This window comes from Kocuria kalidii (assembly GCF_044462225.1).
Taxonomy (GTDB): domain Bacteria; phylum Actinomycetota; class Actinomycetes; order Actinomycetales; family Micrococcaceae; genus Kocuria; species Kocuria kalidii.
In genome coordinates this window covers 1-47061 of the sequence record NZ_JBISWJ010000009.1, presented here as the reverse complement: position 1 = coordinate 47061, position 47061 = coordinate 1, and the positions used below count along the sequence as shown (strand labels likewise).

42 protein-coding genes are annotated in these 47061 nt (G+C 73.0%); 8 read left to right on the top strand and 34 right to left on the bottom strand.

The annotated features are described in order from the left end of the window. Positions 1–51: 51 nt before the first annotated feature. Positions 52–897 carry a PRD domain-containing protein gene (locus ACH9D3_RS01525; protein WP_396409594.1) on the top strand — a complete coding sequence of 282 codons (846 nt, stop codon included), beginning with the start codon at positions 52–54 and terminating at the stop codon, positions 895–897. 299 nt (positions 898–1196) lie between these two features. On the opposite strand, the gene ACH9D3_RS01520 is transcribed toward ACH9D3_RS01525, so the two are convergent. The 6 genes from ACH9D3_RS01520 to ACH9D3_RS01495 all read right to left on the bottom strand — a co-directional run bounded on the left by ACH9D3_RS01520 (position 1197) and on the right by ACH9D3_RS01495 (position 8457). After that, entirely contained in the window at positions 1197–2042 is an 846-nt protein-coding gene (locus tag ACH9D3_RS01520; protein ID WP_396409595.1) for a Cof-type HAD-IIB family hydrolase, read from the bottom strand. Between the two features lie 243 nt (positions 2043–2285). Next, positions 2286–3560, bottom strand: a complete 1275-nt coding sequence (locus ACH9D3_RS01515) for an FtsX-like permease family protein (RefSeq protein WP_396409593.1) — start codon at positions 3558–3560, stop codon at positions 2286–2288. Beyond that, positions 3557–4336 (bottom strand): ATP-binding cassette domain-containing protein, encoded by a 780-nt coding sequence (locus tag ACH9D3_RS01510; RefSeq protein ID WP_396409592.1) that lies wholly within the window; start codon positions 4334–4336, stop codon positions 3557–3559. Before ACH9D3_RS01510 ends, ACH9D3_RS01515 begins: the two co-directional genes overlap by 4 nt. A 421-nt stretch (positions 4337–4757) precedes the next feature. Further along, complete coding sequence (locus ACH9D3_RS01505; RefSeq protein ID WP_396409591.1) at positions 4758–6683, bottom strand: TIM barrel protein; 1926 nt, start codon at positions 6681–6683, stop codon at positions 4758–4760. Positions 6684–6740: 57 nt separating this feature from the next. Further along, positions 6741–7610, bottom strand: coding sequence for a shikimate dehydrogenase (locus ACH9D3_RS01500; protein WP_396398116.1), 870 nt, complete (start codon positions 7608–7610; stop codon positions 6741–6743). Between the two features lie 85 nt (positions 7611–7695). Continuing rightward, on the bottom strand, positions 7696–8457 hold the full coding sequence (locus ACH9D3_RS01495) for an IclR family transcriptional regulator (protein ID WP_396398115.1): 762 nt from the start codon (positions 8455–8457) through the stop codon (positions 7696–7698). An 88-nt stretch (positions 8458–8545) separates the two neighbouring features. Here ACH9D3_RS01495 and ACH9D3_RS01490 point away from each other — a divergent pair, with 88 nt between their 5' ends. The 4 genes from ACH9D3_RS01490 to ACH9D3_RS01475 all read left to right on the top strand — a co-directional run bounded on the left by ACH9D3_RS01490 (position 8546) and on the right by ACH9D3_RS01475 (position 12552). Continuing rightward, complete coding sequence (locus tag ACH9D3_RS01490; RefSeq protein ID WP_396409590.1) at positions 8546–9649, top strand: Gfo/Idh/MocA family protein; 1104 nt, start codon at positions 8546–8548, stop codon at positions 9647–9649. Further along, positions 9633–10187: a TRAP transporter small permease subunit gene (locus tag ACH9D3_RS01485; RefSeq protein ID WP_396409589.1), complete on the top strand. Its 555-nt coding sequence runs from the start codon at positions 9633–9635 to the stop codon at positions 10185–10187. Before ACH9D3_RS01490 ends, ACH9D3_RS01485 begins: the two co-directional genes overlap by 17 nt. Beyond that, complete coding sequence (locus ACH9D3_RS01480) at positions 10184–11458, top strand: TRAP transporter large permease (RefSeq protein WP_396398112.1); 1275 nt, start codon at positions 10184–10186, stop codon at positions 11456–11458. Before ACH9D3_RS01485 ends, ACH9D3_RS01480 begins: the two co-directional genes overlap by 4 nt. Positions 11459–11526: 68 nt before the next feature. Continuing rightward, complete coding sequence (locus ACH9D3_RS01475; protein ID WP_396398111.1) at positions 11527–12552, top strand: DctP family TRAP transporter solute-binding subunit; 1026 nt, start codon at positions 11527–11529, stop codon at positions 12550–12552. A 319-nt stretch (positions 12553–12871) separates the two neighbouring features. Here the strand turns inward: ACH9D3_RS01475 and ACH9D3_RS01470 are convergent, their stop codons facing one another. Beyond that, on the bottom strand, positions 12872–13948 hold the full coding sequence (locus tag ACH9D3_RS01470) for an NAD-dependent epimerase/dehydratase family protein (protein ID WP_396409588.1): 1077 nt from the start codon (positions 13946–13948) through the stop codon (positions 12872–12874). 632 nt (positions 13949–14580) lie between these two features. Here ACH9D3_RS01470 and ACH9D3_RS01465 point away from each other — a divergent pair. After that, entirely contained in the window at positions 14581–15909 is a 1329-nt protein-coding gene (locus ACH9D3_RS01465; protein ID WP_396409587.1) for a serine hydrolase, read from the top strand. Positions 15910–16100: 191 nt separating this feature from the next. Here the strand turns inward: ACH9D3_RS01465 and ACH9D3_RS01460 are convergent, their stop codons facing one another. Continuing rightward, on the bottom strand, positions 16101–16979 hold the full coding sequence (locus tag ACH9D3_RS01460; RefSeq protein WP_396409586.1) for an LssY C-terminal domain-containing protein: 879 nt from the start codon (positions 16977–16979) through the stop codon (positions 16101–16103). Between the two features lie 498 nt (positions 16980–17477). Next, complete coding sequence (locus ACH9D3_RS01455) at positions 17478–18383, bottom strand: PhzF family phenazine biosynthesis isomerase (protein WP_396409585.1); 906 nt, start codon at positions 18381–18383, stop codon at positions 17478–17480. Between the two features lie 87 nt (positions 18384–18470). On the opposite strand from ACH9D3_RS01455, the gene ACH9D3_RS01450 reads away from it, so the two are divergent. Both ACH9D3_RS01450 and ACH9D3_RS01445 read left to right on the top strand, forming a co-directional pair. After that, complete coding sequence (locus ACH9D3_RS01450) at positions 18471–19403, top strand: LysR substrate-binding domain-containing protein (RefSeq protein ID WP_396409584.1); 933 nt, start codon at positions 18471–18473, stop codon at positions 19401–19403. Positions 19404–19640: 237 nt separating this feature from the next. Further along, on the top strand, positions 19641–20423 hold the full coding sequence (locus ACH9D3_RS01445) for a hypothetical protein (protein WP_396409583.1): 783 nt from the start codon (positions 19641–19643) through the stop codon (positions 20421–20423). A 235-nt stretch (positions 20424–20658) separates the two neighbouring features. On the opposite strand, the gene ACH9D3_RS01440 is transcribed toward ACH9D3_RS01445, so the two are convergent. The 25 genes from ACH9D3_RS01440 to ACH9D3_RS01320 all read right to left on the bottom strand — a co-directional run. Continuing rightward, a complete protein-coding gene (locus ACH9D3_RS01440; protein ID WP_396409582.1) occupies positions 20659–22140 on the bottom strand; it encodes a glutamate--cysteine ligase in 1482 nt (493 codons plus the stop codon). A gap of 150 nt (positions 22141–22290) precedes the next feature. Beyond that, the gene (locus tag ACH9D3_RS01435) at positions 22291–24405 is read right to left on the bottom strand and encodes a primosomal protein N' family DNA-binding protein (RefSeq protein WP_396409581.1); all 2115 of its coding nucleotides are present in this window, start codon (positions 24403–24405) and stop codon (positions 22291–22293) included. 2 nt (positions 24406–24407) lie between these two features. Continuing rightward, positions 24408–25613 carry a methionine adenosyltransferase gene (gene metK, locus ACH9D3_RS01430; RefSeq protein ID WP_396398102.1) on the bottom strand — a complete coding sequence of 402 codons (1206 nt, stop codon included), beginning with the start codon at positions 25611–25613 and terminating at the stop codon, positions 24408–24410. A 133-nt stretch (positions 25614–25746) separates the two neighbouring features. After that, a complete protein-coding gene (coaBC, locus tag ACH9D3_RS01425) occupies positions 25747–26973 on the bottom strand; it encodes a bifunctional phosphopantothenoylcysteine decarboxylase/phosphopantothenate--cysteine ligase CoaBC (RefSeq protein ID WP_396409580.1) in 1227 nt (408 codons plus the stop codon). Between the two features lie 34 nt (positions 26974–27007). After that, on the bottom strand, positions 27008–27553 hold the full coding sequence (gene rpoZ / locus ACH9D3_RS01420; RefSeq protein WP_396409579.1) for a DNA-directed RNA polymerase subunit omega: 546 nt from the start codon (positions 27551–27553) through the stop codon (positions 27008–27010). A 29-nt stretch (positions 27554–27582) separates the two neighbouring features. Next, complete coding sequence (gene gmk / locus ACH9D3_RS01415) at positions 27583–28182, bottom strand: guanylate kinase (RefSeq protein WP_396409578.1); 600 nt, start codon at positions 28180–28182, stop codon at positions 27583–27585. A gap of 94 nt (positions 28183–28276) precedes the next feature. After that, positions 28277–28591, bottom strand: coding sequence for an integration host factor, actinobacterial type (gene mihF, locus ACH9D3_RS01410; RefSeq protein WP_396409577.1), 315 nt, complete (start codon positions 28589–28591; stop codon positions 28277–28279). A 175-nt stretch (positions 28592–28766) separates the two neighbouring features. Further along, positions 28767–29672 (bottom strand): orotidine-5'-phosphate decarboxylase, encoded by a 906-nt coding sequence (gene pyrF, locus ACH9D3_RS01405; protein WP_396409576.1) that lies wholly within the window; start codon positions 29670–29672, stop codon positions 28767–28769. Then, positions 29665–32985 carry a carbamoyl-phosphate synthase large subunit gene (carB, locus tag ACH9D3_RS01400; protein WP_396398096.1) on the bottom strand — a complete coding sequence of 1107 codons (3321 nt, stop codon included), beginning with the start codon at positions 32983–32985 and terminating at the stop codon, positions 29665–29667. Before carB ends, pyrF begins: the two co-directional genes overlap by 8 nt. Before the next feature lies 1 nt (position 32986). Next, positions 32987–34237, bottom strand: coding sequence for a glutamine-hydrolyzing carbamoyl-phosphate synthase small subunit (gene carA / locus ACH9D3_RS01395; protein ID WP_396409575.1), 1251 nt, complete (start codon positions 34235–34237; stop codon positions 32987–32989). Positions 34238–34311: 74 nt separating this feature from the next. Further along, positions 34312–34815 (bottom strand): PH-like domain-containing protein, encoded by a 504-nt coding sequence (locus ACH9D3_RS01390; RefSeq protein WP_396409574.1) that lies wholly within the window; start codon positions 34813–34815, stop codon positions 34312–34314. Positions 34816–34880: 65 nt separating this feature from the next. Next, positions 34881–36191, bottom strand: coding sequence for a dihydroorotase (locus tag ACH9D3_RS01385; protein WP_396409573.1), 1311 nt, complete (start codon positions 36189–36191; stop codon positions 34881–34883). Between the two features lie 6 nt (positions 36192–36197). Next, positions 36198–37196 (bottom strand): aspartate carbamoyltransferase catalytic subunit, encoded by a 999-nt coding sequence (locus ACH9D3_RS01380; protein WP_396398092.1) that lies wholly within the window; start codon positions 37194–37196, stop codon positions 36198–36200. Further along, complete coding sequence (gene pyrR / locus ACH9D3_RS01375) at positions 37193–37816, bottom strand: bifunctional pyr operon transcriptional regulator/uracil phosphoribosyltransferase PyrR (protein ID WP_396398091.1); 624 nt, start codon at positions 37814–37816, stop codon at positions 37193–37195. The genes ACH9D3_RS01380 and pyrR overlap by 4 nt, the downstream gene beginning before the upstream one ends. 126 nt (positions 37817–37942) lie before the next feature. Next, complete coding sequence (locus tag ACH9D3_RS01370) at positions 37943–38734, bottom strand: ABC transporter permease (RefSeq protein WP_396398090.1); 792 nt, start codon at positions 38732–38734, stop codon at positions 37943–37945. After that, positions 38724–39668, bottom strand: a complete 945-nt coding sequence (locus ACH9D3_RS01365) for an ATP-binding cassette domain-containing protein (protein WP_396409572.1) — start codon at positions 39666–39668, stop codon at positions 38724–38726. Before ACH9D3_RS01365 ends, ACH9D3_RS01370 begins: the two co-directional genes overlap by 11 nt. A gap of 64 nt (positions 39669–39732) precedes the next feature. Then, complete coding sequence (gene nusB / locus ACH9D3_RS01360) at positions 39733–40143, bottom strand: transcription antitermination factor NusB (RefSeq protein WP_396398088.1); 411 nt, start codon at positions 40141–40143, stop codon at positions 39733–39735. Then, positions 40140–40703: an elongation factor P gene (gene efp, locus ACH9D3_RS01355; protein WP_396398087.1), complete on the bottom strand. Its 564-nt coding sequence runs from the start codon at positions 40701–40703 to the stop codon at positions 40140–40142. The genes nusB and efp overlap by 4 nt, the downstream gene beginning before the upstream one ends. Before the next feature lie 77 nt (positions 40704–40780). Then, positions 40781–41896 (bottom strand): 3-dehydroquinate synthase, encoded by a 1116-nt coding sequence (aroB, locus tag ACH9D3_RS01350; protein ID WP_396409571.1) that lies wholly within the window; start codon positions 41894–41896, stop codon positions 40781–40783. Continuing rightward, positions 41893–42507 (bottom strand): shikimate kinase, encoded by a 615-nt coding sequence (locus ACH9D3_RS01345; protein ID WP_396409570.1) that lies wholly within the window; start codon positions 42505–42507, stop codon positions 41893–41895. The genes aroB and ACH9D3_RS01345 overlap by 4 nt, the downstream gene beginning before the upstream one ends. Further along, positions 42504–43796 (bottom strand): chorismate synthase, encoded by a 1293-nt coding sequence (gene aroC, locus ACH9D3_RS01340; protein WP_396398084.1) that lies wholly within the window; start codon positions 43794–43796, stop codon positions 42504–42506. The genes ACH9D3_RS01345 and aroC overlap by 4 nt, the downstream gene beginning before the upstream one ends. A gap of 67 nt (positions 43797–43863) precedes the next feature. Then, on the bottom strand, positions 43864–44778 hold the full coding sequence (locus tag ACH9D3_RS01335) for a shikimate dehydrogenase (RefSeq protein WP_396398083.1): 915 nt from the start codon (positions 44776–44778) through the stop codon (positions 43864–43866). Further along, positions 44748–45977, bottom strand: coding sequence for an endolytic transglycosylase MltG (locus tag ACH9D3_RS01330; protein WP_396409569.1), 1230 nt, complete (start codon positions 45975–45977; stop codon positions 44748–44750). Before ACH9D3_RS01330 ends, ACH9D3_RS01335 begins: the two co-directional genes overlap by 31 nt. Next, entirely contained in the window at positions 45974–46672 is a 699-nt protein-coding gene (gene ruvX, locus ACH9D3_RS01325; protein WP_396409568.1) for a Holliday junction resolvase RuvX, read from the bottom strand. The genes ACH9D3_RS01330 and ruvX overlap by 4 nt, the downstream gene beginning before the upstream one ends. Then, the coding region (locus tag ACH9D3_RS01320; protein WP_396409567.1) for a DHHA1 domain-containing protein at positions 46669–47061 on the bottom strand (393 nt) is incomplete at its 5' end. The genes ruvX and ACH9D3_RS01320, both read right to left, overlap by 4 nt.

The following is a 47061-nucleotide window of genomic DNA, read 5'->3' as shown; positions in this document are numbered from 1 at the left end:
CCCCGGGCCTGTGCCACCGCGAGCGGGAATCCGAGAGATAAGGAGGACGACGTGGAGGTCCTGCGTGTCTTCAACAACAACGTCGTCCTCGCCCGCAACGGGGCCGGGGGTGAGGTCATCCTCACCGGCCGCGGTCTGGGCTTCCAGGCCAAGCCCGGGCAGAAGGTCGACGGGACCAAGGTGGTGCGGGTCTTCGTCCCCGACGACGGGCGGGACGCCGACAACTTCGGGGCACTGGTGGCGGCGATCCCTCCGGAGCACCTGCTGCTGGCCGATCAGGCCCTGGAGATCGCCCGCACGGACATGGCCGCCCCGTTGAGCTCGACCACGGTGGTCGGCCTGGCCGACCACCTCAGCTTCGCGATCAAGCGCCTGCGGCAGGGCATCGACATCGAGTACCCGCTGCGCACCGAGGTCGCCCACCTGTACCCCGACGAGCTGGGGGTCGCGCAGCGGGTCCTCGACCACGTCAACGCCCACCTCGAGCAGCCGCTGCCGGAGGCGGAGGCCGTCCCGATCGCCCTCCACCTGGTCAACGCCGGGTTCGCCACCGGCGACCTGTCGTACACCTATCAGATGACCGGGGTCTTCGCGCAGCTGTTCGAGGTGCTCGAGCAGGCCTACGGTCGTCCGTTCGACCGCGACACCATCAACGCCGCCCGGTTCATCACCCACCTGCGCTACTTCTTCGTGCGGGCGCACACCGGCCGGCAGCTGGACGAGGGCGCCACCCGGCTCAGCGTCGCGATCAGAGAGGCCTACCCCGACGCCTTCGCCACTGCCCTGAAGCTCCAGGCGGTGCTGGAGCTGCGCCTGGGGGAACCCCTCACCGAGGACGAGGTCACCTACCTGACCCTGCACATCGCCCGCATGGTCGACGACCTCCGCGTGCGCTGACATCCCCGCCGGCTGACCGCCACAGGGTCTGCACCGCACCATCGACGGTCACGTCCCCACCGCCGTGCTGTCGCCGGTGCATCCGGGTGCATCCCACGGCGACACGGTGGTGCTGCGCGCCGAGGACGCGGGTGCTGCGGAGACACCGGCCCGCCCGGTCCAGATCCTGGCGACCGAGCACGGGCGTGTGGCTCGGGCAGCCCTCGGACGCGCCCCGGCGGGTCCGGGGGGCTGACCGTCGCGCCCGTGGGCACCCCGCGGTCCCCTGCCGCCCGTCGGCTCGTCGCGCGGACGGACGCCTAGCCTGCGACGAGTCCGTGACGCACGAATGCGTTCCACACCCCGTCCTCGCGCACGCTCGTCGTGGTCTCGTCGGCCAGTGCCTTCATCTCCGCAGCCGCGTTGCCCATCGCGATGCCGGTGCCGCACACCTGGAACATCTCCACGTCGTTCCAGCTGTCGCCGATGCCGATCGCCACCGATCGGTCCATGCCGAGGTGGTCGAGCACGGATTCGATGGCTGAGCCCTTGGTGGTGCCGCGCATGCCGATCTCGCCGTTGGATCCGCCGGGCAGCGGCATGCTGCCGGGCACGACGTGGAACCGGTCCCCGAGCTCGCGCTGGGCGCGCGCGACCGTATCCACGTCCTCCCCGAGGAACACCGCTTTCGCGACACGGTCGAGGTCGACCTCGGTCAGATCCCGGGTCCGCGGCACACCTTGGGGTGCGGTCTGCGGTTCGTCGGGCTCACCGTGGGCGCTCTCCCACTGGCGCAGCATCTCGGCGAATCGTGCTCGCACCTGCGGGGAGGCGTGGACGGCGGCATCGGTCTGCAGGAAGAACAGAAGGCCCCGGTCCTGGAAGTAGTCGATGAGCCGCTGCACCGCCTCGCGCGGCATGGTCGCGGCCACGACGGTCTCTGCACCGCTGGTGGCATACGCGCCGCCGTTGGTGATCGCACCGTCGAAGCCGATCGCGCGCACCGCACGGGGAATCGCCCCGGCTGCGCGTCCGGTGCAGAGGTACACGAGGTGCCCCGCTGCGCGCGCACCCTGGATCGCCTCCACGGTCGAGGCTGCGACGGACACGCCGTGGTCGAGTATTGTTCCGTCGACGTCGAGAAAGGCGACGCGGGGGGATGTCATGGGCTTCTCCAGAACGGTCGTTCCCAGGCTGCGGTCACGGTCGACGCACCCGAGCACTCGATGGGCTGTGCGGTCGAGGCGGTCACCCGGCCGAGGCACCGTTCGATGGTATAGCGCCGCACCCGGACACCGTCCGACACCGTCTCGCCCGCCCGGAGCACGTGATCGCTCCGGTGCTCCGCTCTCGTCCGATCTCCAGGTCCGGGTGAGCACGGGCGGCCAGGACGGTGCGGGCCGGTGGGGTCATTCGTGCCGCAGGGCGGTGATGGGGTCCTTCCCCGCCGCGCGCACGGCGGGGATCGTGCCGGCGAGGAAGGCGATGGCCAGCACGGCCACGGCGATCAGGGCAAGGCTGCGGGCTCGGAAGGCGAAGAGCGACAGCCCGGGCAGCCCGGCCAGGAACCCCTCGGCCAGCACCCCGGCCACCCACGACCCGGCCACCCCGGTGGCCACCCCCAGGACCGCGCCGAGGAAGCCGATGAACACCGCTTCGAGGGAGAACAGCCCGAAGACCTTGGGGCCGCTCATGCCCAGGGCCTTCATCAGCCCGATCTCCCGGGTGCGCTCCTGGACGGACATCAGCAGCGTGTTGACGATGCCCAGGCTCGCGGCCAGCAGCGCGATGACCGCACACGTGTTGAGGATCCAGATCACGGCGTCGATCACGGTGCGGAACATCCCCAGCTGGTCCTCGACCGTGGAGGCGACCATCCCCGCCCGCTCCAGCTCCTCCTGCACCGCTGTGGCCTGGGCGGGGTCGTCCATGATGGCCCGGGCCATGATGTAGCTGGCCGGGATCTGCTCGGGCCCTCCGCCGGTCTGGTAGGCATAGAGGCGTTCGTTGAACGAGGTCGACGGCAGGGGGTTCATCGCGACCCCGGCCAGGCTGGCCTGGGTCACCCCCGACACGCGCGCCTCGAAGGAGCGCTCCGCTCCTGCCTGGTCGGTCATCACCACCTGCACGGTGCCCCCCACCGCGTCCTCGGCCGAGGCGAAGCCCAGATCGGCCACCCAGCTGTCGGGGATCGCGATCTCGTCCTCGCCCTCGGCGGCGGTGGCGCCGGTGACCATCTGCAGGCCGTCGCCGTGGACCGGGACGCCGAGCGCGAGCTGGAACTTCTCCCCCGCAGCCCCCAGGTAGGTGGGGACCACGTTGTAGACCGGTTGCACCTCGGCCACCCCGGGGGTGTCCTCCACGGTGGCGATGTTCTCCTCCGACAGTCCCGCGAAGGAGACACCGAACCCGGTGGACACCTGGGTGTCCTCCGGGTCGTAGGCCCGCGGGCCCGTGCCGGTGGAGAGCTCCAGCAGCGGCTGGGACTTCTGCACGTAGAGCGTGTCCGCATCGCCGAAGGCGGCCACCGTCTCGTCGATGTAGCGGTTCACCCCGGTGCCCATGCCCGAGGTCAGGGTCAGGGTCAGCGCGCCGATGAACACCGCCACCACGGTCAGCACGGTCCGGATCCGGCCCCGCAACGTGCTGGTGACGGCCGAGCCGACCACATCCGGCCACTTCACCGCCCACCCCCCGACACTTCGAGGGGCACCTCGTCCCGCTCGGCGGGATCCCCGACGGCCACCCGGTCCGCAGGAACGACGCTCGCGGGGGACGGGACCGGGTCCACGATCACCCCGTCGCGCAGGTGCACCTGGCGGTCGCACCGTGCGGCCAACTCCGGGTCGTGGGTGACGACGACCACGGTGATGCCCCGGTCCCGGTGGAGCTCGAAGAGGATGTCCTGGACCACCGCCCCGGTGGCGGAGTCCAGGTTGCCGGTGGGCTCGTCGGCGAAGATCACCGACGGGTCGTTGACCAGCGCCCTCGCGATCGCCACCCGTTGCTTCTGGCCCCCGGACAGGTCGGTGGCCCGGCTGCCCGCCTTCTCCGCCAGCTCCAGCCGCTCCAGCACCGCCAACCCCCGGCGCCGCCGCTCGGCTCGGCCGACCCCGGCGATCGTCAGGGGCAGCACCACGTTCTCCAGCACCGTCTGGCCCGGGGTGAGGAAGAACTGCTGGAACACGAACCCGAACATCGTGTTGCGCACCCGGTGGAGCTCCCGGGCCGACAACGACCCGGCATCCTGGCCCCGCACGGCCACCGACCCGGAGGTCGGTGCGTCCAGCAGCGCCAGGAGGTGCATCAAGGTCGATTTGCCCGATCCGGACTTCCCCACGATCGCCACCGACTCCCCCGCCCGGATCGCCAGATCCACCCCGTGCAGGGCGGTGTGCGTGGTCTCGCCCCGGCCGTAGGTCTTCACCAGTTCCTGTGCCTCGAGCACCACCGGACTCACGACTATGGACCTTCTTCCCACCCCGACCCCCACAGCCACCCCAGGGCGATCGAACGGGCGGCCGGCGCGAGACGACGTCCCACCCGTCAATCATGTGCGTACGCACACAATATGGGGGTACGGGAGGGTGTCCCCACTAGAGGGGCCGACCACCCGTCCACCTGGGAACGGACGCCACGGCGGGTGCGGAACGGCCGTGGGACCCGCCGCACCGGTCCGTCCCGCCGTCGACCGGTCGGCCTCCCGAGACCCGGTGTCGGGCGTCGCCCCCCACCGTGGACCACCTGCACTTCGGCCGGAACCGGGAGCAGGGTCCCGTGCTTCCGGGACAGCGGTGAAGGCAGCCGAGAAGATCCCGCCCCGGGCCCCCGCTCGGACAGGTGCCTTCGTGAGCCGGCAGCGGGCGGGGGCGTCCGTGCGCTCAGGGGGCCCCTGTGCCCGTGCTGCCGATCGGGGACGTGCCCCGCACCTCCCGTCCGGTGCGGGACCGCGGATCGGTCGTCCGTGGGGGGTGGGTGCGACGGTACTGCGCGGCGAGGCGGACGGGGGCGTTGGGTGCACCGAAACCGGAGTACCCGTGGCGGCGCTCCACCACCTCGAAGAACACCGTGCCCAGGGTCTGTGTGTAGAAGTGCAGGAACTCGCCCTCGGCGTCCCGGTCGTAGAGCAGGTGCAGCTCCTGCAGGGCGGCCACGAACTCGTCGTCGAGGTCGAAGCGGGCGTCGAGGTCGTCGTAGTAGTTCTGCGGCACGGGCAGGAACCGCAGCCCCCGCCGGCGGGCCCGCCGGGCCACGGCGAAGACGTCCGTGCAGGACAGCGCCACGTGCTCGGGGTAGGCCGCGCCCACGAAGGAGCCCTGCTCTGCGGCCGTCGGGGCGACGTTGAGCGGCATCCGCACCGCGCCGTTGGCCGAGCGCATCACCTGGCTGCGCACCAGTCCCGAGGGGCCGGGGACGTCCTGGGCGGGCTGGGCGGCGAGGGCGAGCACCGAGGTGTAGAACAGCACGGCCTCGTCGTAGTGCTGCCAGGGCTGGGCCATGTTGATGTGGTCCACGCCGGTGACCAGGGCCCCGGTGTCGATCTCCTCGTCCGCGCCGAACTCGCCCAGCCACGCGGGGACGCCGTTGCCGGGCCGTTGGCAGAAGAAGATCTCCGTGCCGTCCGGGGCGAACACCCCGCGCAGCACCTGTTCGTCGTCGCGCTGGGACCGGGACACCGGCCGGGCTGACAGCCGGGTGGCGCGCTCGAGCGCGGTGGCCGGGTCCGCGACCTCGAAGCCGAGGGCGGCGACCTCGGTGGGCGCGTCCTCGGGAACGGCGTTGTTGACGATGATCCGCACCGGTCCCTGGACCCACACCTGCACGTGCTCCTTCGACTGGTGGTGCCCACCCAGCGCGAAACCCAGCTGGTGCAGCAGCCGGGTGGTCTCCCCGAGCCGCCCGGTACGGATCTCCACGAAGTCGTACCCGTCCGGTTCCTCCACCGGCGGCAGGGCCTGCAGCTGCAGGCGGCCCCGCGCGGGTCGACCGCCCAGTGCCCGTCGGGTCTGGTCCTCGAGCCAGCGCAGGGATCTCAGCCCGTCCACGGCCGTGCGGTGGACGTCGGCCTGACGGAAGGCGTCGTTGAAGATCTCCAGGGACACGGGGCCGTCGTAGCCGGCGCGGACCAGGTGGGTCATGAACCCGACCATGTCGAAGTCCCCCTCGCCGGGAAACACCCGGTGGTGGCGGGACCAGGACAGGACGTCCATGTGCAGCAGCGGAGCATCGGCGAGCTGCACGAAGAAGATCTTCTCCGCCGCGATGTCCTCGATCGGGGCGGGATCCCAGGCGCGGGAGAGGATGTGGAAGCTGTCCAGGCAGGTACCCACGTTGGGGTGGTCGGCCAGGTCGACGATCCGCTGGGCGTGCTCGAAGTCGTTGACGAACCTGCCCCACGCCAAGGCCTCGTAGGCGAGCCGGACCCCGTACCCGGAAGCGAGGTCACCGAGCCGGCGCAGCTGGTCGGCGACGACCTCGTCGTCGTCGATCTCGGCGGTCGCGACGTTGGAGCACACGAGCATGGTGGTGATGCCGAGCCGGTCCATCAGCCGGAACTTCGCCTCGGCGCGCTGGAGATTCGCGGCGAACTGCTCCGGGCCGACGGCATCGACGTCGCGGAAGGGCTGGTAGAGGTCCAGGCCCAGGCCCAGTTCCGCCGCGAGGTCGCGAATCTGCTCGGGAGCGGAGGGGGAGACGACGAGGTCCTGCTCGAAGACCTCGATCCCGTCGAAACCGGCCTCGGCGGCGGCGTGCATCTTCTCCTCGAGGGTGCCCGAGAGGCAGACCGTGGCGATGGAGGTTCTCATGGTCGGGTGATCCCCTTGTCGGTCGGTGGGTGGTGGTCGGCTCGGCGACTCGGCCGCCTACTGGGCAGCGATCAGCTGCAGGAAGTGCTCTCGCATCCGGGAGCGGTCCGGCTCGATCCCGGTGATCAGCCGGAAGGCGTCCACGGCTTGACCCACGGCCATGTGCCCGCCGTCGAGCACCTGGCAGCCGGCCGCCCGGGCCGCCACGACGAGCTCGGTGTCCACCGGGAGGTAGACGACGTCCGCCACCCACTGGTGCCCGTCCAGCAGCTGCGGGTCGAACGGGGTGCCCGGGTGGTGGTGCATGCCCACGGGAGTGGTGTTGACCACGCCGTCTGCGGTCCGGACGAGCTCCGGAAGATCCTGGGTCGTGGCCGCCTCGACCTGCCTGTCCGGGAACAGCACAGCCATCGCGGAGGCCCGCTCGGAGGCCCGATCCTGGTCCACGTCGACCAGCTGCAGGGTCTGCACCCCGCAGGACAGCAGCGCCGAGGCCACCGCTGAGCCGGCGCCGCCGGTGCCCACCTGCACGACCCGGCCCGTGGCCACCCCCGGGAGCACCGTGGTGAATCCCGCGGCGAAGCCGGACACATCGGTGTTGTGGCCGACGAACCGGCCCTCGCGGATGAGCACCGTGTTGACGGCCTGCAGGGCGGCCGCGTCCGGGGAGACCTCGTCCAGGTGCTCCAGGACCAGCTGCTTACAGGGGTGAGTGATGTTGAAGGCATTGAATCCCAGGTCCCGGCCCGCAGCCAGCAACGCTCCCACGTCCGTGCCCGGGCGCCCGATGGCCTCCAGGTCCACCGGCCGGTAGAGGTAGTGCAGCCCGTGCCGGCGGGCCTCGGTCTCGTGCATCGGCGGGGTGAGGCTGGCGGTGATGCCGCCGCCGATCAGGCCCACCAGGTAGGCCTCTGACGTGGTGCTCATGGGTTCTCCTTCGACATCGGATCGGGGTGCGGCGCGGAGCCTCGGGCGCGCACGGCCGATAGAGGGCGTGTCCCGGCGACGGGGATCATGGCCGGTGGGGAAGCTCCAGCGCCAGGTCCGCGGCGGCCTGCCGCAGCGCGGGCAGAAAGCCCTGCAGCCCGGGCAGGTCGGCGCGGAAGAGCGGGGCGGCCAGGGCCACCGCAGCGATCAGCCGGTTCGAGGGAGACAGGACGGGCACCGCGATGGCGGCCATGCCGACGTCGTTCTCCTCCTGCTGCCCGGCCCAGCCCTGAGCCCGGATGTGCTCCGTCTGCCGACGCAGCTCGTCGCGGTCCGTGAGGGAGTGCTCCGTGCGCGGGGTGAGCTCGAGAGTGTCGAGCAGGTGCTCGCGAGTGTCCGGATCGCAGAACGCCAGCAGCGCCTTGCCGATCGCGCTGGTGTGCAGGGACCCGTGGTCGCCGGGGTCGGTGGTGGTGCGGAACTGCGGTCCGTCCACCTTGCGCACCGTCAGGAAGTGCGCGCCGTCCAGGACCCCCAGGATCGAGCTCTCCCCGGTGTGCTCGGTCAGCCGCTGGAGTATCGGGGTGGCGGCTCCCTCGAAGCCCCGGGTGCTGGCCACCTTCTGCCCGAGCTGGTAGACGCGCAGCCCCAGGCGGTAGCGCCTCTCCCGCGGGTCGTAACTGGCGAACTCCGTGCCGACCAGAGTGTTCAGCAGCCGGTACACGGTGCTGAAGGGATAGGCCGACTCCTCCGCGATCTGCGCAGCGGTCGCCCCGTGGGGGTACTCCCCCAGCAGCGTGAGCAGGCCGAGGGCCTTGCCCACGGTCCCGGATCCCTCTGTCACCATCGTGCACCTTCCTTGACACATCGTGTGAGTTACATCATGCTCGAAATTCAGAATACAGCAAGCGTTGCCACAATATGAAAGTTGAGACATGACGCGGAGATTGCGCATCGCCGTCGTGGGGGCGGGCCTCATCGGGCGCGAGCACGCCCGGCGGGTCCTGGCCCACCCGCGCCTGGAGCTGAGCTACGTCGTCGATCCGTACGTCGATGCCGCGGACACCCCCTCCGGATCGGCCACCGCCCTGGTGGCCGATCTCGAGGTGGCACTGGGCGACGTGGACGGTGTCGTCCTGGCCACCCCGAACCCCGCCCACCGGGACGGGGCGCTGGCCGCGATCGCCGCCGGGATCCCGGTGCTCGTGGAGAAGCCGATCGCCGACACCGTGGCGGCGGCCGCCGAGATCGTCACCGCCGCCGAGGCGAGCGGAGTGCCCGTGCTGGTGGGCCATCAACGCCGGCACTCCCCGCTGCTGGCCCGCGCGGTCGAGGTCATCGCCTCGGGAGCGATCGGGAACCCGGTGGCGGTGATGGGCTCGGCGCTGTTCGCCAAGCCGCACGACTACTTCGACGCCGCCCCCTGGCGCCGGGAGGCCGGCGGGGGCCCGATCCTCATCAACCTGATCCACGACATCGACTGCCTGCGGGCCCTGTGCGGGGACATCACCCGGGTGCAGGCCACCGCCGGCAACACCGTGCGGGGGTTCGCCGTGGAGGACACGGCAGCCGTCGTGCTGAACTTCGCGTGCGGGGCGCTGGGCACGTTCATCGTCTCCGACGCCGCCGGCTCGGCCCGGTCCTGGGAGCAGACCTCCAGGGAGAACCCCGGCTACGACACCGCCGACGACGAGGACTGCTACCACGTCGCCGGCACCCGCGGGTCGATCTCCGTGCCCACCCTGCGGCTGCGCACCTACCGGGGAACGGCCTCCTGGTGGGAGCCGTCCGCGGTCACCACGATCGACGTCCGCCGCGAGGACCCCCTGGACCTGCAGCTCGAGCACTTCGAGCACGTCATCCGGGGAAACTCGGCACCCAAGGTCACGGCCCGGGACGGCCTGCAGTCGTTGCGCGTCGTCGAGGCGGTCGCCGACAGCGCCCGGACCGGCCTTCCCGTCGACGTGCCCACCGGCCGTCCGGCACCCCGCCCCGCCACCCGACAGACCAGAGAGGACTCCCATGTCGTCACCCACTGAGCCGGCACCGCCGGCCGAGGCGCCGCCGCAGCGGGAAGTGGGGATCTTCCGCTGGCTCGGCTACGTCGAGCAGGTGATCGGCGGCCTGCTGATCGTCGTCATCTTCGTCTTCGTCCTGATGCAGGCCGTGCAGCGCTATCTGCCCACGGGCACGTGGGTCGGCGCCGGCGAGCTCTCCCGCTACGCCCTGGCCGGCCTGACGTTCCTGATGGCCGGCTACCTCTACGGCCACGGCCTGCACATCGCGGTCCTGGTGATCGACCGATACACCTCCGCGCGGGTCGCGAAGGTGCTGCACGTGCTCACCCACGTGCTCGTCGTGGTCGTCTCCCTGCTGCTGCTCAACGAGGTGTGGTTCCTGCTGACCGACTCCGTCTCCCAGTCCACCCCGGCACTGGGGATCCCGATGCTGTGGATCTACCTGTTGCCCCTGCTCGGGATCCTCACCCTCACCGTTCGTTCCGCCGTGGCGGTCTTCGTGCCGCGGGCGATCGCCGCCGAGCCGGAACCCGTCGTCGCGGAAGGAGCCGGCTCATGAGCATCTGGATCCTGGCCCTGCTGGTCATCGCCCTGATCGCCGTCCGGGTGCCCGTGGGCCTGGCCTTCCTGGGCCCCAGCGTCCTGTACATGCTGCTGGAGGGGAACTCCGCGGGCCTCGGCTTCCGCCAGGCCTTCAACGGGGTCGCATCCTTCCCGCTCCTGGCCGTGCCGCTGTTCATCCTGCTGGGGTCCATCGCCAACCGCGCCGGGATCGCCGATCGCATCTTCGACTTCGCCCTGGCGCTGCTGGGCCGGGTCCGCGGCAACCTGGGCTACGTCAACGTGGCCACCAGCCTCGGCTTCTCCTGGATGAGCGGCTCCGCCCTGGCCGACGCCGCGGCCCTGGGCAAGATCCAGGTGCCCGCCATGATGAAGGCCGGCTACACCTTCCGGTTCGCCTCCGGCCTCACCGCCGCCTCCGCCCTGATCGCCCCGGTGATGCCCCCGTCCATCCCGGCCGTCATCTACGCCTCGGTGGCGGCCCTGTCCACGGGCGCCCTGTTCGCCGGCGCCGTGGTCCCCGCCTTCCTGATGGCGACGGGCCTGGCCGTCACCGTGTTCATCCTGACCCGCCGCAACACCGCCCTGCAGACCATCCCGTTCAGCTGGTCGACCCTGGGGACCGCCACCCTGCGGGTGATCGGCCCGCTCGGAGCCCCGGTCATCATCCTCGGCGGCATTCTGCTGGGGCTTTTCACGCCGACCGAGGCCGCCGCGGTCGGGGTGGCCTACATGGTCGTCCTGGGCTTCGCCTACCGCACCCTGAACCTGCGCTCCATCGTGGACGCGATCCGCGAGGCGGCCACGACCACGGCGTCGATCACCCTCATCCTGGCCTCGGCCGCCCTGCTGGGCTGGATCCTGGCGCGGGAACGGGTGCCCCAGGAGGTCGCCGAGTTCGTCACCTCCTTCACCGACAACCCGATCGTCTTCCTGCTGCTGATCAACGTGCTCCTGATCCTGCTGGGCATGGTCATCGACGCCACCGCGGTCATCATGATCACCGTCCCGGTGCTGATGCCCATCGCCCTGCAGTTCGGGATCGATCCCGTCCACCTGGGTGTGATCATCATCGTCAACCTCATGATCGGGCTGCTGACCCCGCCCGTGGGCAGCGTGCTCTACGTCATGAGCTCGGTGACCAGCAGGGGCGTGGACGAGGTCTTCCGCGGCATCGCGGTCTTCCTCGTCCCCCTGGTCATCGTCCAGCTGATCATCACCTTCTTCCCACCGGTCGTCACCGGCCTGCCGGCCCTGCTCGGCCTGTAGTCGGTTCCATCGATCCACGCCGACGACCTATGTCCCCGACCCACCTCACCGATCCACAGGAGAACACCATGCGATCCACCACTCGCCGTCTGGCCGCCGCCGTCAGCCTGCCCCTGACCCTCGGCCTGCTCACCGCCTGCGCCGGCGGGGGCAGCGGAACCGGGGGAGGTGAGGGAGGAGCCCAGACACTGAGCTTCGCCAACAGCTACCCCGAGGACCACCCGCACAACCGCTGCGGTGCCGTGCTCGTGCAGGAGGCCGTCGCCGACGACGACCTCGAGGTGGAGCTCTTCCCCTCCAGCCAGCTCGGCGGGGACACCGACCGCTTCACGTCTGTGATGTCCGGGGACATCGCCCTGGACCTGCAGGGGTCCTCCGGGCTGGCCGCCACCTACGAGCCCATCGGCGTCATGGACATGGCCTACGCCTTCGACGACGTCGACCACCTCTTCTCCTGGTTCGACGAGTCCGAGGCCGCCCAGCAGATGAAGGACGACTTCGAGGCCGAGACCGGGGCGAAGATCCTGGACGTCTGGTACTACGGCGACCGCACGTTCTCCGCCAACTCGCCCATCCGCACGCCCGCGGACCTCGACAACCTGCGCATCCGCTTCCCCGACTCCCCGGTGCACCTGCAGAACGCCGAGGCCCTCGGCGCCGAGCCGGTTGCGGTGGCGTTCGAAGAGATCTACCTGGCCCTGCAGCAGGGCACCGTGGACGGCCAGGAGAACCCGGTGCAGCTCACGGCGCAGAACAGCTTCGACGAGGTCCAGGACTATGTCAGCCTCAACCGCCACTCCGTGGGCTCGCAGCTCGTCGTGATGAACGCGGACGCCTGGAGCGGGCTGTCCGAGGAGCAGCAGACCGCGCTGACCGAGTCCGTCCGCGATGCCCGTGCCGACAACCTCGAGTGCGCCCAGACCGAGGAGCAGGAGGTCCTCGACGAGTGGGAGGCCGCCGGCACCCCGGAGGTCATCGAGGACGTCGACGTCGAGGCCTTCCGGACCCAGGCCCAGGACTACTTCCTGAACAACCTCGAGGGCGAGCAGCTGGAGCTCTACCAGGACATCCGCGACTCCGCCGGACAGAACTGACCGGACCGGTCCCCCGCTGGGGGCGCTGGCCGCGCCGCGGCCCGCGCCCCCAGCCGTCGCTGCGGCAGCCTCTCCGGGGGCGTGTCAGCCGTTGTGAACTCACGCGTGGACGACGGCGGACGAGACCTCCGAGTCGGAGGTGGTCACCGAGGGAGGCACACCGGCGGCCACGGCGCGGTCATGGTGGCGCCCAGGTCTGTCGCACCGACGGGGTGACGGACAGATCGTGAGCCCACCGACATGCTCGTCCCCTCCGGCTGTTCAGGGACGGACGTCGATGCCGTGCACCGATGCCGCGGTGAACGGCCGATGGGACCGGTCAGGGGATGATGTGCTCGGTCCGGTAGCGGTCGAACAGGTCGGTGAAGCAGTCCTGGGTGCGGCGGTAGCCGGTGAACCCGGCCAGCCGGCTCCTGCTCATGTCGGCCACCACCTCGATCGGCCGCCCCAGATCCGCGTCCGTGTGCCACCACGAGGCCACCCGCCCCAGGTCCGGCTCGGCGAGGCCGTGCTTGTCCACGATCCGGGCCCAGACGTCCTCGGCGCCGCGCATCTGCTCCTCCAGTGGGCGCGGTGCGTCCTGGTAGCCCTCCCACTCGAGCCCGAAGTGCTCGGCCAGGGCCGGCCACATGCGGCGCCAGCGGAAGACGTCCCCGTTGACCACGTTGTAGGCCGCGTTCCCGGCGGCCTCCGTGGTCGCGGCCCAGACCATGTGCTCGGCCAGCAGGGTCGCGTCGGTCATGTCGGTCAGGCTGTTCCACTGCGTCTGCGAGCCGGGGAACACGAAGGGCCGGCCGGTCTCCCGGCAGATCGCGGCCTGGGCGGCGAGGGTGAGCGCCATGTTCATGGCGTTGCCCACCGCGTGCCCGATCACCGTGTGCGCCCGGTGCACCGACCAGCGGAAGCCCTGGCGCCCGGCGGCGGCCCACAGCTCGTCCTCCTGGGCGTAGTAGAAGTTCTCCACCGGCAGGCGGGGCTCCTCCTCGAGGAAGGGGGTGTCGGGCATCTCGCCCTGCCCGTAGGCCTCGAAGGGGCCGAGGTAGTGCTTGAGCCCGGTCATCAGCGCCACGTGCTCCACCGGGGCGTGGGCCAGGGCGGCCAGCAGGTTGCGGACCATCCCGGCGTTGACCTCGATGTTCTCCTGCTCGGTGGCCTGGCGGGACCACGCGGTGAAGAACACGTGGGTGGGCCGCTCCTCGGCCAGCGCCGCTGCGAGGCTCTCGGCCGAGCGCAGGTCCGCGGCCACGTGGCGGGCGGTGCTGCCGGGGACGGGGGTGCGCGACAGCGCCACCACGTCCCAGTCCTGGGCAGTGAGCTGCTCGACGATCGCGGAGCCGGCGATGCCGCTGGCACCGACGACCAGGGCGGTCCGGGTGGAGGAGTCAGGTGTGTTCATGGGACCCTACTGTGCCACCGCGCTCCGGGCACCGTCGCCCCCGAGGGGCGATGTGCGCCGAGGGAGGAATCCACGGCACCGGGTGCTGTCCGGCGCGGACGGGGTCCGGCGGGCGACGACGCCAGTACGGGACTCCTCCGGCCGGGCCGCCCTCGTGCAGGTGACCGGCAGGCTGCCGGCTGTTCCCGGTCCCGATTCTCCCCGTCCCACCGTTCCCTGTCCGAGGCGGAAGGATCCGGGTCGGTCTCCCATCCGCTGCCCACGGCGGGACCTCCGCCGGTCGGTCGTCTCCACGACGCGGGTGGCGCCCCGGTCGCGACGGAGGGTGTGACATCTTCGGTGGTTGGGTAACGATCCGGGGCAGGTCGGCTGACCGGCGCGGAAGGTCGTCCTACGCTGGGGGCACCGCCCGGCCCGTGAGTTCATCGGGTCCGGTGCGTGATCCGGGGCCATGGATCGGCCCGTCATCTCATCGGTCCCTCGGACTGTGCGCGCCGCCGGGATGCGCCCTCGCGGTGGCGTGCGGCGCAGGGATCGACATCGTCGTCCACGACGACTGAGCCTGCAGCACTGTTCTCCGGGTGCAGGGACCTCACCGGAGGCGACCTGCGCCGATCGAGAGGGAAACGAAGATGTCATCACCGGCACGCTCCACCCGTCACACGTTCGCCGCCGCCGCCGCGGCGGTACTCCTCTTCGGGACCGGCGGGGCGACCGCCGCCCCGCCGTCCCCGGCCGGGCCCGCAGCCGCCCCGGCCGCTGCGGCGACACCGCCGGCTCCGGCCACGGGCTCCGAGACCTGTGTGACCGACGTCGACGACGTCGTCACCCGAGAACCCTCCCCGCAGATGGCGGAGCCGTTGCCCGAGGAGCTGGCGACGACGTTGGACGCCGCCGCCCAGGCCTCCTTCGCCCAGGCCTCCGCCCCCGGTGCGGTGGTCGGGGTCTCCTCCCCGGAGGGCACCTGGACGGCCGCCTACGGGGTGGCCGACCCGGCCACCGGGGAGCCCATGGAGGTGGGCGTGCACACCCGCATCGGGTCGGTCACCAAGCCCTTCACCGCCACCCTGATCCTGCAGCTGGCCGAGGAGGGCCGGCTCTCTCTGGAGGACCCCATCGGGGACTACGTCGAGGGCATCCCCAACGGGGACCGGATCACGTTGCGGCAGCTGGCGGACATGACCAGCGGTGTGGCCAGCTACACCCGCAGCACCGCGTTCACGGACCGCTTCTTCGCGGATCCGCAGACGGCCTTCACCCCGGAGGAACTCGTCGCCGTCGGCGTCTCGGAGTCCCCCCTGTTCGCCCCCGGTGAGCAGTTCGACTACTCCAACACCAACTACATCCTGCTGGGCCTGGTGATCGAGCAGGTCACCGGCCAGCCGGTCGGGGAGGTCCTGGAGGAGCAGATCTTCGAGCCGCTGGAGCTCGACGAGACCGTCTGGCCCGGGGAGTCCACCGAGATGCCGGACCCCTACGCGCGGGGCTTCACGCTCCAGGGCGACACCGCGACCCCAGAAGCCCCGGCCGACGCCACCCACTGGAGCCCCACCTGGGGAGCCACCGCCGGGGCCCTGATCTCGGACATGGACGACCTGCTGGTCTACGGCCGGGCCATGGGCACCGGGCACGGACTGCTGGAACCGGAGACCCAGCGAGAGCGCCTCACCTCGTTCCGGCCGCCCGAGGGCGGCTACGGGCTGGGCTTCGGGTGCATCGACGGCTGGGTCGGACACACCGGGACGCAACCCGGCTACAACACCACCGTCTACTACGACACCACCACCGACACCACCGTGGTCGTGCAGGCCACCAGCGACATCGCCTCCGGGGACTGCCCCGAGTCCCCGGTGCTGGCCGACGACCCCAGGACCCTGCCCTGCGCCACCCCGGCCACCCGGATCTTCGCCGAGGTCTCCACCGCCCTGGGCCACACCTTCACCCCCAACCCCGAACGCTGACCACCACGCACGGCGAAACCCGGAGGACATCGACCCGGTGGGCGGCGACCGGCCACGGTCGAGTCCCTGACCGGGCCGGGCAGCACTTCTCGGTGCTCCGGGCCCATGTCCTGACCGTCGGGCGCGGCACCCGGCCCGAGCCCGACGTCCCCACCGTGCGAGCGCACGCACGGCAGCGGCACCGGTGCTGCTCATCCGGCACCGGGGCCGCGTCCCGGCACACCGAAGGGGCCGAGGTCGATGATCGGCAGGTCCCCGTCCGTCTCGATGGCGTCCCCACCTCCGTTGCGGGCGTGGTAGCCGGTGGAGTACTGCTCGACGACGTGGACCGTGGCGCCGACGGAGTGCAGCGACGAGACGACGAGGTCGCGCTCCCGGTCGGTGTCCGCGCCGATCTTGTGGGTGATCTGGAGCGTGAACAGGGACAGCCCCACGCGGCGGTCGAAGGTGGCCGCCCCGATGAGGTCGACGGCGTACCCGCCGGGGAGCCTCCACCCCGGCGGGCAGATCCAGAACCGGACGTGGTGGCGCTGGGCCGGGCTGCCCGCCACCTCTCGCTCGAACGCCAGGGACTGCCGGCGGCCGAAGGCGAACAGGGGGCTGACGGGCGCCGCCGGGTAGCTCCGGCGCAACATAAACGCCCGCACGATGTGCCAGCCGGTGCCGAGGGTCAGCGGATCCGCGGCGGTCCAGCCGGCCCCGACCATCGCGGCGGACAGCTGGGCAGGGGTACCCACCACCGCCAGGTTGACCGGGTCCCCCAGCAGGCCGTCGGAGGTGCGGGCCCGCCCGATGAAGTAGCTGGGGACGTAGATGCCGGTGAGCAGACGGTGCAACCGGGGCAGGAGCACATAGGCCGACAGCACCCAGAGGGGCAGGAACAGCCCGGGCAGGCGCCCGTCGTCGTCGACCTCCTCGAGGACGAGATGGTAGACGCCCCAGCCGGCCAGCACACTGGTGATGAGGAAGCCGAACCGGTGCCCCCACAGAACCACCGTGGCCCATCGGGCACCGCCCCCGGCCGAACGGCTCTGTTCGTCGCTGTCGGGATGCCCACTGTCTGCGTCCACCTCGCGCTCCCCCGCCCCGTGTCCGGCACCGGACGTCCCCGGCGCCGGTCGTGGTGCCCCCAGGCTAGTGAGGACACCGGCACCGGCGGAAGCGCCGCGGGGGGGCCGTTGCACGATCGGGTGACGACTGGGCCGGCCGAGTTCGTGCACGGCACCCGGTCCTCCCGGGCGATCGACAGTCGTCCGAGGACGGTGCGCGTCGCGAGCACAGCGCTCGTTGCCGGTGCTGCGCACCGGAACGGCATCATGGGAGGCCCCTCGGACGTGTCGCCCCGGCCCGGTCGGGCTGTCCGTGCGGCCGACGCGGAGCCGCCCGGGGTCTGTGCTGGGTCATCGGTGGGCAGGGCGCTGCCCGCTCGGCAGGAACGTCCCACCGTCGACGTGGGAGACGGATCAGGGCGAGAACGGCCCTGCTGGTCGTCGGGTCGAGAGACCTCCGGGAATGTCGGGGGCCGCGGGGCCGGAGCCGTGCCGTGTGGCCGGTCCCGGACGGGTCGGTCACGTGCCGGCAGGACGAGGAGGGGGCGGCGGCAGGGCCACGGCGGTGCCGGTGACCCGGACCCGGTCGTCGCCGGCGGCCAGGTCGACGTCCAGGCGGCTGGGGCGGCCCATGTCCTCGCCCTGCAGCACGGTGATCCGTGCCGGGGGGTCCACGATCCCCAGGGTGCGCAGATACCCGCCGAAGGCGGCGGCCGCTGCCCCGGTGGCGGGGTCCTCGACGACCCCGCCCGGAGGGAACGGGTCGCGGGCGGAGAACACCCGGGCGGAGTGGGCGAACACCAGGTGCACGGTCGTCCAGCCCCGCTGCGCCATCAGCACCGCCAGCCGGTCGTAGTCGTAGTCGAGCCGGGCCAGGCGGGCTCGGTCGGCGGCGGCGAGGACGAGGTGGTCGTTGCCGGCATAGGCCACATGCGCCGGATAACGGGGATCCAGGTCCTCCGCTCGCCACCGCAGGGCCGCGAGCGCATCCTCCAGCTCGTCGGCCCCGGCGGGGCGGGTGCGGGTCGGGACGCTGGTCAGGGTCGCGGTGTACCCACCGGCGATCGCTGTGGTGCGCACCGGCACCGGACCGGCCGGCGTCTCGAAACGCAGCTGCCCCGGCCCGTGGCGTTCGGCCAGTGCCACAGCAGCAGCGACGGTCGCGTGCCCGCAGAAGGCCACCTCCGCCAGTGGGCTGTAGAACCGCATCCGATAGACGTCCGGGTGCTCGCCGGCTTCCAGGAACGCGGTCTCCGAGTACCCCACGGCGGCCGCGATCGACAGCCGGTCGCCGTCGGGCAGCCCCGCGGCGTCGAGCACGACCCCGGCCGGGTTCCCGCCGGCCCCGTGCTGGGCGAACGCGGCGTAGCGGAGCACGGGCACCGGGCTCAGTGCTGTGTCGGTCGTACCGGTGATGGTTGTCATCTCGCACCTCCTGTTCCTAGCCTGGTCCCGTCCGCTCTTCGCGTCCAACGATGAGCGGCGATAGGACCCATCGAGAAGAGGAATCGCGTGGATACGCAGTTGCTCCGCACGTTCGTCCTCGTCGCCCGCAGCGGCAGCTTCACCGCCACCGCCCGGGACCTGAGCTATGTCCAGTCCACCGTCACCGCCCAGCTGCAGGCCCTGGAGCGACACGTGGGCGCCCGCCTGCTGGACCGGTTGCCGAGAGGGGCAGTACCCACCGAGGCCGGTGCCCGGCTGCTGCCCTACGCCGAGCAGCTGCTCGACCTGGAGACCGCACTGGTCGCCGCGGTGTCCGCCCCCGCCGGCGGCCCGGCAGGACGCGTCCGGCTGGTGGCGCCGGAGTCCCTGTGCGCCTACCGACTGCCGGCCCTGCTCGCAGACCTGCGCACCCGGTTCCCCGGGATCCATCTCGGTCTTGCTCCGGCCGGCACGGCCGGGGCCCTCGAGGCCGTGCGCGACAGCACCACGGAGGCGGCCCTGCTGCTCGAACCCGAGCTGACCGCCGCCGACCTGGTCACGGAACCCCTGGGATCCGAAGAACTCACCCTGCTCCACGCCCCCACCGCCGTCCGCGACGGCCCGATGCCCACGTGGCAGGAGTTGGCCGCGTCGGACGTGCTCCTGCTCGAGGAGGGATGCAGTTACAGCGACGAGGTCGCCCGTCGGCTGCGCGCCGCGGGTCAGCCCGACTCCCGGCGCACCCGTTTCGGCAGCATCGAAGCCGTCAAGCGCTGCGTCGCCGCCGGGATGGGCTGGACCGTCCTGCCGACCATCGCCGCCGAGTCGGAGATCGGCGCCGGGACACTCGCTGCCGTGCCGGCGCCCCTCCCGGATGCACCCATGGTGCACCTGGTGACCCACCCCGATCGCACCCTGACCCCCGCGACCCGGCTGGTGCTCGACCGGCTGCGGACACTGTGGATGCCTCCGGATCAACCGTCGCCGGGGATCCGTCCGGCCAGCAGCACTGAGCCCTGAGCCCTGACGGCGTGCTCCATGGAGCGGGTGAACCATGACCGGGGGCCCTGTTCGGGGCTCCTCGTGCGGGCGAGCGGAGCCGCCGGCCATTCCCGCAGAGCCCGCCACGCCGACGCGGTTCGGTGCGTGCCGCCCGCTCACCCGGTCCTCGCGCCGACCGGCGCTGCGCACGCGAAGCCCCTGCCGGTGGACGACCCCTGGGTGCGGTTGTCGGCGGTGTGGGCGAGAATGCATCGCATGGTGCACCCCGGAGATCCGCTGCCACCGCCGCCGGCGCGAGCACCCGATGTCGAGGACGACTTCACCGACGGTCTCCGCTCGGACCTGTGGATCGCCCACTACCTCCCGCACTGGACGACACCGGACCGCTCCGCCGCCCGCGTCGAGCACGTTCCCGGCGGGCTGGCCCTGCGGATCGAGGAGGATCAGCTGGACTGGCGAGCGGAGGACGCACCCCTGCGCGTGTCCAACCTCCAGACCGGCACGTTCTCCGGCGCCCTCGGGTCGCCGCGCGGAACGCACCGTCATCGGCCCGACGGACTCCGCGTGCGCACGGCCACACCCACCCAGCTGCTGTGGGCCCCCTCGTCCGGGCGCATCGACCTCACCGTCAGCGCAACCCAGGATCCCGGGTGCATGCTCGCCGCCTGGCTCGTGGGCACCGAGCACCTGGACGAGAACGCGGCCGGCGAGGTGTGCCTCTTCGAGATCGACGCCGACGCGGTCGGCTCCTCGACGCGGGCCCGCACCGGCATCAAAGCTCATGCCGACCCTGACCTGACCACCGACATGTCCGAGGTCGTGCTGCCCTTCAACGCCACCAGGCCGCACACCTGGACGGTTATCTGGGGGGATGGTGAGACCCGCATCGGATGTGACGGAACGGTCCTCCGCCACCTCGACCAAGCTCCCGGGTATCCCCTGTTCCTCATGATCGACCTCTTCGAGATCGGCCCGCCCCACGGCACGTACCCGAAGTCAGCGGTCATTCACCACGTCCGCGGCTGGGGAGGCAGCTGACCCCTGTCGGCCAGGAAGCCCCGACGGCAACAGCGCCCACACGGACGTCGGCCCCGGTAGCCGGCCGTGTGCCGAGGACTGCCGAGCCGCTCCTCCCACGTCTGTCCAGGGGTCGACCGGCGCCGGTCCGACGGGCCCCTGGGACGGCGTGGACCGCTGGCGGTCCTCCGGCGTGATGACCGACGTGGCGCCCTCCTGGAGCGCGGCCACCGCCCGGACCGGTTCTCCGGTCGGCCTACGGCACCGGCCAGGTGTGCACCGGCTCGTTGGCGTCCATGTGCTCCATGTAGGCCCGCAGCATCCGTCGCAGCGCGGTGGGCCGGTCGGCGCCGTGGCGCTCGAAGTGCTCGACCGCCCGGGTCTGCCACACCGCGCCGTTGACGCCCGACACGCACCGGCCCTCGATGATCCCGAGGTAGCGCTCGCGCACCTCCGGGGCGACCCCCCACTCCTCGAGGCCCTGGTGGGCGAGGGGAAGCAGATGGCGCAGCACGAGCTCGTCGGCGCTGACCTCCCCGAAGCCGGGCCAGTAGCAGCGGGCGTCGAGGCCGTCGCGGGCGGCGCGGGCGAAGTTCTCGGCACAGGCGGGGAAGCTCATCCGGGTCCAGACCGGCCGCTCCTGCCGGGCCAGGACGCGCACGGCACCGTAGTAGAAGGCGGCGTTGGCCATCACGTCGACGATCGTCGGGCCGGCGGGCAGCACCCGGTTCTCGACCCGCAGGTGCGGACGGCCTCCGACGACGTCGTAGATGGGTCGGTTCCACCGGTAGACCGTCCCGTTGTGCAGCCGCAGCTCGGAGAGGTCCGGTGCGATCCCGGCCCGCAGCTTCGCGGCCGGGTCCTCGTCGGTGCTCTCGGCCAGCAGCGCCGGGAAGTAGCGGACGTTCTCCTCGAACAGGTCGAAGATCGAGGTGATCCACCGCTCGCCGAAGAACACCCGCGGGCGCACCCCCTGGTTCTTCAGCTCGACCGGGCGGGTGTCGGTGGCCTGGGCGAACAGCGCGATGCGGGTCTCGGCGTGCAGCCGCCGGCCGAAGAAGAAGGGGCTGTTCGCGCCGAGGGCGGTCTGCGGTGCCGACAGCGCCTGGGCGGCGTTCCAGTGCGCGGCGAACTGTGCGGGGGCGACCTGCAGGTGCAGCTGGACGCTGGTGCACGCCGACTCGGGGGCGATCGAGTCGCAGTAGGTGGAGAGCTGCTCCCCGGTGGGGCCGGCGATCTCGAGGCGGATGTCCTCGCCGCGGGCCACGAAGATCGAGTCGTTGAGCGCCGTGTAGCGGTTGTTGTCGCTGATCCACTCCTGCTCGTAGTGCTCCGGCCGCAGCGTGGGCAGGATGCCGATCGTCACGATGCGCGAGCCGACGCCGCGGGCCTTGGCGTCCGCGGCGTTGAGCGAGGCGCGCAGGTCCTCCTCGAGCTCCAGGGCGGCCCGCCCGGGCAGCGGTCGCGGCGGGACGTTGAGCTCGATGTTGTAGCGGGCCAGCTCGGTCTGGTAGCCGGGGTCCGCGATCGCGGCGAGCACCTCGTCGTTGTGGAAGTGGGGGTCGAGGCGCCCGTCGACGAGGTTCAGCTCGATCTCCAGCCCCGTCATGGGCCGGTCGAACTCGAACGAGTCCCGGGAGAGCATCCGCTCGAACACGTCGAGGTCCTCGTGCACCTTCTCCCGGTAGCGCTGGCGCTGCTCGCGCGTGTAGCTGCGAGCACTGACCTCTTCGCCCACGGTGGCCTCCGATCCCCGGCCGCGGCGCGGCCCCTGGAGACCAACCAACCACATCTGCGCGGGCACACCAAGAGCCCCGCGCCGCGGCCCGCACGGTGCACGGGCTCCCCCGGGGGCCGGTGGCCGCCTGGACCGGTCCGCGACCCGGGGTCAGAGCAGGTCGGCGACGTCGCAGCGCACGTGCACGGCAGGGTGCTTGCGCAGCGCCGAGGCCTTCGCCCGGGCGGCCCGCAGCCGACGGGTGACCTCGCCGGCCGCGCCGTAGCCGAAGAACAGCAGCGCCCGGTGCGGAGCGGGCTCCCCCTCCGGTCCGGGCTCGTGGTCCTCGAGCGGCGTGGGCCCGATGACCCGCACGGCGGGCGGCAGCTCGAGGTCGGCCAGGAACGCCGCGACCGCGGCGGCCGGTCCCGTCACGGCCGCCGAGCGCACGGCCGGGGGCAGGCCCAGGGACTGCCGCTCCACGAGCTCGCGGTCGGCGTGCCCGGCGGGGTCCCAGCGCACGAGCGCCCCCACGGCGCCGGCGTGCTCCGCGGTGACCACCACGACCCCGCCGTCCCGGGCCCGGCGCACCAGTGCGGCCGCGTTGAACCACCGGCGCAGCGTCTGCTCCGCGGCACGCAGGGCGGGCCGCACGAGCATCTGGTTGCCGTCCAGCAGCAGGGCCGCGGCGTAGCCCCCCTCCGCGACCGGCTCGGCGCCCGGGGTGGCCACCACGAGGGCCGGCGACCCGGCGACGTCAGCGCGCACCGCCTCGCCCGAGGACGCCACGACGGGCACCTGCGGGAACGCCCGGCCGAGCTCCTCGGCGGTGCGCAGCGCCCCGACGGTGACCAGGCGCATCCGCGGGGAGCCGCACGCCGCGCACGACCAGGAGTGCGCCGAGCGGCCGCACCACCCGCACCGGGGCACCCCGCGCCGGGACACCACGCCGAGGGGGCCGTCGCACGAGGTGCAGCGGGCGGGCTCCCGGCAGCGCTCGCACGCGAGGTGCGGGGCGTAGCCGGCGCGGGCCACCTGCACGAGGACGGGACCCCGCTCGAGGGCCTCGCGGGCGGCCCGGTAGGCGGTCTCGGGCAGCCGGGCCCGCGAGGCCAGGGGGTCCCGGACGGCGTGGTAGGAGTCGGCGGTCGAGACGATGCGGGGCATGTGGGCGCGCAGCACGTCGCGGGCGGGGGCGATCCGGCGGGCCCATCCGGAGGCGACGAGCCGCTGCGCCTCGGGGCTGACGGCGTGCCCGGCGAACAGGGCCGCGCACCCGCTGCGCCCGGCGCGCAGCAGCAGCACGTCCCGGACGTGCTGGTAGGGGGCGCGCTGCTCCACGAGGTTCTCGTCGCCGTCGTCGAAACAGGCCACGAGGCCGAGGTCGTCCACGGGGGCGTAGGCCGCGGAGCGGGTGCCCAGGACCACCCGGACCTGGCCGGTCGCCGCGGCGAGGAACGCCCGGTAGCGGGGCGTGGGACCGTCGTCGGCGTGCAGGCGCACCAGATGGTCCGCGCCGATCTCGTCCCCCACCGAGCGCTCCAGGCGCGCCAGGGCCTTCTGGTCCGCGACGACGGCGACCGCCCCGCGACCGGCCCGCCAGGCCGCGCCGATGGCCGCCGCCAGCACGTCCGTCCAGTCGTGGGCGGGGTGGGAGGGCAGCACCTCGACGACGGCCCGGGGGGCGCCCCCTCCCGCGAGGTCCGCCAGGAAGGCCGCCCCGCCGGCGTAGTCGGCCAGCGCGGCGTCGTGGGAGGGCCCCGGAGCCTGCGGGGACAGCCCCGTGGAGTGGCCCGGCGCCTCGGCCAGCCGCTGCTCGACCTCCTTCTCGACGCGGGCGACCCGGGGCGGGACGGCGACCCGCACGACGTCCGCGGTCGTGCCGGCGCAGCGGGCGGCGACGTCCTCGGCCAGCAGCGCGACCTCCGGGGACAGCACGGGCAGCGGGGACAGCACCCGGCGCAGCGGCTGGATCCGGTGCATCACCTCGGAGTCGGCGGTGCGCGCGAGCACGTAGCCCGTCAGGTCCTGGCCTCCGAAGCCGACCTTGACCCGCGCGCCCGGCACGGCCGCGTCGGCGAGCTCGGCCGGCACGAGGTAGTCGAACGGACGGTCCAGGTGGGGGACGTGCGTGTCCAGCAGCACCCGGGCCACGGGGTCGCTGGCCGCCGGTGAGACGGCGCCCACGCCCTTCGCGTCGTCGCGCGGCGGGCGCGGGGGGAAGCCCGAGAGGAGCGACAGCTGCCGCGGGCCCTCCGCGGCGCCCCCGGCGTCCTCCGGGTCCACGGTCAGATCCCGGCGGCCGACCGCAGGTCCGCGACGCGGTCGGTGCGCTCCCACGTGAACTCGGGGTCGGAACGGCCGAAGTGCCCGTGCGCGGCGGTGCGCGCGTAGATGGGCCGCTTGAGGTCGAGGTCCTCGATGATGGCCAGGGGCCGCAGGTCGAACACCTCGTGGATGGCGCGTTCGATCCGCAGGGGGTCGACGTGCTCGGTGCCGAAGGTCTCGACGTAGAGACCGACCGGGGCGGCCCGCCCGATGGCGTAGGCCACCTGCACCTCGACGCGGTCGGCGAGACCGGCGGCCACGACGTTCTTGGCCACCCAGCGCATCGCGTAGGCGGCGGAGCGGTCGACCTTCGACGGGTCCTTGCCGGAGAAGGCGCCCCCGCCGTGGCGGGCCATGCCGCCGTAGGTGTCCACGATGATCTTGCGCCCGGTCAGGCCGGCGTCCCCCACGGGGCCGCCGCGCACGAAGTTGCCGGCCGGGTTGATGATGACCTGGGTCCCGGACAGGTCCAGCCCGGTCTCCTCCAGGACGGGGTCCACCACGCTCTGCCGCAGGTCGGAGGCGAGCTGGTCGAGGTCGTAGCCCTCGACGTGCTGGGAGGAGACGACCACGGTGTCGACGGCCACCGGCCGGTGGCCGTCGTAGCCGAGTGTGACCTGCGTCTTGCCGTCGGGGCGCAGACCCGGCAGCACGGCGGTCTTGCGCACGCGGGTGAGCTGCTCGGACAGGCGGTGGGCGATGAAGATCGGCGCCGGCATGAGCACCTCGGTCTCGTCGGACGCGTAGCCGAACATGATGCCCTGGTCCCCGGCGCCCTGTGCGTCGCGGGCGTCGCGGGCGGTGCCCTCGCGCAGCTCGAGGGACTGGAACACGCCCTCGTAGATCTCCGGGGACTGCTCCCCCACGCTGATGGAGACCCCGCAGAACTCGCCGTCGAAGCCGTGCACCGAGGAGTTGTAGCCGATGTCGAGCAGCGTCTTGCGCACCACGTTGGGGATCTCCACGTACCCGCGGGTCTTCACCTCGCCGGCCACGTGCACCAGCCCGGTGGTCACCATGGTCTCGACCGCCACCGAGGACTCGGGGTCCTGGCGCAGGAGGTCGTCCAGGATGGAGTCGCTGATCTGGTCGCAAATCTTGTCGGGGTGTCCCTCCGTGACGGACTCGGAGGTGAACAGTCTCAGGTGCTGGGTCGTCTCGCTCACGGGAGACCACACTACCGGGCGCCCCGGACGGCGCAGCGCCGTGCCGCGCATGCCGGTGCCGTGGACTGCCGGTGCCGTGCAGTGGCGTGCCGTCCGCACCGGGTCCGGGTGCGGGTGCGGGGCCGCACCCGGGTCAGGCGCGGACGCCGGCCAGTTCCTGCGCGATGCGCGCCACGAGCCCGCGGGCCACGTCCGTCTTCGACCCCTCGAGGACCTGCTCGGGGCCGCCGGCGGCGCTGAGCACGGTCAGGGAGGTGGTGTCCTGGCCGAACACGAGGTTCTCCCCCACGTGGTTCACGGCCAGCAGGTCGCACCCCTTGCGGGCGAGCTTGCGGCGCCCGAACGTCAGGGGGTCGGTCTCGGCGTCGCCGGTCTCGGCGGCGAAGCCGACCAGGAGCTGTCGGCGCCGGGCGGTGTTGCGCAGGTCCACGAGCTCCTTGAGGACGTCGGGGTTGCGCACGAGCTCGAGCACGGGGTTGGACCCGTCCTCGGCCTTCTTCAGCTTGGCGTCCGCGATCCGGGCCGGACGGTAGTCGGCCACCGCGGCCGCCATCACCACGACGTCGGACCGCGCCGCGCCCCGCACGCACGCCCGGCGCAGCTGCTCGGCCGTGCCGGCGTGCACGACCTCCACGCCGGCGGGCACCGGCGTCTCCAGGTGCGCGGCCACGAGCGTCACGGCGGCCCCGGCGTCCCGGGCGGCGGCGGCGACCGCCACGCCCTGCTTGCCGGAGGAGCGGTTGCCCAGGAACCGGACGGGGTCCAGGGGCTCGCGGGTGCCGCCCGCGCTGACCAGGACCCGCACGCCGGACAGCGGACCGTCGGGGGCGCCGCCCCGGCCGGCCAGGCGCAGCGCGGCGTCCCGGATGGCCTCGGGCTCGGGGAGCCGGCCGGGGCCGGAGTCGGGGCCCGTGAGCCGGCCCACGGCGGGCTCGAGGACCGCGTGGCCGTGGGCCCGCAGGGCCGCGACGTTGGCCTGCACGGCCGGGTTGAGCCACATCTCGGTGTGCATCGCCGGGGCGAAGAGCACCGGGGCGCGCGTGGCCAGCAGCGTGGTGGTCAGCAGGTCGTCGGCGTGCCCGTGGGCGGCGCGCGCCAGCAGGTCGGCGGTCGCCGGGGCGACGACGACGAGGTCCGCGGCCTGTCCCTGGTGGACGTGGTTGACCTCGTCCACCCGGTCGAAGACGTCCGTGCTGACGCGCTCGCCCGAGAGGGCCTCCCAGGTGGGGGCGCCCACGAACCGCAGCGCGGCCGCGGTGGGGACGGGCACCACCGTGTGGCCGCTCTCGGTGAACAGCCGCAGGAGCAGCGCCGCCTTGTAGGCGGCGATGCCCCCGCCGACACCGAGGACGATCCTCATGCCGGGCGCACCGGGCCGCGGGGAGCCGGCCGGATCACTGGTCCTGGAGGTCCCCGGGCTCCCGCCCCGGCTCCTCCGGGGCGGCGTCCGCGGCGTCACCGGCACCGTTGGCGGGGTTGTCCTCGCCGCTGCCGGGGAGGTCGCCCAGCGGCTCGGCCGGGGACTCGGAGCCCGAGGAGAAGTCCACGGACGGGCCGGCGGAGAAGGCGGTGTCCGCGGAGAAGTCGACGGCGCTCTCGTCGGTGCCCTGGGCGAAGAAGTCGGCGCCGAACACGTCGGCGGCGAGGTCGGCCTCCGTGGTGAGCTGGCCGTTCTCGGCGAAGCCGGCGTGCTCGACCGGGCGGCCCTCGATGAGTCCCTCGTCGATCTCGCGGAAGGAGATGGACAGCGGCTTCTCGTTGAGCTGGGTGTCCACGAGCGGACCGACGTACTCGAACAGGCCCTCGTGCAGCTGCGAGTAGTAGGCGTTGATCTGCCGGGCGCGCCGGGCACCGAAGATGACGAGCCCGTACTTGGAGTCGGACTTCTTCAGCAGGGCGTCGATCGGCGGGTTGATAATGCCTTCGGTGTGGGTAGACAAGCGATTGCTCCAGACGGGGTGGGCGGGTATCAGGACGCGGGCTCGGAGGCGATCCCCATGAGCCGCACGAGTTCGGCGGCGGCGCGCTCGACGCGGTCGTTGACGACGGTGTGGTCGAACTCCGGTTCGGCCGCGAGCTCCAGTTTAGCGGTTTCCAGCCGGACCCGCTGTTCCGCGGCGGTCTCGGTGCCCCGGCCCACGAGCCGGGCGACCATCTCGTCCCAGCTGGGCGGGGCGAGGAACACGAAGTTCGCCTCGGGCATGGTGTTGCGGATCTGCCGGGCGCCCTGCAGGTCGATCTCCAGGAGGACGCTGCGCCCGCCCGCCAGCGCCTGCTCCACGGTGGAGCGCAGCGTGCCGTACCGGTGCGAGTTGTGCACCACGGCCCACTCGAGCAGCTGGCCGTCGCGCGCCATCGCGTCGAACTCCTCGTCGGAGACGAAGAAGTAGTGGGTGCCGTCGACCTCCCCGGGCCGGGGGTCCCGGGTGGTCACGGAGACGGACAGCCAGACCTGGGGGTAGTGGTCCCGGACGTAGGTCGAGACCGTGCCCTTGCCCACGGCGGTGGGCCCGGCGAGCACGGTCAGGGACGGGCGCGCGGCGCGGGGCGCGTCGGGACTCACGGGCATCCTCCTGGGACTGGGGTGTTTCCCCCAATCTAGCCGATGCCGCCCGGCCCTCCCGCGCCCCGCCCGTCCGCCTCAGCGGTCGAGGCACTCGATCTCAGCGGTCGATGTACTCGATGAGCGCCCTGCGCTGGTGCACGCCGAGCCCGCGCAGCCGGCGCGTCCGGGCGATGCCGATCTCGTCCATGATGGCCGCCGAGCGCACCTTGCCGATGCCGGGGGTGGCCTCCAGCAGGTCGGAGACCTTGAGCCGGCTCACGGCCTCGTCCCGGTCCGCCCGGTCGAGGATCTCGGCGACCGTCGTCCGGCGTTCGCGCAGCCCCTTCTTCACGTCGGCACGCGCGGTCCGTGCCCTGGTGGCCTTCTCCCTCGCGGCGGCTCGCTCGTCGTCGGTCAACGGACGCAGTGCCATGTGGTTCCTCCTCGTCGCCACGGACTGCAGCCCCCGTCCCTCGGAAGGACGGACAGCCCGTTTGCTAAAGAAACTACATGAAGATCGATTCAACACGGGGCGACACGACCGGCGTGTGACCAGGGGTGTCGTCGCCGGGGACCGGCGGGGGCGCGCGCGGACGCGCCCGGGGGCTTCAGCCCAGGGCGGCCGCCAGCTCCCCGGCGGAGCGCCGGACCGCCTCCCGCAGCGCCGGCACGTCCGGTCCCTGCCGCAGGATCGCCCGGCTCGAGGCGGCGAGCACCTGGCCGCCCGCGGCGCCGAACACGACCGGGAGGTCCTCGGCGCGGGCGCCCTGGGCGCCGTAGCCCGGGGCGAGCAGCGGGCCGCGCACCGCCGTCAGGTCGATGCCCAGCTCGGTCAGGGCGTTCCCGACCGTGGCGCCCACCACGAGCCCGCACGAGCCCAGGCCGGCCCGGGCGGCCGACCCGCCCGCCGCCCCGAGGAGCCGGGCGTTCTCGGCCCCGGCCGCGGCGCACACGGAGCGGGCCACCGACTCCCGGCCCCCGGCGTGCTGGACGGAGCGGCCCTCCGGGTTGGACGTGAGCGCCAGGACGAACGTGCCGCGCCCGGTGCGGGCGGCCAGGTCCAGGGCGGGGCGCAGCGACTCGACGCCGAGGTAGGGGCTCAGGGTGACGGCGTCGGCGGCGAGCGGGGACCCCTCCCCCAGCCACGCGGCCGCGTAGGCCTCCATGGTGGAGCCGATGTCGCCGCGCTTGGCGTCGGCGACGGTCAGCAGGCCGGCCGAACGGGCCAGCCCGAGGAGCTCCTCGAGCACCGCGAAGCCGGCGGACCCGTAGGCCTCGAACAGCGCCACCTGCGGCTTGACCGCCGGGGCGTGGCCCGCCGCCGCCTCCAGGACCGTCAGCGCGAACCGGCGCAGTCCCTCGGCGGAGCGGGGCAGGCCCCAGGCCTCGAGCAGGCCGGGGTGCGGGTCGATGCCCACGCACAGCGGGCCGTGCGCGTCCATCGCCGCACCCAGCCGCGCGCCGAAGGGTGCACGACCGGGTGCGGCCGGCGCGGGGGCGGGGAGCTCAGGCACGAACGACCTCGGGCTCCTCGGCGCGCACGAGGGCCGCCAGGCGCTGCTCGTGCTCCTGCAGGCTCGTCACGTCCCACGTGTAGGAGCGCAGCGCCGTGACGGCCTGCAGGGCGGCGCCGAGCACGGAGACCGTGGTCATCAGGGGCACGCCCACGCTCGTGGCCGCGGCGCGGATCTCGTAGCCGTCCCCCCGGGCGGCACCGCCGGCGGGCGTGTTGAAGATCAGGTCGATCTCCCCGTCCGCGATGAGGTCCACGATGGTCCGCTCCCCGGGGGCCGTCTCCCGGATCTTGCGGACCACGGTGGACTCGATGCCGTTGCGGCGCAGCACGTCGGCGGTCCCGCCCGTGGCGAGGATGTCGAAGCCGAGGTCGCGGAACATCCGCACGTAGGCGATGGAGGAGCGCTTGTCCTTGTTGGCCACCGAGACGAACATCCGCCCGGACGTGGGCAGGGAGACGTTCGCCGCGGCCTGGGCCTTGGCGAAGGCGGTGTCGAAGTACTTGTCCAGGCCCATGACCTCGCCGGTGGAGCGCATCTCCGGGCCGAGCAGGGAGTCGACGACGGCCCCCTCGGCGGTGCGGAACCGCGCGAAGGGCAGGACGGCCTCCTTCACGGCCACGGGGGCCGAGGCCGGCAGCGTGCTCCCGTCGATCCGCTGGGGCAGGTGCCCCTGCGCCCGGAGCTGGGCGATGGTCGTGCCGGTGCCGATGAGGGCCGCGGCCTTGGCCAGCTGCACGCCCGTGGCCTTGGAGACGAACGGCACCGTGCGGGAGGCCCGCGGATTGGCCTCGATGACGTAGAGGATGTCGGAGGCCACCGCGAACTGGATGTTGATGAGCCCGCACACGCCCACGCCGCGGGCGATGGCCAGGGTGGCCTCGCGCACGCGCTCGACCACGTCCGGCCCGAGGGTGATGGAGGGCAGGGTGCACGCGGAGTCGCCGGAGTGGATGCCGGCCTCCTCGAGGTGCTCCATGACCCCGCCCACGTAGAGCTCCCGGCCGTCGTAGAGGGCGTCCACGTCGATCTCGATGGCGTCCTCGAGGAACTTGTCGATCAGCGCCGGCCGCGCGGACGAGACCTCGGTGGCGTTGCGCAGGTAGCGGGCCAGGGCCGGCTCGTCGTAGACGATCTCCATGCCGCGGCCGCCGAGCACGTACGAGGGGCGCACGAGCACCGGGTAGCCGATGTCGTCCGCGATCCGCTTGGCGTCCTCGAAGGTGGACGCCGTGCCGTTCTTCGGCTGGCGCAGGCCGGCCTCGCCGAGCACGCGGGCGAACTCCCCGCGGTCCTCGGCGAGGTCGATGGCCTCCGGGGTGGTGCCGAGGATCGGCACCCCCGCGGCCTTGAGCTGGGCGGCGAGCTTGAGCGGGGTCTGCCCGCCCAGCTGCACGAACACCCCGAGCAGCCCGCCGGTGCGCCGCTCGGCCTCGACGACCTCCATGACGTCCTCGAAGGTCAGCGGTTCGAAGTACAGCCGCGTGGAGACGTCGTAGTCGGTGGAGACGGTCTCCGGGTTGCAGTTGACCATGACGGTCTCGTGCCCGGCCTCGCGCAGCACCATGGACGCGTGCACGCACGAGTAGTCGAACTCGATGCCCTGTCCGATCCGGTTGGGCCCGGAGCCCAGGATCATGATCGAGGGACGCTCGTGCCGGCCCACCTCGTTCTCCTCGTCGTAGGAGGAGTAGTGGTACGGGGTGAACGCCTCGAACTCCGCCGCGCACGTGTCGACCGTCTTGAACACGGGACGGATGCCCAGCGCGTGGCGCACACCGCGCACCACGTCCTCGGCCAGGTGGGTGAGCTCCCCGATCTGCGCGTCGGAGAAGCCGTGCCGCTTGGCCAGGCGCAGGGTGCGGACCGTGAGGTCGCCGTCCTGGCGCACGACGTCCGCGACCTCGTTGAGCAGCACGAGCTGGTCGAGGTACCAGGGGTCGATGCCCGTGGCCTCGTAGAGCCGCTCCACGGACGCGCCGGCCAGCAGGGCCTGCTGGACCTGCCGGATGCGCTCCGTGGTGGGCGTCCGCGTGGCGTCGACGAGCCGCGCCAGGGCGTCGTCGTCGAGCTCGGGACGCACGAACGAGAAGCTGGAGTCCTTCTGCTCGAGGGAGCGCATGGCCTTCTGCAGCGCCTCGGTGAAGTTGCGCCCGATCGCCATGGCCTCGCCCACCGACTTCATGGTGGTGGTCAGCGTGGGGTCCGCGGCAGGGAACTTCTCGAACGCGAAGCGCGGGATCTTCACGACGACGTAGTCCAGCGTCGGCTCGAAGGACGCGGGGGTCTTGCGCGTGATGTCGTTGGGGATCTCGTCGAGGGTATAGCCGAGCGAGAGCTTCGTGGCGATCTTGGCGATCGGGAAGCCGGTGGCCTTCGAGGCGAGGGCCGAGGAGCGGGAGACCCGCGGGTTCATCTCGATGACGACGACGCGGCCGGTGTCCGGCTCGATCGCGAACTGGATGTTGCACCCGCCGGTGTCCACGCCCACCTCGCGGATCACGGCGATCGCGATGTCCCGCAGGTTCTGGTACTCGCGGTCGGTCAGGGTCATGGCCGGGGCCACCGTGATCGAGTCGCCGGTGTGCACCCCGACGGGGTCGAAGTTCTCGATGGAGCACACGACCACCACGTTGTCGTGCCGGTCGCGCATCATCTCCAGCTCGTACTCCTTCCAGCCGAGGATGGACTCCTCGAGGAGCACCTCGGAGGTGGGGCTGTACTGGATGCCGGCGCCGGCGATGCGGTGCAGGTCCTGCTCGTCGTAGGCCATGCCCGAGCCCAGGCCGCCCATCGTGAAGGAGGGGCGGACCACCATGGGGTAACCCAGCTCCTCGGCCGCGGCCAGGGCCTCGGACATGGAGTGCACGATGACCGAGCGGGCGGACTCGGCGCCGCAGCGCTCCACCACGCCCTTGAACTTCTCCCGGTCCTCGCCGAGGTTGATGGCCTCGACGTTCGCGCCGATCAGCTCCACCCCGTACTTCTCGAGCACGCCGTTGCCGTCGAGGGCGATCGCCGTGTTGAGCGCGGTCTGCCCGCCCAGGGTGGGCAGCAGGGCGTCGGGCCGCTCCTTGGCGATGATCTTCTCCACCACCTCGGGGGTGATGGGCTCCACGTAGGTCGCGTCGGCGAACTCGGGGTCGGTCATGATGGTCGCCGGGTTGGAGTTCACGAGGATGACCCGCAGGCCCTCCTCCTTGAGCACCCGGAGGGCCTGCGTGCCCGAGTAGTCGAACTCGGCGGCCTGCCCGATGACGATCGGCCCGGAGCCGATGACCAGAACGCTGGTGAGATCTGTCCTGCGCGGCATGTCAGTGCTGCCCTTCCGTGGTGGCTGCGTCCGCGTCCGGTCGCGCGCCCTGCGCGCCGCCGGGGACGGCGTTGTCGATGGTCGGGTCGGCGCGGCCGTCCCGGTGGCTGTCCATCAGCTCGATGAACCGGCCGAAGAGGTAGGAGGCGTCGTGCGGGCCGGCGGCGGCCTCCGGGTGGTACTGCACCGAGAAGGCGGGCAGGTCGAGGCAGTTGAGCCCCTCCACCACGTCGTCGTTGAGGCACACGTGGCTGACCTCGACGCGCCCGAACTCCCCCAGGGGCGCCTCGACCGGGCCGTCCAGGGGCGCGTCGACGGCGAAGCCGTGGTTGTGGGCGGTGATCTCCACGCGCGCGGTCCTCCGGTCCAGCACCGGCTGGTTGATCCCCCGGTGGCCGAAGACGAGCTTGTAGGTGCCGAAGCCCAGGGCCCGGCCGAGCAGCTGGTTGCCGAAGCAGATGCCGAAGAACGGGATGCCGGCGCGCAGCACCTCGCGCAGGGTCCCGACCTGCCGCTCGGCGGTGGCCGGGTCGCCGGGGCCGTTGGAGAAGAACACGCCGCGCGGGTCCAGGGCCCGGATCTGCTCGAAGGTCGTGTCGGCGGGCACCACGTGCACGCGCACGCCGCGCTCGGCGAAGCGGTGGGGGGTCATCGACTTGATGCCCAGGTCCACCGCCACGAGCTCGTGCAGCACCTCGCCCGTCCAGCCGTGCTCGGCGGGCTCGACGACGTAGGCCTCCGGGACGGTGACGGTCTCGGCGAGCCGGCGTCCCTCCATCCGCTCGGCGGCGCCGACCTCGGCCGCGAGCTCGGCGTCGGGGCGCCGGGCCGCGTCCCCGGAGAAGATGCCGCCGCGCATCGCGCCGCGGTCGCGCAGGTGGCGGGTGACGGCCCGGGTGTCGACGTCCTGGATGCCGACGACGCCCTGCGCCGCCAGCTGCTCGTCGAGGGAGCCCTCGGAGCGCCAGTTGGACGGCCGGCGGGCGGCGTCGCGCACCACGTAGCCGGACACCCAGATCCGCCGCGACTCGGCGTCGGCGGCGTTCACGCCGGTGTTGCCGATGTGCGGGGCGGTCTGCACGACCAGCTGGCCGGCGTAGGACGGGTCGGTGATGGTCTCCTGGTAGCCGGTCATGCCGGTGGAGAACACGGCCTCGCCGAGGGCGGTGCCGAGCGCGCCGTAGGCGCGGCCGCGGAAGACGCGGCCGTCCTCCAGCACGAGCACGGCGGGTTCAGTGGTGATCGAGCTCAAGGTCGTCCTCACGTTCGTGTCTGTGGGCGGGGAAGGCTGGGGGCTGGGAACGGGGCGGGTGCCGCCCCGGGGGGTCAGGAGCGCGGTGCCGGGGCGATCGCCTCCACGGCGGCGAGGAAGCGCCGCTTGTCCTCCGCGCGCTGGGTGCGGAAGCCGGTGTCCACCACGGTGGAGCCCAGCGACCAGGTGAGCACGGCGAGCCCGTCCTTCTCCACGAACTTGCCGACCATCCCGGAGCTGGTGCCCACGGCCACGACGTCCACGGCGGGGACGAACAGCGCCGGGGCGCCCTCCCGGTCGTAGAGCACGCCGTCGTCGAGGACGAGGGCGCGGGCCCGGGCGCGGACGCCGAGGCCGTGGGCGGCGATCCGCTCGAGCGGCGCACCGGACTCCGTGGTGCTCACGTACATGCCCGGCACGACGAGCCGCGGCTCGCGCTCCTCGATCCAGGCGGGCGGCGCGGGCGGCGCCGCGATCCCCGCCTGGCGTCGCACGCGGGTGTTCCAGCCCCGGCGGAGCAGGGCGAACAGCACGGCGAGGACGATGACCGTGACGAGCACGGTGGTGAGCTGGTCCATGGGGACGGGGGCCTCCGGGCGGGTGGACGGGGTCGGAGCGGGCGGGAGCGGAGCGGGTGGGCGGCTCAGGCGCCCGGGAAGGGGACGTTGAGCGCCCCGTCGAGGACGGTGGGGTGACCGCGGAAGAAGGTCGCGCGGACCGCGCCGGGCAGCTCCATCCCGCGGTAGGGGCTGTTGCGGCCCTTGGACGCGTGCCGGGCGGGGTCCACCACGGTGGCCGCGGCCGGGTCCCACAGGGTGATGTTCGCCGGCTCGCCCTCCGCGAGCGGCCGGCCCTGGGCGTCCAGGCGGCCGATCCGGGCGGGGGTCGCCGACGTGATCCGGGCGACGTCCCGCCAGGTCACGAGGCCGGTGTCGACGAGGCTCAGCTGCACCACGGACAGGGCGGTCTCGAGCCCGGTCATCCCGTTGGCCGCGCACGACCACTCGCACTCCTTGTCCTCGGCGGGGTGCGGGGCGTGGTCGGTGCCGATCACGTCGATCGTGCCGTCGGCCACGGCCTCGCGCAGGGCGTGCACGTCCTCGTCCGTGCGCAGCGGCGGGTTGACCTTGTACACCGGGTCGAAGCTGCGGACCCGCTCGTCGGTGAGCAGCAGGTGGTGCGGGGTGGCCTCGGCGGTGACGTCGATGCCGCGCTGCTTGGCCCAGCGCACGATGTCCACGGAGCCCCGCGTGGAGAGGTGGCAGATGTGCACGCGGGAGCCGACGTGCTGGGCGAGCAGCACGTCGCGGGCGATGATGGCCTCCTCCGCGACGGCGGGCCAGCCGGTCAGGCCGAGCTCGGCCGACACGGAGCCCTCGTTCATCTGGGCGCCCTCCGTCAGCCGCGGCTCCTGCGCGTGCTGGGCGACGACGCCGTCGAAGCCCTTGACGTACTCCAGGGCCCGGCGCATCAGCACCGGGTCGTGCACGCACATGCCGTCGTCGGAGAACATCCGCACCCGGGCGCGCGACTCCGCCATCGCCATGATCTCCGAGAGCCGCTCCCCCCGGAGGCCCACGGTCACGGCCCCCACGGGCCGGACGTCGACCCAGCCGGCGGAGCGGCCCAGCTCGTGGACCTGCTCCACCACGCCGGCGGTGTCCGCCACGGGGTCCGAGTTGGCCATCGCGAAGACGGCCGTGTAGCCGCCGAGCGCCGCGGCCCGGGTGCCCGTCTCGACGGTCTCGGCGTCCTCCCGGCCCGGCTCGCGCAGGTGGGTGTGGATGTCCACGAGCCCGGGCAGCGCCACGAGCCCGGCGGCGTCGACGACGCGCGCGTCGACCGCCGTCCCGGCGAGGTCCGGGCCGATGCGCCGGACGACGCCGTCCTCCACGAGGATGTCGGCGGTCTGTTCGCCGAGCAGCTGGGCGCCCTGGATGAGGTACGAGGTCACGAGAGGTCAGCGCTCCTGGGGGTGCGGGGTGGAGGTGGGGTCGACGTCGTCGCCGGCGAGCAGCAGGTAGAGCACCGACATCCGCACGGAGACGCCGTTGCGCACCTGGTCGAGGACCGTCGAGCGCGGGGAGTCCGCGGCGGCCGAGGAGATCTCCAGGCCGCGGTTCATGGGCCCCGGGTGCATGATGGCGGTGCTCGCCCCGGCGGCGTCGAGCGCGGCGACGCGCTCGGGGGTCAGCCCCCACTCCCGGGCGTACTCCTGGGCGGTCGGGAAGAACGCGGCGTGCATCCGTTCCCGCTGGACCCGGAGCATCATCACGGCGTCCGGGGCGGGCTCCAGCGCCTCGTCGAGGGAGAAGACCACCCGGCACGGCCAGTCCGCGATGCCGACCGGCAGCAGCGTGGGCGGTGCCACGAAGGTGACGCGGGCCCCCAGGGTCGTGAACAGCCACAGGTCGGAGCGGGCCACCCGGGAGTGCAGGACGTCGCCGACGATCACCACGTGCATGCCCTCGAGGTCCAGGCCGCGGGTGCTCTCGCGGCCCTCGGTGCGGGCACGGTGCTGGCGCAGCGTCATGGCGTCGAGCAGGGCCTGCGTGGGGTGCTCGTGCGTGCCGTCCCCGGCGTTGACCACGGCGGCGTCGATCCAGTCGGACTCCGCGAGCTGCTGCGGGGAGCCGGAGGCGGAGTGCCGGATCACCACGGCGTCGGCGCTCATCGCCGCGAGGGTCTGGGCGGTGTCCTTCAGCGACTCCCCCTTGGAGACCGAGGACCCCTTGGCGGAGAAGTTGAGGACGTCGGCGGACAGCCGCTTGGCGGCCGTCTCGAAGGAGATGCGGGTGCGGGTCGAGTCCTCGAAGAAGAGGTTGACCACGGTGCGGCCCCGCAGCGCGGGGAGCTTCTTGACGGAGCGCTGGCCGACGTCGGCCATCTGGTCCGCGGTGTCCAGGAACGTCAGGGCGGCGTCGTAGGAGAGGTCCTTCGTGGACAGCAGGTGCCTCATGCGCCGTCCCCCGGCACGGTGGACTCGATCACGACGCAGTCGGCGTTCTCGTCCGCGCGGGGCTCCGGGTCGGTCTCGGCCAGGCGGACCCGGACCTTCTCCTGGGAGGACGTCGGCAGGTTCTTGCCCACGTGGTCGGCGCGGATGGGCAGCTCCCGGTGGCCGCGGTCGACGAGCACGGCGAGACGGACCACGCGGGGGCGGCCGACGTCCACGAGGGCGTCGAGGGCGGCGCGCACGGTGCGCCCGGAGTACAGGACGTCGTCGACGAGGACCACGGTGCGCCCGTCGATGCCCCGCACGGGGATGCGGGTCGGCTGGGGGGCGCGGGCGGGGTTCTTGCGCAGGTCGTCGCGGAACATCGTCACGTCCAGCTGGCCGAGGCTCGCGGCGGCGTCGAAGCCGGGGTCGGTGGCGGCGATCTTCGCGGCGATCCGCTGGGCCAGCGGATAGCCGCGGCGCGGGATGCCGAGCAGGACGAGGTCCGAGCTGCCCTTGTTGGCCTCGAGGATCTCGTGGGCGATGCGCGTCAGGGCGCGGTCGATGTCGGCTGCCGAGAGGATGACGCGCGCGGCTGCGGGTCCCGTCGAGGGACCGGCCGCGGGGCTGTCGTCGTTCATGGGTGCCGCCTCCTTCCCCGCCTCACAGGACGGACTTAAAGGTTGCTTGCTCGCCCCAAACTAGCACAGCGGCGCCACCGCCCCCGCCCTGCCGTGGTCCTCGCCGGCCCGTCCCCCACGGGCGGGTCAGGCGCTGTGGTCGGCCCGCTCCCACCACAGCGCGGTGGCCGCGGCCGAGGCGAGGGCCACGAGCAGCACGCTCAGGGGCCCGGCCCAGCCGATGTCCGCCGGGACCGGGCCGGCGGTCCCGGCGAGCAGGGCGGGCACCGCCCAGGGGAACCACGCGCCGTGCCCGACGGCGGCGAGCACCTGGGCCAGGAGGACGGTGAGGAACAGGACCGCCACGGCGGGCAGGTAGCCCCGCCCCACGCTCGCGGCCAGCCCGTAGGGCGCGGCCAGGCCCGCGGTGAGCAGGCCGGTCCCCAGGACGGCGCCGGCCCCGCGCAGGGCGGCCTCGCCGGTCCACCCGGGCAGGGCGAGAGCGGCGCCGAGGACCAGCACCAGCAGCAGGAGGAGCACGGTGAGCAGCACGCACCAGACGAGGCCCAGCAGGAGCTTCGCCAGGACCACGGCGGTGCGGGAGGTGGGCAGGGCCAGCAGGTCCGTGGCCGTCCGGTCGGAGAACTCCCGGCCGAAGAGCCAGATCACGGCGGTCCCGAAGACGATCAGCCCGCCCACCGAGACGGTCTGCGCGGTCAGGGCGAAGTACCCCGGCCAGTCGGCGGACCCGCCGGTGAGCTGGGCCTTGGTCCCCAGCAGCCCCAGCGAGCGGGCCCGGTCGACGTCCTGGAGCACGTACATGAAGAACGCCCCGACCGCACCGGCGAGGACCATGGCGCCGGCGCTCGCCCACGGCATCCGGGACCGGCGCAGCTTCAGGGCCTCCGCGTGCACCGCGGCCGCCAGCTCACCGGTCACGGGAGCCCTCCTGCGGCGGACGGGCGCCCACGAGGCGCAGGAAGTAGGTCTCGAGGTCCTCCCGGACCACCGCGAGCCCCGTGGGCGGCACGCCGCCGTGGACCAGGGCGGCGGCCACGGCGTCCGGCCGGAGGGTCGCCCGCTCCCCGCCGAGCACGACCGCGTGCGGTTCCCTGTGCGGTGCGTACCCGGCGGCGGCCAGGACCTGCACCGCGCGGGCGTCGTCGCGCGTGGTGAGCTCCAGGCGGTGGCGGACGCGCGCGGGCAGGGCGGCCGTGGAGAACTCGTCGATCAGCCCGCCCCGGTGCAGGACCCCGATCCGGTCCGCGACGCGGGCGACCTCCCCGAGGATGTGGCTGGAGAGCAGGATCGCGGTGCCGTGCTCGCGGGCCAGGCGCTCGAGCAGGGCCCGCACCTCGACGACGCCGGCCGGGTCCAGGCCGTTGACCGGCTCGTCCAGGACCAGCAGGGACGGACGGTGCAGCATCGCCCGGGCCAGGGCGAGCCGCTGCAGGTTGCCCTGGGAGAGGGCGCGGGCTCGGCGGTCGGCGTACTCGCCCAGCCCGAACAGCTCCACGGCCTCCGGCACGGCGGTCCGCGACCGCAGCCGGTGCAGCCGGCGGGCGACCTCCAGGTTCTCGCGCACGGTCAGCTCCGGGTAGGCGGAGGCCGCCTCCACCAGGTAGCCGACCCGGGACCAGACCGGCCGGTCGCTGCGACCGTGTCCCAGTCCGTGTCCGAGGACGGTGACGGCGCCGGCCGCGGGGCGCACCATGCCGAGGACCGTCCGCATCACCGTGGTCTTCCCGGCGCCGTTGAGCCCGAGCAGCGCGTAGAGCTCCCCCGGGGCGACGTCGAGGGAGACGCCGTCGACGGCGCGCACGGACCCGTAGTGCGTGGAGACGCCCCGCAGGGACAGCGCGGGACCTGTCATCGGACCACCCCCGGTCACCACCGGCCCTGCCGGGATCGTACCGCCCGCCCGGCGGGACGTGCGCTCAGCCGAGCAGGGTCGGCTTCATCTTCTGCAGGCGGCCCAGCAGGCCGTTGACGAAGCGCGGGGAGTCGTCCCCCGCGAGCTCCTTGGCGAGGTTCACGGACTCGGCCACCGCGACCGGGTCCGGGACGTCGTCGTTGTACAGCAGCTCCCAGGCGCCCACGCGCAGGATGTTGCGGTCCACGGCCGGCATCCGCTCGAGGGTCCACCCCTGCGAGTAGGTCTCCAGGTACTCGTCGAGCTCGCCCCGGCGCATCGTGACGCCCAGCACGAGCTCCTCGGCGTACGGGGAGACGAGCGAGTCGCTGTGCAGCCGGCGGCGCTCCATGACCTCGCGGGCGTCCTCGTGGCGCTGCTCGGCCTCGAAGAGGATCTCGACGGCGCGCCGGCGCGCCTTGCCCCGGGCGCTCACTCGTTGACGCGGCCCAGGTAGTCACCCGTGCGGGTGTCGACCTTGACCTTGGTGCCCTGCTCGAGGAACAGCGGCACCTGGATCTGGTAGCCGGTCTCCACGGTGGCGGGCTTGGTGCCGCCCGTGGAGCGGTCGCCCTGCAGGCCCGGCTCGGTGTAGGTGATCTCCAGGACCACGGAGGCGGGCAGCTCGATGTAGAGGGGGGCGCCGTCGTGCAGCGCGATCGTCGCGTTGATGTTCTCGAGCATGAAGTTCGCGGCGTCGCCCACCACCTCGCCGGGAACGGTGATCTGGTCGTAGTTCTTGTTGTCCATGAAGACGTAGTCGGCGCCGTCCTGGTACAGGTACTGGTACTCGCTGCGGTCCACGGTGGCGGTCTCGACCTTGGCGCCCGCGTTGAAGGTCTTGTCGACCACCTTGCCGGAGGTGATGTTGCGCATCTTGGTGCGCACGAACGCCCCGCCCTTGCCCGGCTTCACGTGCTGGAACTCGATGACGTTCCACAGGTTGCCCTCGAGCTTGAGCACGGTGCCGTTCTTGATGTCGTTGGTGGTAGCCACAGGTTCTCTCTCTAGTCTGTCTGCGTCGTCGGCAGGTCGGTGGGGTCGGAGGGCGTCGCCCCGGACCGCGGACCAGTCTAGCTGGGCGCGCCCTCGGCGATCTCCTGGTACGTCGCGAAGAGGATGGCCTGGTCGGGCACCTCGAGGACGCGCGGCCTGCCGACGGCGTCGAGGACGACGAAGCGCAGCAGGTTCCCGCGGGTCTTCTTGTCCCGCTTCATGACCTCCAGCAGCCGCGGCCACTGGTCCCACCGGTAGGTCGTCGGCAGGCCCAGGGAGGTGAGGACGCTGCGGTGGCGCTCCACGACGTCGTCGGCGAGGCTCCCCGCGGTGCGGGCGAGCTCCGCGGCGAAGACCAGCCCCACGGCGACCGCCGCGCCGTGGCGCCACTGGTAGCGCTCGTTGTGCTCGATCGCGTGCCCGAGGGTGTGTCCGTAGTTGAGCACCTCCCGCCGCCCGGCCTCGCGCAGGTCGCCGGAGACGATCTCGGCCTTGACGCGGACGCTGCGCTCCACCAGCTCGCGCACCACCTCCGACTGCGAGTCGCGCACCGCCTGCGGGTGGGTCTCGATCAGCTCGAGGATCCGCTCGTCGGCGATGAAACCGCACTTGACGACCTCGGCCATGCCCGTGAGCAGCTCGTTCTCGGGCAGCGTCCGCAGGGTGTCGAGGTCGCACAGCACGGCCGCGGGTGGGTGGAAGACGCCCACCAGGTTCTTGCCCTCGGCGGTGTTGATGCCGGTCTTGCCGCCCACGGCGGCGTCGACCATGCCCAGCAGGGTGGTGGGCACGTGCACCACGCGCACCCCGCGCAGCCAGGTGGCGGCCACGAAGCCCGCGAGGTCCGAGACCGCGCCCCCGCCCACGGAGACGATCGCGTCCGAGCGGGTGAAGTCGTTCTGCCCCAGGACCTGCCAGCAGAAGGACGCCACCTGGACGTGCTTGCCCTCCTCGGCGTCGGGGATCTCGGCCGTGAACGCCTCGTAGCCCCGGCCGCGCAGCTCCTCCATGACCACGTCCCCGGTGCTGCGCAGCGCCCGCGGGTGGATGACCAGCACGCGCTGGACCCGGTCGCCGAGCACGCCCGGGACCTGCCCGAGCAGCCCGTGGCCGACGAGCACGTCGTAGTTCTCGGACGGACGGTCGCCCGTGACGGGGATCGTCGTGACGGTGCCGGGGACGGAGCCGCTCATGCCTGGACCTCCTGGGTGCTGTCGGTGGTGGTGCCGCCGGCGGTCGGCCGGGAGCGCAGGCGGGTGATCTCCGCCTCGAGGTCCGCGCCGATCTCGGCGACGGGCCGGTCGCCCCGGCCGTCGAGGGTGATGTCGGCGAGCTCCTCGTAGCAGGCGCGCCGGGCCTCGTAGAGCTCCTGCCAGCGCCGCTGCGGGTCCGGCTGGAGCATGGGGCGGGTCCGGTTGCCGCTGATCCGGGGCAGCACGGTCGCGGTGTCCACCTCCAGGTAGGCGACGAGCTCGTGGCGCAGCAGCTCCCGGGTGGAGGGGGTCACGGGCGCGCCCCCGCCCACGGAGAAGATCGCGTCGGCGTGGTCGGGGTCCCGGAGGATCTCGGCGACGGTGTCCGCCTCGAGGTCGCGGAAGTACTTCTCGCCGTGCTCCGCGAAGATCTTCGAGATGAGCCCGTAGCGGGAGACGATGACCTGGTCGGCGTCGACGAAGTCGTAGCCGTAGAACTTGGACATGTGCAGCGCTAGGAACGACTTCCCGGCGGCCATGGGCCCGATGAGCACCACGGGCCGCTGGGGGGTCGCCGCGTTGTCGCCCGGGGCGGGGAACTGCGCGTTCACGGCCGGCCCTCCCCCGTCTCGACGGGGGCGACGAGGGGATCGCCCATGTGGTCCTCGCGTGCCACGGCCGCGTCGTCCTCGAACCGGCCGAGCTCGCCGGAGGAGTGCAGGGTCTCCGGGATCGCGGCGAGGTAGGCGTCCTTGTTGCGGACGGTCTCGGCGATCGAGTCCCCGCCGAACTTCTCCGTCACGGCGTCGGCGAGCACGAGGGCGACCATCGACTCGGCGACCACGCCCGCGGCGGGCACGGCGCAGACGTCGGAGCGCTGGTGGTGGGCCCGGGCGGCCTCGCCGGTGGCGACGTCGACGGTGCGCAGGGCCTTGGGCACGGTCGCGATGGGCTTCATGGCCGCGCGCACGCGCAGCACGTCACCGATCGACATGCCGCCCTCGATCCCGCCGGCCCGGTTGCTCACCCGGCGCACGACGCCGTCCGCGCCGCGGGAGATCTCGTCGTGGGCCGCGGACCCCGGCCGCGCCGCGGTGAGGAACCCGTCCCCGACCTCGACGCCCTTGATGGCCTGGATGCCCATCAGGGCACCGGCGAGGCGCGAGTCGAGCCGGCGGTCCCAGTGCACGTAGGAGCCCAGCCCCGGCGGCAGCCCGTGGGCCAGGACCTCGACGACACCCCCGAGGGTCTCCCCGGCCCGGTGCGCGGCGTCCACCGCCGCCACCATGGCCTCCGCCGTGGCGGTGTCGAAGCAGCGCAGGGGGTCGGCGTCGAGGGCGGGCACGTCGGAGGGCAGCGGGCGCGGGGCGTCCACCGGAGCGCTGACGTCGCCCACCGCGGTCGTGTGCGAGACCAGCCGGACGCCCACGGCCTCGAGGATCTTCGCGGCGACGGCGCCGAGGGCCACGCGCGTGGCGGTCTCGCGGGCGCTGGCCCGCTCGAGCACGGGGCGGGCCTCGTCGAAGCCGTACTTCTGCATGCCGGTGAGGTCGGCGTGCCCGGGGCGGGGGCGGGTCAGGGGCGCGTTGCGGGCGCGGCCCTCGAGCACCTCCGGGTCCACGGGGTCGGCGGACATGACGTCGCGCCACTTGGGCCACTCGGTGTTGGCGATCTCGATCGCCACCGGGCCGCCCTGCGTCACGCCGTGGCGCACCCCGCCCAGCAGGCGGACCTGGTCCTGCTCGAACTTCATCCGCGCGCCCCGCCCGTAGCCGAGCCGGCGGCGGGCCAGGGCGTCGCGGACGTCCTGGCTGGTCAGCGGCACCCCCGCGGGCACGCCCTCGATGATCCCGACGAGCGCCTCGCCGTGCGACTCGCCGGCCGTGAGCCAACGCAACATAACCACTCTTTTCCGTTCGGGGGTCTCGGCGGCAGCGCCCGGGAGGGGCGGGTCCTGCCGACAGGTCTCAGGTGCGGGGCAGGGACGGGACGACGCGCACGGGTCGCCCCACCGCCGTGCACATCGCGGCGACCACGTCCTGCTCGCGGGGCAGGGGTGCGCCGAGGTCGCGGCCGGTGAACAGCCGGATCTGGTCGACCGCCTGGAAGATCAGCATATCGAGTCCCGGGGCCACCGCTCCCCCGGCCCGCGCCCAGACCCCGGCGATCGCCGACGGCCACGGGTCGTAGGCGGCGTCCAGGAGCACGCCCGTGGTCGCCGGGGCCGCGGCCGACAGCCGGGCCGCGAGGTCGTCCGCGCCGTGCGGGGGCAGGGTGGAGACGACCACGTCGTAGTCGGCCAGGCGGCCGGGTGCCTCGTCCCACGGCCGCAGGTGCACCGGGATCCCGAGCCGGCGCCCCGCCTCCACGGCGCGCCCGGCGCGGGCGGCCGAGCGCACGAACACGTCCGCGGAGGACGCCCCGAGCCGCTGGGCGGCGGCGACCGCCGCCGTGGCCGTGCCACCCCCGCCCAGGACCGCGGCCTTCGGGGCGGCGGGCACGGCGCCCGCCGCGAGCACCGCGCCCACGATGCCGGCGACGTCGGTGTTGTGGCCCAGCACCGTCCCGTCGGGGCGCAGCACGAGGGTGTTGACCGCACCGACGGCGTCGCCGAGGTCCGTGAGCTCGTCGGAGCACTCGGCGGCCACCGTCTTGAGGGGCATGGTCACCGACAGCCCGCGCCAGTCGGGGTGCCCCCGGCGGGCGTCCACGAACGGCCGGAGCTGCTCCTCGACCAGGTCGTGGGCGCCGTAGTCCACGGCGTCCCCGAGCACCGCGTACGCGGCCCGGTGCAGGTCCGGGGAGCGCGAGTGGCCGACGGGGTGGCCGACCACGGCGGCGCGGGCGGGGCTCACCCGCACCGGCCCTCGTTCTCGCTGCACCACTGGTTGTACTCCTCGACGTACTCGAGGTGCTGGGCGTAGGTCTCGGAGAACTTCGTCTCGCCCGTCTCGAGGTTCACGGTCACCCAGAAGTAGTAGTCGTTGTCCTGGGGATCGGCGGCCGCCGCGATGGCGGCGTCGCCCGGGGACCCGATGGGGCCCACCGGCAGGCCGGGGTTGGCGAAGGTGTTGTACGGGTTGGACTCGTCGCGGCGCTCCTCCTCCGAGAAGTCGTAGCTGCGGCGGTCGAGGCCGTAGGTCACGGACGCGTCGGACTGGATGAACCCGGCGGTCTCGCCCTCGGGGTTCTCGAGCCGGTTCTCGATCGCGCCGGCCACGACGTCGTAGTGCTCGGGCTGGACCTCGAACTCGATGATCGAGCCGATGGTGAGCACCTCGAAGATCTCCTCCTCGTCGGTGATGCCGTTGTTCTCGAGCGTCGACCGGGTGCGGTCCACCATGTCCTGCAGGATCTGCTCCGCCGAGGCGTCCAGCGGGAACCGGTACTCCCCCGGGTGCAGCCAGCCCTCGAGCGTCGGGAAGCGGTCGGGGATCCCGAAGTTCCCCGTGTTCTCCCGGTAGGCCTCGAACTCGGAGACGGGGATGCCGGTGGACTCGCTGAGGATCCCGAAGACGTCGGACATCCGCAGGGTCCGGTTGACGGCGGCGTAGTGGGTCGCCTCCTCCTCCTCCATGAGCGCTCCCACGGCGGCCTCCGAGCTCATCTCGGTGCGCAGCTCGTACTGGCCCGGCTGGATGAACTCCTCGGCGTGGTCCTCCTGGTAGGTCTCGATGAACGTCTCGGCGTCCGCCACGATCCCCTCCTGCTCGAGGGCCACGGCGATCTGTCCGGTGGTGGCGCCCTCGGCCACGGTGAAGGTGACGGGGTCGTCGCCGTCGCCGCGGTAGTCCCGGGTCTCGAACCACCCGAAGGTCGAGCCGAGCACGGACACCGTGATCAGCGCGGCGAGCAGGAACAGGGCGATGGCCGTGGTCAGCGACACGCGGCCGCGCCGCTGCCGCCGCTTGAGCTGCTCCGCCGTCAGCTCCTCGTGCTCGAAGGCGCCGCGCAGGCCCGATCCGGGCTCCCGCGACGACGGGGCGTCCAGCAGGCTGCCCAGCCCGCCGGCGCCGCCGGAGGACTCGCGAGCCCCCTCGGGTCGACGGGACGCCGACTGGTTGTACGGGTCGTCGCTCACGAATGCTCTCCGTCCGGATCGGTGGTCGTCAACGGGGCCGTCCGCGCCGTGTCGGGCGCTTCGGCGGGGTCCTGGGCGGTGTCCGCGGCGGTGCTCCCCGCCTCGGCTGCGGGTCCCCCGTGCTGCCTCCCGGCGGGAGTCCTCCCGCCGTGGTCACTTCCATTATGCGCGACGGCCGGATCCGCGCCGCCGGGGACCGGCGGGGCGACCGGTGGGTCCACCGGCGCACCGGGCTCCGCACCGGTGGTCCTGGCCCGGTCCACGGCGCTCTGCAGGATGGTGGCCGCGGCCACCTGGTCGACCTTGTCACGGTGGTCGCGGCGGGAGACCCCGGCCTCCAGGAGCGAACGGTGCGCGTCCACGGTGCTCAGGCGCTCGTCGACCAGCCGCACCGGCACGTCCCGGCCCTTGGCCCGCAGCCGCCGCACGAGCGCCGCGGCGTAGTCCCGGGCCATCACGGTCGAGGCGTTCTCCCCGCCGTCCAGGCTGCGGGGCAGGCCCACGTACACGGCGACGGCGTCGTGCTCCTGCACCAGCCCGGCCAGCAGCTTCACGTCGAAGCCCTTGCGGGGATCGCGACGCAGCGTGGTGAGCGGTGTCGCGAGGATGCCGTCGGGGTCGCACAGGGCCACCCCGACGCGGACGAGGCCGACGTCGACCCCCATCCGCCGTCCCCTGACGTAGGCGTCGCTCACGCGGCGGCGCCGCCCGTCGCCCGGTCGATGTCGGCCAGCACCGCGTCCAGGGCGGCCCCGACCCGGGAGGCGTCCTGCCCGCCGCCCTGGGCGACGTCGTCCTTCCCGCCGCCGCCGCCGCCGAGCACCTCGGCCGCGGTGCGCACGAGCCGACCGGCCTTCACGCCGGCGTCCCGGGCGCCCTCGGTGGTGGCCACCAGGACGAGGGGCCGGCCCTTGGCCACGCCCGTGACGGCGACGACGAACGGCTCGGCCGTCATCCGGCCGCGCAGGTCGAGCGCCAGCGAGCGGACGTCGTCGGCGCCGGAGACCTCGCCCATCTCGTGGGCGAGGACCTTGACCGGGCCGATCCGGCGCACGCCGTCGAGCAGCGAGCCGGCCTGCGCCTG

What these genes read in the sequence shown, in the direction of transcription:
- ACH9D3_RS01520 (WP_396409595.1), bottom strand. Translation starts at nt 2,042, where the DNA reads ATGACATCCCCCCGCGTCGCCTTTCTCGACGTCGACGGAACAATACTC.
- ACH9D3_RS01505 (WP_396409591.1), bottom strand. Translation starts at nt 6,683, where the DNA reads ATGAGAACCTCCATCGCCACGGTCTGCCTCTCGGGCACCCTCGAGGAG.
- ACH9D3_RS01500 (WP_396398116.1), bottom strand. Translation starts at nt 7,610, where the DNA reads ATGAGCACCACGTCAGAGGCCTACCTGGTGGGCCTGATCGGCGGCGGC.
- ACH9D3_RS01495 (WP_396398115.1), bottom strand. Translation starts at nt 8,457, where the DNA reads ATGGTGACAGAGGGATCCGGGACCGTGGGCAAGGCCCTCGGCCTGCTC.
- ACH9D3_RS01490 (WP_396409590.1), top strand. Translation starts at nt 8,546, where the DNA reads ATGACGCGGAGATTGCGCATCGCCGTCGTGGGGGCGGGCCTCATCGGG.
- ACH9D3_RS01485 (WP_396409589.1), top strand. Translation starts at nt 9,633, where the DNA reads ATGTCGTCACCCACTGAGCCGGCACCGCCGGCCGAGGCGCCGCCGCAG.
- ACH9D3_RS01480 (WP_396398112.1), top strand. Translation starts at nt 10,184, where the DNA reads ATGAGCATCTGGATCCTGGCCCTGCTGGTCATCGCCCTGATCGCCGTC.
- ACH9D3_RS01475 (WP_396398111.1), top strand. Translation starts at nt 11,527, where the DNA reads ATGCGATCCACCACTCGCCGTCTGGCCGCCGCCGTCAGCCTGCCCCTG.
- ACH9D3_RS01470 (WP_396409588.1), bottom strand. Translation starts at nt 13,948, where the DNA reads ATGAACACACCTGACTCCTCCACCCGGACCGCCCTGGTCGTCGGTGCC.
- ACH9D3_RS01465 (WP_396409587.1), top strand. Translation starts at nt 14,581, where the DNA reads ATGTCATCACCGGCACGCTCCACCCGTCACACGTTCGCCGCCGCCGCC.
- ACH9D3_RS01455 (WP_396409585.1), bottom strand. Translation starts at nt 18,383, where the DNA reads ATGACAACCATCACCGGTACGACCGACACAGCACTGAGCCCGGTGCCC.
- ACH9D3_RS01445 (WP_396409583.1), top strand. Translation starts at nt 19,641, where the DNA reads ATGGTGCACCCCGGAGATCCGCTGCCACCGCCGCCGGCGCGAGCACCC.
- coaBC (WP_396409580.1), bottom strand. Translation starts at nt 26,973, where the DNA reads ATGAGGATCGTCCTCGGTGTCGGCGGGGGCATCGCCGCCTACAAGGCG.
- gmk (WP_396409578.1), bottom strand. Translation starts at nt 28,182, where the DNA reads ATGCCCGTGAGTCCCGACGCGCCCCGCGCCGCGCGCCCGTCCCTGACC.
- mihF (WP_396409577.1), bottom strand. Translation starts at nt 28,591, where the DNA reads ATGGCACTGCGTCCGTTGACCGACGACGAGCGAGCCGCCGCGAGGGAG.
- carB (WP_396398096.1), bottom strand. Translation starts at nt 32,985, where the DNA reads ATGCCGCGCAGGACAGATCTCACCAGCGTTCTGGTCATCGGCTCCGGG.
- ACH9D3_RS01390 (WP_396409574.1), bottom strand. Translation starts at nt 34,815, where the DNA reads ATGGACCAGCTCACCACCGTGCTCGTCACGGTCATCGTCCTCGCCGTG.
- ACH9D3_RS01380 (WP_396398092.1), bottom strand. Translation starts at nt 37,196, where the DNA reads ATGAGGCACCTGCTGTCCACGAAGGACCTCTCCTACGACGCCGCCCTG.
- pyrR (WP_396398091.1), bottom strand. Translation starts at nt 37,816, where the DNA reads ATGAACGACGACAGCCCCGCGGCCGGTCCCTCGACGGGACCCGCAGCC.
- ACH9D3_RS01365 (WP_396409572.1), bottom strand. Translation starts at nt 39,668, where the DNA reads ATGACAGGTCCCGCGCTGTCCCTGCGGGGCGTCTCCACGCACTACGGG.
- aroB (WP_396409571.1), bottom strand. Translation starts at nt 41,896, where the DNA reads ATGAGCGGCTCCGTCCCCGGCACCGTCACGACGATCCCCGTCACGGGC.
- aroC (WP_396398084.1), bottom strand. Translation starts at nt 43,796, where the DNA reads ATGTTGCGTTGGCTCACGGCCGGCGAGTCGCACGGCGAGGCGCTCGTC.